Source organism: Azospirillum terrae, from assembly GCF_053470425.1.
Genome location: NZ_JBPXMR010000015.1, coordinates 1 through 56,203 on the forward strand (window position 1 = coordinate 1; position 56,203 = coordinate 56,203).

Sequence of the window (56,203 nt, forward strand, 5' to 3'; positions counted from 1 at the left end):
ATGGCCGAACTCTACACCCCGGCCGCCGAGGCCGACCCAGTCCAGATTCCACCCAAGGCCGCCTGACCGATGGCCACCTTAAGCCACACCCGAATTTACACCTGCTTGACGGACGTGACCGGCCTGTCCGCCTGAACGGCCCTACCTCGGTCGCGGGCCGTTCCCCCGTGCCTGGGGAGCTATGTTCGTGATCTCGCGCAGGAGCGGCAGGGTCCGGTCGCGGTCAGAGATGACGCGTCGGTCGACGTCAGGCCACGCGACCGCCAGATCGGGATCGTCCCAGCGGACCCCGCGCTGGGCGGCTGGGTCGTAGCAGGAACTCATCTGGTAGAGCAGCTCTGTCCCGTCCTCCAGCGTCTGGAAACCGTGCGCGCACCCGGCCGGCACATACAGCGAGGTGGGCGTGTCGGCCGCCAGTTCCACGCCGATCCACTGCCCGAAGGCCGGCGACTGCGGTCGGAGATCGACAACGACGTCGTAAAGCCGCCCGCGCACGACCCGGATCAGTTTGTGCTCGCTGGTTTCGGCGAGTTGGTAGTGCAGCCCTCTCAGCGTGCCGGCACGGGCGTTGTAGGATAAGCTCGCCTGGACGAGGACGGAAGCGAGGCCGTTGACCGCGAACTCCTCCGCGCAGAAGCAGCGCGCGAACCACCCCCGCTCGTCACATGCCGGCTCCGGCTCGACGAGCACAGCGCCGGGGATGGCGGTGGGCAGGAATTTCATGCGAAGACCTCGAGCTGGGGGACCGGCACGACGAATTGTCCTCCCCATTCCCGTATGAAGGCCAGTTGCCCCATGATCTCGTCCTTAAGGTTCCACGGTAAGATCAGCACTCGGTCGGGCCGATGGGCGCGCAGGTGCGCCTCATCGACGATGGGTACACGGCTGCCGGGCAGGAATTTGCCCTGCTTTGCCGGGTTCCGATCCACCGCATAAGCGACCATGTCGGGGCGCACGCCCGCGAAGTTCAGCAACGTGTTCCCCTTCGCGGCAGCACCATAGGCCGCGACCTTCAACCCCTGGCGCTTTGCGTCGATGAGCCAGGCGAGGAGGTCGTCCTTGACCTTCTCGGCGCGGGCTTGAAAGCCGGCGTAGAAATCCGCCGCGGTCATGCCGGTCCGGGCTTCCTCGTTGAGCAGCGCGGACACCCGCGGCGACGCGGGCCTGGCCCCCGTGTCTGTTCGCTGGGCGAAAACCCGAAGGCTGCCTCCGTGCGTCGGCAGGTGCTCGACGTCGAACACGGACAGCCCGTTCGCGCTGAAGATGCGCGCCACGGCCGTCAGCGACAGGTAGGAAAAGTGCTCGTGGTAAATCGTGTCGAACTGGTTTTCTATGACGAGCCGGAGCAGGTGCGGGAACTCGAACGTCGCGACCCCGTCCGCCTTCAGTAGGGCGGCGAAGCCGGCGACGAAATCGTTGATGTCCGGCACGTGCGCAAGCACGTTGTTGGCTGTCATCAGGTCGGCGGCACGGCCCTGCGCTGCCAGATCGTTGGCGACGGCCTCGCCGAAAAAGCATTCCAAAATGCCGATGCCCTTCTGGCGCGCCATCGCGGCGGTGCTGGCGGTCGGCTCGATCCCAGTGCAGGGGATGCCCCGTGACTGGGCGTACTGGAGCAGGTAGCCGTCGTTGGCCGCCACCTCCACCATGTGGCTGTGAGCGTCTAATCCGAAGCGCTCCGCCATATCGCCCACGTAGCGGTCGGCGTGCGCTAGCCACGCGGTCGAAAACGAGCTGAAATAGGCATAATCGGCGGAGAAAAGCTCCTCCGCGTCGGCGAAGTCCTCGGTCTGCGCCAGCCAACACGACTGACACACCAGCACACGCAGCGGGAACCACTTCTCCGGCGCGTGCAGGGTGTGGGCGGTGAGGTACGCGTTTGACGGCGGCGCGCTGCCGAGGTCGATGAGCTGGAGGGCAAGATTGGCGCCACAGTGGCGGCATTTCATGGAACCGTCCCTACAAAATGGTGCAGGCGTGCACGAAGTCTCGGTCATGGCGCCCACCGTGCCGGGCCGCCGGAGCCCTGGTGTATAAAAAAGCCAAGGCGGAAAGTATACCCGAATGTTCCGGCGCCACCTTTCCGAGTACGCCACCGCCAACGGCAACGAACGCGGCGCCCGCAAGGGCGGACGCCAGCCATGCTGTCGAGAAGCCTATCGATCAAAGCGCGGATGGAGTATAACGCGCGGCCATGCGGGTCGTCGAACGTCCTTGTCCGGCACATCGAGCGATCCTCATTGAGGACAAGGAGGTACCTTGAAAGCCGTCATTCTCGCCGGGGGTCTCGGAACCCGCATCAGTGAAGAGACCCATATCAAGCCGAAACCGATGGTCGAGGTTGGCGGCAAGCCGATCCTGTGGCACATCATGAAGCTCTACTCCGCCCACGGAGTGAACGAGTTCATCATTTGTTGTGGGTACAAGGGCTATGTGATCAAGGAATATTTTGCCAATTACTTCCTGCACATGTCCGACGTCACGTTCGACATGGCCCGCAACCGCATGGAAGTGCACGAGCAGAAGGCCGAGCCCTGGCGCGTGACGCTGGTGGACACCGGCGAGGACACGCTGACCGGCGGGCGCCTGCAGCGGGTGGCCAGCTACGTGAAGGATGAGGAGGCGTTCTGCTTCACCTACGGCGATGGCGTCGCCAACGTGGACATTACCGCCAGCATCGCTTTTCACAAGTCCCACGGCAAGCTGGCGACCGTCACTGCAGTGCAGCCGCCGGGGCGCTACGGTGCGCTCGACTTGGTTGGAAAGCAGGTGCGCGGTTTCCAGGAGAAGCCCAAGGGCGACGGAAGCTGGATCAACGGCGGGTTCTTCGTCCTGTCCCCCGGTGCAATCGAAGCCGTTGACGGCGACGCGTCCAGTTGGGAGAGCGACGCCCTCGGCCGCATCGCCGCAGCGGAGCAGCTTATGGCTTTCGAGCACACCGGGTTCTGGCAGCCGATGGACACGCTGCGCGAGAAGAACCAGCTCGAAGCGCTGTGGGAAAGTGGTTGCGCGCCCTGGAAGGTCTGGTGATGCCGAACGCGGACCTCTGGCGCGGCACCCCGGTCTTGGTCACCGGGCACACCGGCTTTAAGGGCAGCTGGCTGACGTGCTGGCTTGGCGCGCTGGGCGCGCGCGTGCACGGCTACTCCCTCGATCCTCCGACGGAACCTAGCCTCTTCGCCCTCGCGCGCGCGGCCGAGGATCTGGCGTGCGACACACGGGCCGATCTCGCAGACATCAGTGCCTTGACCGCGGCGCTCGGCAGGAGCCAGCCACGCGTCGTCTTCCATATGGCGGCCCAGCCTCTGGTGCGGGCGAGCTACGCACAACCCGTCGAGACCTTTGCCACCAACGTGATGGGCACCGCCCACCTGCTAGAAGCTATTCGGCAGGTCGACAGCGTGCAGGCTGTCGTGGTCGTCACGACGGACAAGGTCTACGAAAACCGCGAATGGGTCTACCCTTACCGAGAGGCTGATCCGCTCGGCGGCCGCGACCCTTACAGCGCCAGTAAGGCGGCGGCGGAAATTGTCACCGCATCGTACCGCGCGAGCTTTTTCGGTGGCCCCGGCGGGCATCCGGCTCGCATCGCCACTGCGCGCGCCGGCAATGTCATTGGCGGCGGCGATTGGGCCACGGACCGGCTGGTGCCCGACTGTATCGGCGCCTTCATCGCCGGCACCCCTTTGTCCCTGCGCTATCCGGGCGCCGTCCGCCCGTGGCAGCACGTGCTCGAGCCCCTGTCCGGCTACCTGAGTCTGGCCGAAGCCTTGCTGGACGACATAAGCCCCGTCCACACCCTGTCCAACGGCGCCTGGAATTTTGGCCCGGACGCACGCGGGGACGCCACCGTGGGGCAGGTCGCAAACGAGGTTGCACGACTTTGGGGCGGCGGCGTGCGCGTGAATTGCGCGCAGGCGGGCCATCATCCGCACGAGGCCGGGCTGCTGCGCCTTGATGTCACTCAGGCCCGCGCGTTTCTCGGCTGGACTCCGCAATGGAGCCTCCAACAGTCGCTCGCCGAAACCGTAGCGTGGTATCACGCTTGGCAGGCGGGGGAAGACATGCGCGCGGTGACGCTGCAACAGATCTCCGCCTACAACGCCGCGTCCACACAATGATGAAACGGGTGCTCGTCACCGGGGCCAGCGGCTTCGTCGGCAAGGCCTGCCTGCAGCGTCTCGCGGCGCGCGGCTTCGACGTGCATGCCGTCGCCCGCACGCCGACGCCGGAGGATGGCCAGACGGTCACGTGGCATTCCCAGGACCTGCTGGCGCCGGGCGCGGAGGCGGCGATTATCGATACGGTGCGCCCCACGCACGCGCTCCACCTCGCCTGGATCGCCATTCCCGGCGTATTCTGGAACAGCGCGGAGAATTTGGCGTGGCTGGCCGCGGGGTGCGCGCTGGCCGACGCGTTCGGCCGCGCAGGAGGTCGCCGCTTCGTCGGCGTCGGCACGTGCGCCGAGTACGATTGGGGATTCGGCCTGTGCCGCGAGGACACGACGCCCCTACGCCCGTCCACGGCATATGGCCGGGCCAAGCTGGCGATGATGCACGCGCTCAACACGGCCGCCGCAGTGCACAGCTTCGACGCGGCCTGGGGGCGGCTGTTTTTCCCGTACGGTCCGGGGGAGCCTGCAGGGAAGCTGATCCCGTCGGTCATCGCCGCGCTGCTGGACGGCAAGCCGGTGCCCTGTTCTCACGGCCGACAGGTGCGTGACTTCGTCTTCATTGAGGATGCAGCGGACGCGCTCGCGGCGCTCGTTGATGCGCCCGCGACGGGCGCCTACAACATCGCCTCCGGCGCCCCTATAACGCTGCGCGACGTGATCGCCGCCGTTGTCGCAGAGCTTGGCGGAGCCGATCTGGTCCAGTATGGTGCCCGTCCGCTGCAACCCGGCGAACCACCCGTGCTGGTCGCCGGCATGGAAAGGACCTATACGGCCTTGGCGTGGCGACCGACCACCAATCTCACCACCGGCATACGCCGCACCATCGCTGCCCTGCGGTCCGCGCGCTCTGCCTAATCCAACCTCCTCGCACCGGAAACCAGTCCCATGCGCCTAACCATCGACACCGACCGCCGCACCCTTGCACTCGAACGTCCTGATGGGCGACTCGAGCTGGACCTCTATGGCAAGGAAGCCTTCGAGATCGTGTCGGACGTCTGGCTGAAGACCAGTTGGAACCAGAAGTACCCTTACACCTTCACGTGGCTTGGCCGCCCGATCATCCAGCACCCCGAGGACATGATCCGCACCCAGGAGGTGATCTACACCCTGAAGCCGGACGTGATCATCGAGACGGGAGTGGCGCACGGCGGTTCGCTGATCTACTCGGCTAGCCTGTTGAAGATGATCGGCAAGGGACACGTGGTCGGGGTGGACATCGAAATCCGTCCACACAACCGCGCAGCCATCGAGGCGCACGAACTGGCGTCAAGCATCACGCTCATCGAGGGCAACTCGGTCGCCGACGATGTGGTGCGGGCGGCGACGAATGTTATCCGCCCTGGCGACACCGTGCTGATCATCCTGGACTCCAACCACACCAAGGAGCACGTGCTCGCCGAGCTGGAGGCCTACCACCCCTTCGTCAGCCCCGGCTCGTACATTGTGGCGACCGACGGGCTGATGCGGGACCTCTGGGACGTACCGCGCGGCGATCCGTCGTGGCAGACCAACAACCCGGCGGCGGCGGCCGAAGAGTTCGCCGCCCAGCACCCGGAGTTCCGACTGGAGCAGCCGGCTTGGCTGTTCAACGAGAGCGAGCTCGATAAAGTGATCACCGGCTGGCCAAGCGCGTGGATCAAGCGCGTTGCCTGACCCCTGTTCGCCAGTTCCCCGCGTCCAGCAGGGAACTGGCCGTGTGATGAGGTGCGCGCCCCGACCTTGGAGAGAATCATGGAACCGGCAAGATCACCCGGCTACCGCTTCTGAGGACTTGTCCCGCCGCCCGTGTTTAGAGAACCGCCGCTATGCAGAACGGACGGCAGGTCGTATAAGACGGCTGTTCTCGCCGGGGCGGCCGACAGGGGCCCCAGGCGCGTCGCCAACGTCATGAACCAAACGGCTACAAGGCAACGGTGCAGCAAATGCCTAAGTTCTCGATTGTCATCCCCACGCGGCAGCGGCATGATACGTTGGAGTGGTCGCTCAGGTCCTGCTTGATGACGGACTATGCCGATCTCGAAGTCGTCGTGCATGACAATTTCAGCGACGAGAACACACGCCGTGTCGTGGAGAGCATCGCCGATTCCCGCATCGTTTATCGGCGGACATCCGAACTGTTGCCGATGTCCGATAATTGGGAGCTTGCGCTAGAGGCGTGCAGCGGCGAATACATCACCTACGTCGGTGACGACGACGCAATGCTGCCAGACGCCTGCGGGATTGCAGAGCGCGTCCTGAACCATTTCGGCGCGAAGGTGGCGAGCTGGAATCCACACAACTATTGGTGGCCAAACGCCATTACCCCATGGAATCGCAATCGACTATATATTAACCTTTATAAAGACGAGCAACATTTCGCTCGGATACCATCTCATTCCGTTCTTGAGGCAATATACAAGGACACCGGTGCCTACGGCCACGCCCCGATGATCTACCAGGCGTTTGTGCATCGGTCGGTAATCGAGGAAGCTAAGAAACGCTACGGCAATTATTTCGGCTTGATCCCGGACGTGCATTCCGGGATCGTCAACCTTTGGCTAACCGAAAACTTCGTGCAGTGCAAGCGGGCCCTGTCGGTTCGTGGAATATCCGGGCATAGCATCGGCACATCGCATGTTTTCAGAAGCAAAAGCACCAAGCAGAGCGGCGGCTTTTCCTCCGAAAACCAGGGGGCACAGAAAAAAATTCACCATCCTTTGCTGTTTCCATCGGACAACATCAACATCACCATTGCCAACGCCGCATTGATGGCAAAGGAAACGTTGTTCCCCAACGAACAGCGCTTCAATGTCGACATCGGGCAGGTCATCACCGCGATGGCTCGAAACATCAACCGGGACCCGGGCAGCTACGACACCACACTACAGGAAATGCGGCAGCTGGCGGAGCGTCACGGCATTGATCTCGGTGCGATCCAGATTCCACCGAAGATGGAGACGGAGGTAGAGATGGTCGGCGGGCATGGGCCGTCGTGGGGCGGCGATGGACAGGTCATGACTCTTGCCATTAACGGCGACGACCTTGGACTTCAGACGATTGCCGACGCGGTGAAAACGGTCATGGCTATCCAGAGGCCGCTGATGCCTCGCCCAGGCAAGAAGTAAGGGGGCGCCTCCCGATCACGCTCGCCCGTCATCTGGCCAGCAGCCATCGATGCACCATCTAGCGGGTTAGCCTCTGCCTAATCTTCCGGCCATACCGTCGTCTTTGGTCCGGAGGCTCCCAGTACCGGCGCAATCAGTGAGGCACCACCTTGGCGATTATCCAATGCCCAGTTTGCGGAAGCTACGGGCTGGCGTTCTTCCTGCAACGAAATCAAGTGCCGGTCCATCAGAACCTCGTAGTCGTCGACCAGAATGCGGCGCGCTCTGTGACACGCGGCGAGCTTCAAATGATGGTATGCGAGGATTGCGGCTTTGTCTTCAACAAAGCTTTTAATCTTAATCGCATGGCCTATGGTGAGGACTACGACAACACGCAGACCTGCTCCAGCTACTTCGCGTCTTACGTTGACGGATTGGTCCAGGATCTTGTGAACAACAAGGGCGTGCGCAACAGCGCTATCGTCGAGGTGGGGTGTGGGAAGGGGCATTTTCTGCGCAAGCTCGTGAGCTATCCCGACTCCGGCAATACAGGCGTCGGGTTCGATCCGAGTTACGTCGGCCCGGACAATGACCTCAACGGCGCCTTGGCGTTCCGTCGCTGCTACTATGACCATTCCTGCGCCGATGTGCCTGCCGACGTCGTGGTGTGTCGCCACGTGATCGAGCATATTCCGGACCCGTCCGTATTGCTGCGTTCGGTGCGGGCGGCGCTCGTGCATTCACGAAAGGCTAAGGTCTACTTCGAGACCCCCTGCGTGGATTGGATCCTGCAAAATCGGGTAGTATGGGATTTCTTCTACGAGCATTGCTCGCTGTTCACCGCGAATTCCCTGAGTTTGGCGTTCAGGAATGCTGGCTTTGCGGTGGAACGCGTCGATCATATTTTTGGTGGGCAATATCTATGGCTGGAGGCACGTGTGTCGGATGACCTCCAAACCTTTGAACATCAGCCTCCGCACACGGCTGCATTGGCGCGTGCTTATGGAGCGGACGAAAGGGAGCTGCGGAACATTTGGAGGCAAAAGCTTCTGGATCTCAAGTCATTGGGGAAGGTGGCCCTGTGGGGCGCCGGTGCTAAGGGAGCAACCTTCGCCAATATGGTTGACCCAGACGGCGCTATCATCGACTGCGTCGTGGACCTGAATCCGGCCAAACAGGGCAATTACATTCCCGGCACCGGCCATCCTATCGTCGCTCCCGAGAGTCTTCCTCACCTTGGGATTGCCAACGCAGTGCTCATGAACCCGAATTACCGGGAAGAAAACATTGCTCTTCTAAATGAGCTTAGGATCGCCCTCAACTTGGTGGAGTTGTGCTCGTGAGATGCCGGGCCGCCTCATGGGCGGCCTCTGGCTCAAGGAGATGGGGTTCTTTCGACCGAGGAAGCCGGATAGCCACGCCAGCATCCAAGGGGAGGTTCTGGACGGGACAGCATGGCCTTGCTCTCGCCCACACCACGGCCGCCTTGCGGCTGAACGACAGCACCATGTTCAACGCCACCAACTCGCGTGCGACGTCGCCGATGATGACGCGCCGGAAATGCGCCCAGTCAACCTGAGCCTAGGGTCTGTTAGCTCTTGAGCCAGTCGGGAGCGGCGGCCAAGCACAGGATGCCCATGAAGGAGTCGGCCGTTTTCTCATAGCGGGTAGCGATGGCGCGCCACTCCTTCAATCGCGCCCACAGGCGCTCGACGAGATTGCGGTTGTTGTAGATCCAAGCCGGACAGGCGACCGGCGCCTCGTTGCTCTTGGCTGGGACGGCCGGGCGGGCGCCGAGGTCCCACACGTGTTGGCGAAACGCATCCGATGCGTAGCCGCGGTCGGCCACGATCCAGGTGGGAACGTCGGGGAGGATGTCCAGCAGATCCGGGGCGAGCGGCAGTTCGTGGGCTTGGCCCGGTGCCAGGGCAAAGCCGAGCGCCCGCCCGCCGCCATCCGCGATCACGCAGGCTTTCGTGCCATACCGCCACGAGAGCGCCCAAGGCCCTCACGCAGGTCTCGTTGTGCTCCAGATCCCCCTTTTTGGACGCACCCGCGGCCTTTGGGTGCGCCCGGATCGTGGTGCCATCCAGGAACGTCATGCCGAGCGCGACGCCGCGCTGCTGGGCCAGATCGAGCAAGCGCTCCCACACGCCCAGCCGAGCCCAGCGAATGAACGTCTGGGCCGCCATCCACCAAGGTCCCAAGTCGGGCGGGATGGCACGCCACTTGGCTCCGTTCGTGTGCCGCCACAGGATCGCCGTAACCGTGCGACGCAGGTGCTGGGGTGGGGGCTTGCCGCGCGGGCGGCACGTTTCGATCAGCGGATGCAGAATCTCCCACTCTGCGTCCGTCAGAACCTCGCTTCCGTACTCAACTGCCATCCCAATCAGATGGGCACAGACCTCAAGCGCTAACAGACCCTAGCACACATTCCATCGCCGGTAAAGTTGCGGGCCGGGCGACCGGATGTTCAGGCCTCGTGGCAAAGCCCTTTGAACATGGCGATGGCCGGCACCGCTGGACGGCCGGCGGTCGGCGCCGCCGTCTTCGGGTAGGCGTAGAGCACGGCGCGTCCCGCCGCGCGGTCGTAGGACACGCGGGCGAGCGTCAGCGTTCCGGCGATCGTGTATTCGGCTAAGCAGGTGGCGGCGGCCGGCCCCGCGGCCCCGCGGTCGCAGGGCCGGCCGTCCAGCTCCTGCACGAGCGTCTTGTCGTCCATGCGCAGGGTGAGGGTGCGCGACACCACGTTGCGCCCGAAGATGTAGTCGTTGCCCGCGCATTCCAGGGACCTGGCGTTCGCGGGCAGGCCCGGCAGGGCGAGGAGCAGGGCGCCGACGGCCGCCCGCCAGTGTTGCAGCCCGCCTCGTTGAAGACCGCCTCGCGCCACGCCCATCTGCCCCTCGGTTGACTGCTTGGGTCGCGATTGCCCCGGCGAAGATGCGCCGATGATTGTCGGGATCACCCGCGCGGGCAAGATGATTTTGCGGCGAGGGTTACAGCGGTCTGTGACAAAGGCGCGTACCGCGCCCCGCATCACTCCGCCGCGTACGCCAGGAGATCGGAGCGTTCTCCGGTCATCCAATCGAACAGCGCCCGGTCCTCGACGCGGATGTGGCCGAGAATCCAGCCGCGCAGGAAGCCGGCCATGATCTGCATGGACCCATGCTCGCCGGTTCCCTGCTCGTCCGAGGCCGCGCACAGGGTGTCGATGGCGGCCTTGAACTCGGCGTGCCGCTGGCGGTGCTGCTCGGCGTCGGGATAGCCGTGCCGCCGCATCCACAGGTCTTCGTGGTCCATATGGAAGACCGCGTACGCCCGCAGCGAGCGCAGGATGCTCTCGCGCATCTGGCGCGACACGCCCTGGTTGGCGGCGCGGACCACGTCGTTGTACAGCGTCACCAGCAGGGCGTGCTCGTCGTCGATCTCGGGAACGCCGACGGCAAGGTCGCTGGTCCAGGCGATGGGATGGAAGGTGGACATGACCGGTCCCTCCGCGGCATCGAGCCGCAGCAACGTTCAGAACGGCGCGTGCGCCGCGTCGAGCTGCCGGCGAACCTCGTTCAGCGTGGCGCGGTGGCAGGCGATGTCCTCGCGCTGGCGGCCGTTGTGGCGGTAGATCCGGATCTCACTCAGCATGCGCTCCGCATGGTCCAGCGAGGAGATGATCGCCAATGCCTTGTCCGCGTCCATGGCCCTGATCCTGAAAACATTCTGTTGCCGATCTGGAGTTAGCAACAAGCGTGCCGGGACCGGATATCCATAGAAATCAAATGGATATGGCGCATCACGGGGCCGGGGGCGCGGCGCGCATCCCGATATCAGGAGCGGTTGCGTCAAATGTGGGACAAAGGCCCGACGACCGGGTTTCAGCGCGCCACGCGGTAGACCAGGAAGCGCCGGGCCTCCTCGGCGGGCAGCGCGACAGGCTCGATGCCCGGCGGCGGGAACGACCGGTGCAGCAGCGCCAGCAGGCTGCGCGGCCGGTCGCGGATGTCCCGCTCGACATCCGGCGTGCGGCTGCGGCACAGGACGATGACGGCGACGCGGCGCTCGCCCAGCAGGCGCCGGACCTCCGCCGCGCGCGGGTCGCCCAGGAGCAGCGCCTGGGTGTCGCGGATGCCGGCGGCGTTCAAATCGTATGGCCCGCCGATGGCGCCGTAGCCGGTGCGGTAGGCCAGCTCCGGCCCGTCGAACAGGTCGCTCAGCACGGTCTCGCCATCCCTGGCCGGCGGCAGGTGCCGCGCCACCGGGCCATACCGGCACTCCTGTGGTCCATCCGCCGGCACCGCCGCCATGGAGAACGCCGCGCCGGCCATCCAACTGGCTCCGCCGACGAGCACGGCCGCCGCCGCCGCGAGCGCCCTTCCGCCACGCGCGGCGACGTGGCGCCAGACCCATAGGGTCGCGGCGCTCCAGGGGATCACCTGGTACAGCGCCAGAAAATGCAGACCGCGCGCCTTGCCGAACAGCACGTAGGCCAGCATCAGCAGCAGCGCCAGCGCGTGGAACAGCCAGGCGCGCCGCTGCGACGGCGCGCCGCGCACCGCAGCGACGGCGGCGAACAGCAGCGCCGGCAGCACCGGCCCGATGTCGAGCAGCAGGTCCGACCAGACCACCGCCGACAGCCGCAGCGGGTCCTCGATGCTCACCAGATCGAGCAGATAGTGCCGGACCACCGGGTCGAGCCCGTCCTGCGGGTTGGCGAACAGGCCCGGCATGGTCAGGACGGCCAGCGCCGCGACGCCGACGCCCGCGGCGACCGCGGTCGCGGTCCGCGCGGCCGGGCGCGGCCGGGTCCGCGCCGCCGCGGCGACCAGGGCGACGGCGGCCAGCAGCAGGACGCCCAGCGCGGCGTGCAGCGCTGAAATCCGAAAGGCGTCGGCGGTCAGCCATTGCGCCGGCGGGCGCTCCAGCATCAGTCCCACGCCGAGCGTGGCCGCGGTGCCGACGCAGAAGCGCACCCCGTCCCGCGGCTCGTCGCCGCCCGTCCGCACCCAGAGCAGCGCCAGCGTCATCAGCGGCACCGGCAGCAGCAGCAGGCACTCGGGGCTGACCCAGATCCCCAGCCCGGCGGCGATTCCGGTCAGCACCAGCCGGCCATTGACGAAGGCGACGAGTTGCCCCAGCGCCAGAACCATCACCAGCGCGTGGTGGTCGGCGAAGCCGGTGACGAAATCGCCGGTCAGCGAGCGCTGCGCCACGAACAGCAGCACCGCCAGGATGCGCTCCGGCAGGCCAAGCAGCGGCCGGCTGCCGAACCACAGCAGCAGGGCGGCGACCCCGTGCAGGACCGGCGCCATCAGGAGGCCCGACCACTCCAGCGCCGCCGGGAAGGGCAGGGCGACGCCGAGCAGCCCCGCCCCGGCCAGCAGCAGTACGTCGAGCGGCCGTGTCCAGTGCAGCTCCAGCCCCAGCGGTGCGTTGACCGCCGCCAGCGTCGCGTCGTACCAGCGGCCGGTGGCGTGCAACTGCGCCACCCGCAGCACGCGCGTGTAGGAATCCGGGTCGAAGAGGTTGACGGTCCCCGCCTCGAAGGCCGGGACCACGCCCGACAGCACCAGCGCGGCGTGCAGCGCGGCGATGCTCGCCAGGACCAGGACGCCGGGAACCAAGGCGCTTTTCAAAAACCGCATACTGTATCTCACGTCGGTGCTGCTGGCGGCGCTGCCGCCGGGGCTGCAAGCGGGGTGCCAGCAGTGTGCACGGAACCGGCGTGCGGCGGCCAGCCCATCCGGCGCCGGCTGTCCCCATTTTCGGGACGCGCCGTTCGCAGGGATGGGCAAAGTGGCGGCGCGTGTGGGGCGGCTCACATCGGGCCGGGGGCGGCTTGGGTAGGGTCTGGTCATCGACAACGCGCCGGACGCACAGCGCCGGCCCCCTTGATAAGGAAACCGACCCCATGATCCGCACCTCGCTGCTCGCCGGCTTCGCCACGCTCGCCCTGCTCGCCGCGCCGGCCATGGCGCAGAACGTCGCCAACGTCTCGAACACCGCCGCCGGCATCGGCAACTCGGCCAGCCAGAGCGCGCTGGTCATGCAGAAGAGCAAGGGCCTGTTCGCGGGCGGCTCGACCGCGACGGTCGGCAACACGGCGGCCGGCATCGGCAACACGGCGGTGCAGGGTGCCACCGTGATGCAGCGCTCCAGCGGCCTGTTCGCCCCGGCGAACGCCGCCAACGTGCAGAACCTCTCCGCCGGCATCGGCAACTTCGCCGGCCAGGGTGTCGTCGTCCGCCAGCGCTGATCGCCCTCGTCCTCGTTCCCTTCCTCCCACCTTGCTCCGGCCGCTCCCCTTCGGCCGGAGCATTTTTTTGTCGGTTCGGAATGTACCCGCTTGTGTGGCCCAGCCCACAGCGGCGCGCGGCGCCCCACGGTAGGGTGTTTGCACGACGCCTCAGCAAGGAGACGAGATCATGCGCCGCATCGCCCTGGTGACCGCTTTTGCCGCCACCCTCTTCGCCGCCGCACCGGGCTTTGCCTTCGAGGTGCAATCCGGTGGCGTGCCGCTCTCCGCCCAGAACGTCGCGATGCTGGCGAGCCGCATGGCCGGTCTGGGCGGCCCCGCTCAGCAGCAGGCCGGTTCGCCCGGCGACCGCCAGCTGCCGCCCTGGATGGCGGGCCGTGACGCCAAGGCCACCGAGGCCCCCGGCGGCGGCCCGCAGCAGATGATGGGCTTCATGCTCGGCGGCCACCGCGGCGCCGACACCCCGCCGGCCGCCGGCAAGGGCTTCGCCATCCGGCGCTGACGCCCGATCACCCTCGTTTCCCCTGAGCCTCGGGCCGCCACGGGCGGCCCGCTTTTTTTCGTGGCCCCGAGCCTGCCGATCCAGGAGCGTCTTCCTGTCCGGCATGAAACGCCGTGTTTCATTCGTGACCGAAGGCGTTTCATTGGCGCTTCGGCGGAGGCTCGGAGGTTTTGTTGAAAAACAATGGCTTGTGTTGGGCCGGCGATGTCGGATGCAACGCTATGAAACACTATGAAACGCGATTTCAGTGAGTGTTTCATTCGCCCGGTTGTGTGCGGGCATACCGGTTTCGACGAAGACTTCTATCCTATAACGAGCGGCCGGCAAGAGCAAGCGCAGCGTCCGGACCGGCGCGCCAATCACGCGTAGGCGACGTGGGCGGTGCGGGGCGGGGAGATCCAGGCGAAGCGCGTACCGCTCGACGCGATGTCGTTGTTGAAGCCTTCCGCCACCCGGTCGTCGCCGCCCGAGGCCAAGCACAGCGTGACGTTGATGGCGGCGAGGATAGCGCGGTCGATGTGCTCGGGCCCGGCGTCGTAGCGCTTGATGGCTTTCAGGGCGCGGGTGACGGAGGGGGCCATGGCATCGCTCCGGGGGTTTGTGGAGTGGATGCCGCATGATGGCCGAACCCGGCCCCGCCGCCTGTCGGCCGCTTCACACTTACAGCTTGAAAAAGCTCCGTAGCCGGGCGAGCAGGTCATGCGGTGCCGTGTCCTGCATCTCAAGGCCGGGGGCGCCTTCGGCCTGACGCTGGAGGGTGTTGCGGTTCTGGCGCTGGGCCATCAGCTCGGCCAGCTGCTTCGCAAGCTCCGGGCGGCGGCGCAGCACCGGGTCGAGGTGCGTCTTGTCCAGCTCGTACACCACCGCGTCGGTGTTGGCGATGACCGAGGCGCTGCGCGGCTGGCCGGTCAGCAGCGACATCTCGCCGAACACGTCGCCCGGCCGCATGCGGTCGAGCAGCACGGTCCGCCCGTCGAACTCCATCCCGACGTCGAGCGCCCCCTCCGCCACGATGAATAGCGAGGTGCCGAGGTCGCCCTGGTGCACCGCGATGGTTCCGGCCGGCAATTGATGGCGGTGCAGGGTCTCGGCCAGCTCCTCGATCTCCTCGTCGCGGAAGGCGGAGAACAGCTCCAGCTGGCGCAGCAGGCTGCGGCGCAGCGTGCCCGGAACCCGCGTGCGCGGCTGCGGCCGGTGGGCGCGGACGTCCTGCTTGGGGTGGGCCAGCTCGATCCCGGCGCGCGTCAGATGTTGCAGGATGGTGCTTGCCACCGCGTCGCGGCAGGCCGCCAGGCGCCCGTAGTCCGCCACCCAGAACCGCGCCTGATAGACGACGCCGTTCGGCCCGATGGACTCGACCACCACGTCCGGCCGCGGCTCGCTCAGCACACCGTCGGCAACAACCAGGGCGGAGAGCAGGATGCGCTTGGCCCGCGTCACCGGCACCTCCTCGTCCAGGGTGATCGGCACGGAGGCGCGGAAGCTCGACCCCGGCCGGCTGAAGTTCACGAAGCGGCTGCCGGCGACCACGCCGTTGGGGACGACGACGGCGGTGCCGTCGGTGGTGATCAGCCGCGTCGCCCGCCAGTTGACCTCGTCCACCTGACCCGAGACTCCCGGCGCCAGCTCGACCCAGTCGCCGATGCGGTAGGGGCGCTCGATGTTGAGCGCGATGCCGGAGAAGATGTCGGCGATCATGTTGCGCAGCGCGAAGCCGAGCACCGCGATCAGCACGCCCGACGTGGCGAGCAGCCCGGTCACCGGCTGATCCAACACCGAGCCGAGGATGGCGAGCAGCGCCATCCCGTAGATGAGCGCCCGCAGCAGGTCGGCCAGCAGGCGCGGGATTTGCCTTGGCCGTCCGGCGCGCGTCGGGCGGGCGACCGCCACGTCCAGCACCCGCGAGCCGAGCCACGCCGCGGCCAGCCACGCCGCCACCGCCACCGCCATGCCGATGGCCTGTGCCACCGCGTCGCCCAGCACGGGCTGTAGCCCGTCGTGCAGCCACGGCTTGTGCATCGCCGCGGCGGTCAGCGCCACGACCAGAACGGCCGGCGGCAGCAGGTGGCGCGACGACCTCAGGGCGGCGGGGCTGTTCCGATGCTCGTCGCGCATGGGGGATCTCCGGCCGTCGCACGGTCCGCCGCCCGACGATGGCACGTGCCGCGGCGCGGTCAACGCGGCAGAAGGGGTACGCCGCCGTCCAGCCGACCCTGAAATGGTGTCGAATTGTACTTAACGGATTACCTAGAAATACAGTGGAGGCCCGGCACCCGGCCGAAGACTAAGATAATCGTTATCAGATCAACCCTAGGGATCAATATGGGGGGTGTCATGTTGCGGATCGCTGCATTCATCGTCGGCGCCGTGCTGCTGGTGCCCGCGCAATCCCTGGCCGATCGGGAGAAGGCGCCCGACGGCGCCCGTGCCTACATCATCTGGCCCTACGACGGGGCGGTGATCCAGGGCGGCAAGTTCTGGGTTCGCATGGGCTTGCAGAACATGGGCCTGACTCCGGCCGGCATTCGCAAGCCCGACGCCGGGCACCACCATCTGCTGGTCGACACCGAGTTGAAGAACTTCGACGAGCCGATCCCCAACAACAAGCAGAACCTGCATTTCGGCACCGGCCAGACCGAGGCGCGGCTTGAGCTGCCGCCGGGCAAGCACACCTTGCAGATGGTTCTGGGCGACGCCGACCATGTGCCGCACGACCCGCCGGTGATGTCGCAGAAGATCACGATCACCGTCCGCTGAGCCCGCACCCGTCCAGGGAGGACACCATGACATCGTGGAAAACCGCGTTGCTGGGCGCCGGTCTGGCGCTTGCCGCCGTGACCCTGCCGTTCGCCCCGGCGACGGCGCAGATCGACGTCCCCCTCAACCCGACGATGGGCGCCGACCCGACTCCCGCTGCTCCCGCGCCCGCCGCTCCGGACAAGGCGAAGCGCACGCCGGGGCGCAAGGACGTCTACCTCTACATCGGCTGGCCGAACAACGGCGAGACGGTCAGGAACCCATTCAAGGTGTGGTTCGGCATGCGCAACTTCGGCGTGGCGCCAGCCGGCGTCACCAAGGAAGGAACCGGGCATCACCATCTGCTGGTCGACAGCGACCTGAAGAATTTCGACGAGCCGATCCCCAACGACAAGAAGCACCTGCATTTCGGCAAGGGCCAGACCGAGACCGTGCTGGAACTGCCGCCGGGCAAGCACACGCTGCAGCTGGTGCTGGGCGACGCCGACCATGTGCCGTTCGATCCGCCGATCATGTCCAAGAAGATCACCATCACCGTCCGTGGCAATGAACCGCCGCAGGTCTCGGCACGCTAACACACAGGAGGACGGGATGGCGGTGTCGCGGGAACGGAGCGTTGCGGGACTCACCCTCGGTCTGGCGCTCCTGGTGAGCGGCTGCTTCACATCGGGCGAGAAGGCGTCGGTGGTGCAGCAGCCGAAGACGCCGGCCGTGCGCACCATCAGCAGCTTCAGCGAGGCGTTGCGCTGCATGGACACGCTGATGTGGAACCATGGCAAGCGCGATATCTACATCACCTCCAACGGCCTTCCCGACGCCACCGGGCGGGTTGCCGGCGGCACCAAGGAGATGCTGATCACCGCCGTCTCGCGCATGTCGGAGACCTCCAACGCCTTCCGCTTCGTGGATTTCGAGCCGGCGCTGGACGACGTGAACGCGCTGTACTGGATGATCGGCGTGCAGCCGAACTTCCGCGCGCCGTCCTATTACATCCGCGGCGCCATCACCCAGCTCGACGACAACGTGGTGAGCGAGGCGGCGGGGGCCGGCCTGTCGCTGCCCTTCGCCGACCTGGGCATCTCCGCCGATCAGGTGGTCTCCATGGTGACGGTGGACCTCAACATCGGCGAACTGGTGACCCGGCAGATCATCCCGGGCATGTCGGCCAGCAACACGCTGGCCGTGATGTCGTCGGGCAAGGGCGCCGACGCCGGTGCGGTGATCGGCAAGGGCGGCCTGTCCTTCAACGTGTCGCTCAACAAGTCCGAGGGGCTGCATCAGGCGGTCCGCACGCTGGTCGAGCTGAGCACCATCGAGGTGCTGGGCAAGCTGACGCGCACGCCGTACTGGCAGTGCCTGGGCATCGACCAGACCAACCCGTCCTTCGTGGCCGAGGCGCGGAGTTGGTTCGACAGCATGGAGCCCACCCAGCGCGTCAGCTTCGTGCAGCGCGTGCTGTCGTCGGAAGGGTATTTCGACGGCACGGTCAACGGCCAGCTCGACGAGCGGACGCGCAACGCGGTGTCGCGCTGGCAGGCCGACCATGATCTGATCGCCACCGGCCGCATCGACTTCGACACCTACCAGCGCATGATGGCCAAGCCCTCCGGCCAGAACCAGGCGCCCGCCAGGGTGCAGAGCGTCAGCAACGCCGGTGGCGAGGGGCTGCCGCGCCCGGCGCCGACGCCCGCCGGGGCGGTGCCGGACCTCGTCCTCACCTCGGACCGCGGGCCGACGCCGCGCTATCGGGCGGGGGAGGCGCTGGTGGTGCGCGTGCAGCCCAGTTCGGACGGCTTCGTCTACTGCTATTACAAGGATGCCGGCGGCACCGTCGCCCGCATCTACCCCAACCGCTTCCAGCCCGACGCCTTCGTCGAGGCCAACCGGCAGGTCGAGATCCCGCCGGGCGTGCAGAAGCCTTTCAACCTGCGCATGGACCGGCCCGGAGGCGAGGAGGCGGTCGCCTGCGTGGTGTCGCCCGACGAGGTCGGCGTGCGCATCCCCGAGCAGTACAAGCGTGAGGACCTCCAGCCGATCCCCGGTGCGGCGCTGTCGGATGTGGTGAACGCCTTCACCACGGTGAAAGGCGGCGAGGCGGCGCGCGCCAAGCAGATGTCGGTGAAGGTGCTGCCGGGGACCGTGGCGCAGGGGGGGTGACCGGGAATTCGGAGAATGCCGGCGGGTGTTGGCCGGCTCACAGAACGGCGGGCGGCGGCGGTGCTACGACCATGGGCAACGCCGCACCCGTCCAGCCCATGGAGGCTCCCATGCCGAAGCACGCCCTGACCGCCGTCACCCGCTTTGCTCTGCCCCTGGTCGTCGCCGTCTGCGCCGGCCCGGCGCTCGCCCAGACCGTCGAGGGCACCGGCTCGTCCAAGGTGATGATGTTCGACCGGCCGCCGAGCGTGGATGAACTGCGCGAGGTGGTGAACCCCGAGCCCAAGATCCGCACCCGCAGCATCGAGATCATCGGCGGTGCCGCCAACAGCGCCGCCCAGCGCCCGCGCCCGACCGATCAGGTGAACTACGGCACCACACCCACCCCGCCGCCGGCCCCGGAGGCGAGCCGCCCGGCCCCCGCCGCGGCCCAGAAGGCGCCGCCCCGCCAGCACGCGCCGCAGCCGGCGCCCCAGCAGGCGGCGCTGCCCGCCGCCGCCGCGCCGGAACCGGTGGAAGCGCCGCAGCCGCAGGCCTTCGGCTTCCGCATCAACTTCGCCTTCAACTCGGCCGAGATCCCGGCGGAGTTCCACTCCTACGTCGACGCGGTCGGCGGCCTGATGAAGGAGGATCCCTCGCTGAAGCTGGTGGTCGAAGGGCACACCGACGCGGTCGGCAGCCTGCCGTACAACCAGACGCTCTCGCAGCGCCGGGCGGTCTCGGTCGGCGAGTATCTGGTCCGCGTCCACCATGTCGATCCGCAGCGCATCGTCGTGGAAGGCAAGGGCCCGGCCGAGCCGATCACCGCCAACCCGTACGACGGCCGCAACCGGCGCGTCGAATTCAAGCCGACGCATTGAGCGGGGAGGGTGGTGCCATGAAACGCTGGGTCGTCCTGGCCGCGGTGGCTGGCCTGCTGGTGTCCGGCAATGCGGGCGCCACGCTGATCAAGAAGGGCGACGGCAAGGCGGCCGGCGCCACCGCCGGGGGTGTGGGCGTCTCCTCCTCCTCCGGCAACCGGGTGCGGGTCCAGTGCTGGCAGGACGGCCGCCGGGTCGTCGACGAGTCCGACCTCGCCATGGTCTCGCTGAGCATCGCCAACCAGTTCAACGGGCTGGGGCTGCGCCGGACGAGCGGCCCGGACGGAACGATGACGGTGGTGATGACGCCGGCCCGCACCGCCTGCCTGCTGTCCCCCCATGACTGAGCGCACGTCCGCACAGGACACGGCCGCGAGGACCCGGCACTGCCGCCGGGTCCTCGTGCGTCTTCCGGCTTTGTCCGAAACCCCCATGTGTCGCCCGCTTCACAGAAACGGCCTTGCCGGCGGATTAGAGTCGAGGGCACCGACGGCCGCCGGCCGTCCCCATTGTCGAGAGGTGCCGATCATGCACGCCTATCCGAACTCACGCCGGCCGGTCGTCCGGTCGGCCCACGCGCCGCCGCTCGACGGCGCCCTGTTCCGCTTCCTCTGCGCCGCCACCATCATGGCGCTGGGCTGCGCCGCCGCCGCGTCCGCCCGCGCCGAGGCGGTCGTGGTGTCCTCCACCGCGCCCGCCTACCGGCTGGGGCAAGTCGTGCCCGACGGGCAGGCGATCCAGCTGCCGGACGGTGCTAGCGCCATGTTCCTGTTCGCCAGCGGCCGCACCGTGCGCGTCCGCGGCCCCTTCGAGGGCGACCTCGACAAGGCGCCGGACAAGGAGGGGCGCGCCGGCTCCAGCGGCCTGCTGGGCAGCGAACGCTTCATGCAGAGCGACCTCGGCGCCGCGCGGGCGATGGGAAACCCGCTGGACAAAGCGGTGGAGCGCGCCTTCACCATCGACCCCGCCGTGTCCGGCACCTACTGCGTCAAGGCCGGCAGCCCGCCGGTGCTGCGCCGCCCGGATGAGCCGGGGCTGACCCAGATCGTGCTTCAGGACGTCGGCCGCGGCGCCAGCGCCAAGGTGACGTGGACGGGGGCCGCCCCGGCGCCATGGCCGCGCGAACTGGCCCTCGCCGACGGCACGGAGATCCGCGTCGCCGGCCCTGACGGCAAGCCGCGCACCGCGTTGCGCTTCCGGCAAGTGGACGCGGCGTCCGGCAGCGCCGCGCTGGCGGTGCGCATGGCCTCGGCCGGCTGCTCGGGCCAGGCGGGCGCGGTGCTGGCGTCGCTGCGCGACGCGGTGGTGCCGCTCGACCTCTATCTGTCCACCGACCGCGGGCCGATGGCGGCCTATCGTCCGGGGGAGGACGTCCGGCTGATGCTCCAGACCAACCGCGACGCGCACGTCTACTGCTTCCTGCGCACCGCCCGCGCCCAGCTCATCCCGATCTTCCCGGCGGGCATGAGCACGACCGCGCTGGTCGAGGGCAACGCGCCGCTGAGCCCGCAGCCGTTGCGTGCCGGCGATCCCCCCGGCGATCTGGAGGTGCGCTGCCTTGCCTCCAGCCTCAACCTGGACAGCGAGTTGCCGGGCCGCGCGGAGGCGTTCCGCCCGCTGGACGAGGCGGCGGTCGCCAAGATCGACCGGACGCTGTCGCGGCTGCGCGACACGGAACTGGCATCCGCCCAGGTCATCCTGCGGGTCCGTTGATGGAGGAAGGGAGCGACCGCGCATGGACGGCGGACCAGCAGCCACCCTGACGGCCACCCCGCCCGGCCCGCCACCCGGCCCGGACGACAGTCCGGACGGCCAGGGGCGCGGCCGGACGGGGTGGTGGATGGTCGCGGCCATCGTGCTTGGAACCGCCACGCTGGCGCTCGCCATGACGCGGCTGGTGCCGCCGCTGCACTCGGCCGACGAGACGTTCGGCGACCTGCTGATCGCCCACGCCGCCCCGCCGGAACCGCAGCACCCCGGCGTCGCCCTGGTGATCCTCGGCGAGGACAGCTTCGCGACACTCGCCTGCCGGTCCCCGGTGGACCGCGGCTTCCTGGCGACCCTGATCGGCCAGCTGGAAGCCGCCAAGGTGCGCGGCATCGGCATCGATATCCTGTTCGACCAGCCGACCTTTCCCGACCTGGACGAGCGCCTGCACACCGCCATGCTCGGCGCCAGCGTGCCGGTGGTGGCGATCACCGCGCTCAACCAGACTCCGCTGACAGAGAAGCAGCGCCACTTCCTCGACAGCTTCACCAACGGCCTGCGCCGCGGCCACGCCAACCTCGCCAAGGATCCGCTGGATTCCACCGTGCGCTGGCACGTGCCCTTCGGCGAGGACGGCACGCCCAGCCTGCCGGCGCAGCTCGCCCGCCTCAGCGGCGGCACCGTGCCGGACGAGCCGTTCCGCATCGCGTGGCGCGGCCGGCCGGACGCCACCACCTTGCCCTTCCCGGTCTATTCGGCGGAGGCGGTGCCGGTGCTGCCCAAGGAGTGGCTGGCCGGCCGGCTGGTGCTGATCGGCACCGCGCTGGCCGGCATCGACCAGCACCGCACGCCGCTGTCGCTCGCCAGCTCCTCCACCCCCGGCGTCGAGATTGAGGCGCACATCCTGGCGCAGATGCTCGACGGCCGCGTCAGCCCGCGCCTTTCCCTCACCGGCGAAGCGGCGCTGGTCGTCGCCATGAGCGCGGCCGGCGTGGCGCTCGCCATGGCTGGGCTGCCGCTGTGGCTGCTGGCGGGGGCGAGCGTGCTGATCCTGGTCGGCGCCTGGGCGGGCGGGACGGCGCTGTTTTCCTCCGGTGGGCCGCTGGTGCCGCTGATGGCGCCCTCGGTGGCGTGGCTGGTCGGCATCGCCGCCATGACGGCGCACCTGTCCCTGCGCGAACGGGCCGACCGCCGGGTGCTGATGCACCTGTTCGCCAACCACGTCTCGCAGCCCGTCGCCGACGAGATCTGGCGCGAGCGCGCCACCTTCATGGCCGGCAACCGGCCGCGCCCGCAGCAACTGACGGCGACCGTGCTGTTTTCCGACATCGAGGGCTTCACCACCATCTGCGAGGCGCTGGAGCCGGAGCCGCTGATCCGCTGGCTGGAGGGCTATCTGGACGCCATGGTGCGCATCGTCACGGCGCATGACGGCGTGGTCCTGCGCTTCGTCGGCGACGCGGTGCTGGCGGTGTTCGGCGCCCCGGTCGCCCGCACCACCCAGGCGCAGATCGACGCCGACGCCGAGCGCGCCGTGCAGTGCGCCCTGCAAATGGGCCGCGAGCTGGTGGCGCTGAACCGGCAGTGGCAGGCCGAGGGGCTGCCGGCGGTCGGCATCCGCATCGGGCTGCACACCGGCCCGCTGGTCGCCGGCAGCCTGGGCGGGTTGCGGCACACGGAATACTCGCTGCTCGGCGACACCGCCAACACCGCGGCCCGGCTGGAGGCGCACGGCAAGACGGTGGACGCGCGCTCGTCGCAGCACTGCAAGATCATCATCGGCGACCCGACCTTCCAGGCCGTCCGCGACAAGGCCACCGTCCTGCCGGTCGGCGAGGTGTCGTTGAAAGGCAAAAAGAAGACGGTGCGCATCTGGTTGGTCATCGACGATGCCGAACCGGAGACGTTGCAGGTCGGCGCGGGGCCGATTTAGCGCCTTGCCTCTATAATCTTCCGAAAGTTGCGCTGCCGCCAAATGGAAGAAAAAGGACTAATACCTCAGAGGGTACGACGCCGCTGTTATATGGGTTAGACTGAAGGAACGGCTTGGCACGCGGGGGTCAAGTCGATAGTTTTCTTTCGTCCAGCCTGTGGTCGCCAGATCTTTTCGAATATTCGGCGGTGCGGTCCGGCGGGTCTCCCCAGCGCACGGAGGTGGAGATGATGGGACGATGGGCGCGGCGCCGGCTCGATCTGGGAGCGCTGCTGATCGTGCTCGCCGTGTGCGTGCTGGTTGGAATTGCCGGTACCGTGCACGCGGCGGGACCGGCGGCGGGAACGCCCGCGGCGGCCGGCCCCGAGAAGCGCATCGCGCTGGTGATCGGCGTCAGCAAATACCAATCCGCCCCGGAGCTGGTGAACCCCCGCAACGACGCCCACGCCATCGGCGACACGCTGCGCAAGCTGGATTTCACCGTCGAGGAGCAATACGATCTCGACGCCCGCGGCTTCGCCCACGCGTTGCGGCAGTTCGGCCTGAACGCCTCGCAGGCCGACGTGGCAGTGCTGTTCTACGCCGGGCACGGCATCCAGGTCGGCGGGGTCAACTACCTGATCCCCTCCGACGCTCAACTGGAGCGCGAACGCGATCTGGTCTACGAGGCGATCCCGCTGAACCTGCCGCTGGGTGAGCTGGGGCAGGCGCGCAAGCTGGGCATCCTCATCCTCGACGCCTGCCGCAACAACCCCTTCGTCGACCGCCTGACCCGCACCGGGACCAGCCGGGTGCAGGCGCACCCCGGCTTCGGCCGCGTCGACGACACGCCCAGCGACACGCTGGTCGCCATGGCGACCCGCGCCGATCAACTGGCCGAGGACGGCACCGGCGAGCACAGCCCCTACACCGCGGCGTTGCTCGAACACCTCCAGACGCCGGGGCTGGAGCTGAGCCTGTTCTTCCGCAACGTGCGCGACACCGTCAAGCAGGCCACCGACGGCCGGCAGGACCCGTTCATCTACGGCTCGCTGGGGGCGACGCCGTTCTACTTCAACCCGCGGCCGCCGAACCGGCCGCCGGTGATCGCCGAGATCCACCCGATCACCGTCCTCGACCGCGCCGCTGCGGAGCCGCTGCGCATCCCCAAGCCGACCGACCCCGACGACGACCAGCTGTTCGCCCGCGTCACCGGTCTGCCCAAGGGCGGCACGGTCGGCATTGGCGAGCGCAGCGTGCTAATCGGCGATTACCTGACCGTCGATCAGTTGGCGGCGGCCAGCTTCAAGCCGGACGCTAGCTTCCGCGGCGACGCGGGGGTGTTCGAGTTCACGGTGCAGGACGGGCGCGGCGGCAACGTCCGCGGCGCCGTGCCCATCACCATAAAGCCCAGCAACCAGCCGCCGGTGCTGGTGTCCGAACGCACGCTGCGGGTCTCGCCCAACCCCATGCGCATCGACGCGCCCACCGATCCCGATGGCGATCCCATCAGCATCACCGTCACCGCCGTGCCCGACCGCGGCAAGGTGAAGAACGGCGCCGCCATCGTCAAAGCCGGCGACAAGCTGACGATCGACGCGTTGACCACCCTGGTCTTCGACCCGGAGCGCGCACCGCCCGGCCCGGCCGGTACCTTCAGTTACACCGCCGACGACGGGCGCGGCGGCAAGGCCACCGCCAACGTCGCTGTCGAGGTTGCCGAGCCCGGCGCCATCCCCGTCGCCGAGTTGGAGGAAACCGTCTGGAAGCGCATCCAGACCAGCACCGACGCCGCCGACTATGAATCGTTCCTGCGCCTGTTCGGCCGCAGCGGTTACGCGGCCGTGGCCCGTCAGCAGTTGGAGAAGCTCGGGCCGCGCAAGCAGCAGGGCGACGCCGCGCCGGTCACCCGCCCGGAGATGGCGATGGCGGGATCGAGCGGCGCCGAACCGCCTCCTCCTCCCGCCCCGCCCCCGGCCGCGCGGACGGAGGTCGCCGTGCTCGCGCCCAAGCCGGAGCCGGCCAAACCGGAGCTGCACAAGCTGGAACCGGCCGAGCCCGGCCGCTACACCGTCACCGGCGACACCCTCCTGCGCGCCACACCCGCCAGCAACGGCGCCCGCGTCGGGCGGGTGTCGCGCGGCACAATCGTCCAGGCGCTGGGCCGGGTGCCGGGCGGCGCGTGGTTCCAGGTCACGCTGGAGGACGGCACGCAGGGCTACCTTTCGGCACCGCTGCTGCGGCACGAACCGGCGCCGCAGCAAAAGGCCGCGGTGACTCCGCCGCCTCCCGCTTCGGCGGCCCCCGCCGCACCAACGCCCGCTGCTCCCGCGCCGGAAGCGCAGGTCGCCGCCGCGGCACCGCCGTCGCCCAACGGCACCGTGCGCAACCACGGCGCCAGCAACAGCTTCCTCGACTGTCCGGGATGCCCGGTCATGCTGCGGGTGCCGGCCGGCAGCTTCATGATGGGCGCCGACAAGGGCGACCCGACCGAGCGCCCGGTCCACCGCGTCACCATCGCCAAGCCCTTCGCGCTGGGGGTGTACGAGGTCACCGTCGGCGAATGGCGCGCCTGCGTGCAGGGCGGCGGTTGCCCGGACATGCCGCGGATGACCAACGCCACCGAGAGCACGCCGGTCTACAACGTGCATTGGGAGGACGCCCAGGCTTTCGTGAAGTGGCTCAGCCAGAAGACCGGCCAGCGCTACCGGCTGCCCAGCGAAGCCGAGTGGGAATACGCCGCGCGCGGCGGCACCGGCGGCGCCTACTGGTGGAGCGGCGAGCCGGGGGTCTTCGCCAATTGCGAGGACTGCGGCGGCCCGCACGAGCACCTGACGCCCGCCTCGGTGGGCAGCTACAAGCCGAACCCCTTCGGCCTGCACGACATGAACGGCGGCGTGGCGGAGTGGGTGGCCGACTGCTGGAACAAGGACTACACCGGCGCTCCGGCGGACGGCAGCGCGTGGCAGCAGGGCAGTTGCCGCAAGCGCGTGCTGCGCGGCGGTTCGTGGCGCAGCAGTCTGGCGGAGATCACCGACACGTCGCGGAACTTCTATGATCTGGACGTCCGCTACATCAACAACGGCTTCCGCGTCGCCCGCGATTTGAACTGACGCCGGCGCTCACTTCTGAATCATCTTGACCCTCTGGGCCGCGACGTTGCCCTTGCCCACGGCCATGTTCACCGAGCTGTTGACGTTGTTGAACTGCACGCCGCCATTCTCCAGGGCGTAGGGCAGGTGCGGCAGCGGCCCCATGGTCGTCATCAGCGCGTCCGGCTTCGGCCCGGCCAGGACCGGCGGCGGTGCTGCGGGCGCCACCGGCGCCACCGGCTGGCGGGTGCCGGGGCCGGGCGGGGTGGGCGCCGCCTCGCCGCTGGTCTGGACCGACTTCTGCTCGCTGACGTTGCCGTCGCCGAAGGCGAAGTTGAGCGCGCTGTTGACGTTGTTGACGATGAACGGCGCGTCGATGAACGTGATCGGCGGTGCGAAGGTGGGCGGCGGCTGCCGGCTGGGCGCCAGCGCCTGACCCTTGTTGAAGCCGCCCAGCAAGCCGGCGTCGCCGCGGATCTTGGTGATCGCGTCCTGATGCACCGACTTGCGGCTCACCGCCGGGTTGGTGACCAGGGCGCCCGGAGGGGCGCCGCGGCGCTGCGGGTTGGCGAACACCGGCAGGCGTGCCGGCTGCGCGAAGGCCTGGGCCATGTTGGCGGCGGAGATGCCGCCGGCCGGAAAGCCGATGCCGCCCGCGTCCTGCGCGGCGGCCGTGCCGGCGGTCAACAGCAGCGCGGCGGCGGGCAGAAGGCATGTGCGGATCATCGTGGGCTCCCCGGAACGGCATGAGTTGGGGGAGCCTAGCGCCGGGCGGTCACGCCCGCTGTGGGCTGGGCCACACCCGGCCGCATTCAGCGGCCGGAAACGCAAGAGCTATTCACAGGATTCGGAAATCTCCTCCAGCGCGTCCTGGTCGAGGATGGTGATGTAGCCGCTGGTCATCTGGATCACCCCGGCGCGTTGCCACTCGTTGAGCAGCTTGTTGATGCTCTCGCGCGACACGCCGACCAGACAGCCGAGCTGCTGCTGCGACAGCTTGATGTCCAGCCGCACCCCCTCAGCCGCCGGACGGCCGAACGCGCTGGCGAGCCGTTTCAGCGCGCGGGCGAAGCGCGACGAGGCTTCGAGGAACAGCGTGTCCTCCAGATGCTCGCTGGTCGCGCGCAGGCGCTTGCACAGCACGCCGATGATGCGGAACGCCACGTCCGGCCGCCCGGTCAGCAGCGGCATCAGCTGCGCGCGGTCGAGGATCAGCAGGTCGGTTTCCTCCAGCGCCACCGCGTCCGCCGTGCGCGGCTCGCCGTCCAACAGCGCGATCTCGCCGAACAGGCCGCCCTTGTTGACGATGCTGAGCACCAGTTCCTTGCCGTCCAGCGAGTGCGAGCAGATCTTCACCCGGCCGCGGATGACCGCCATCATGCTGTCGCCCGGATCGCCCTTTTGGAAGATGGTGGCGTTCTTCGCGTGGTGGGAAAGCCGCGCGCTCGCCGCCAGCCGGCGCAGCTCGTCGCGTTCCAGGTGCTTCAGGAGGAAATGCCCGGCGAGCACGAGTTCCTTGTCGAATGCGATCCGCACCGCCGTCATGGTTGCCTCCTGAAGGGATGCCGCGGTCGTACGTGCACGATATGTGACGGCGCATATTACACCGGCCGGCCGCCGCCGCCGGTGCCGCCAAAGGCGTTACTTCGCCCTTTCGTGTTTGCTCCCTTCGCGTAAAGCATGGGCGTGTGGGCCGCTGCACAGCGCCCGCCCCGCCGCCGCCCTTAGCATCGGGCCACCACACCGACTGGGGGTTCCGATGCACCGCCTGCTGACCGCCCTGATCCTGCTGACCACGCTGCCCTGCGCCGCCCAAACGGCGGACGGTTCGGCGGATATGACCGGGTCGGTCGAGCAGAGCATCGAGGCCGAGCGCATCGTGGTGCGCGTCACCGGCGTCATCACCCCGGATGTCGCCGCCGACTTCATCGACGCCCTGGACACCGCCCCGGCCTCCCGCCCGGTGGTGGTCGAGCTGGACAGCCCCGGCGGCTATGTGAAGGCCGGTTACGCCATGGTGGACGCCATGCTGCGCGCCCGCGGCACCGGCCGCAGCATCACCACCCTGGTCCGCCACGACAGCACCTGCGAGAGCATGTGCTTCGGCGTGTTCATGGCCGGCTTCCCGCGCCGCGCCGAGGTGGGGGCCTATTTCATGGTGCACGCGCCGCGCGACGAGCGCAGCGGTGCCTTGTCCCTGCGCACCACCAACGAGATGATCGCCCGCCTGATCGGCCTGGGCACCTCGCAGGCGTGGATCCACACGGTGTCCGAGCGCGGCGGCTTCTCCGGCCGGCTGGATTTCGGCATCCGCGCCGAGGAACTGGCGCGCAACGGCGCCAACGTGGTGACCGAACTGCTGGCGGTGCACTGAGCAATCCCGGATCATCAAGTACTGTTGGTTGAGCGGACGCTTGAACTCCCCTAAACTGCGCGCCGTCATCGGTCATCGCACGTGGGGAGCACACATGGGGCATCGTTACACCGCGCCGGCCATGGCGCTGCACTGGCTTATGGCGCTCCTGGTCCTCGTCATGTTCGCGACGGGCCTGACCGTCAAGGGCGTCGCCGAAGGCAGCGCGCTGATCGAGCCGTTGCGCACCGTGCACCGCCCGCTCGGCATCACCATCATGGCCTTGGCCGTCGTGCGCATCCTGTACCGCATGGTCGTGCCGCCGCCCCCGCTGCCGGCCGAGATGCCGCTGTGGCAGCGCGAGATCGCCCGCTGGATGGAGTGGACGTTCCTGTTCACCCTGCTGGCCATGCCGCTGATCGGCTGGGGCTACACCAACGCGCTGGGCAAGATCGTGGACATGTGGGGCTTCTTCACGCTGCCGGTGATCGCCGGCACGGAGAAGGAGACGCTGCTGGTGCTGGATCTGGCGCACGAGTACATCGCCAAGGTCTTCCAGTGCCTGATCGGCCTGCACGTCGCCGCCGCGCTGTTCCACCATTACGTCCGCCGCGACGGCGTCATGGCCGCCATGCTCCCCGGACGCCGCTCCACCGCTCCGGCGGCCGTGACGCCGCAAACGGAAGGCGGCGTCGGGGCGTAAGCATCCACAAACGGCTGCGGCCGGCACCGCGGGGCGGTGCCGGCCGTCATCCGGGAGTTTGGGATCAGCGCTGGATGCCGAGCACCCGCTGCCCAGCCGCGTTGCCGATGCCCGCCGCGACGTTGGTCGCTACGCCGACGTTGGTGCTGACCAGCGGGCCGCGGCCGGTGAAGTTCAGACCGACCCCGACGCCGCTGCCCTGGAGGTTCGTGACCTGCTGCCCGGCGGTGTTGCCGATGCCGGCGGCGACGTTGGTCGCGGTGCCGACGTTGGTGCTGACCAGCGAGCCCATGGGGCCGCCCTGCACGCCGGTCACCTGCTGGCGCGCGGTGTTGCCGATGCCGGCGCCGATGTTGGTGGCGTTGCTGACGTTGGTGCTGGCCAGCCCTTGCAGCCCCGGCGCGATCCCCGGCGCGATCCCCGGAGCCCTGGGGCCGCCCTGCACGTTCAGCACCCGCTGCCCGGCGAGGTTGCCGACGCCCGCGGCCATGTTGTTAGTCTGGCTGACGTTCTGCGCCATGGCCGGCGCCGAGAGCAGGGCGATGGCGGCGAAGCCGGCGAGCAGCGAAGTGCGCATCATAGGGGTGTCTCCTTGGGGTCAGGCTCGGGGCGCCTCGGCCCCGGTGCGTTGTCGATGACCGGACCCTACCGATGCGCGCCCCGAGCCGATGTGAGCCACCCCACAGCCGTCCCTACTTTCCGGCCCCCTCGCCGTCCTGAGCCGGCGGCCGGCCGGCGTTGAGCGACGTCATGCTGCCGTCGTCCTGGAAGGCGGGCATGGCGTCGATGTCCTGGCGCGTGAGGTCGGCGACGAACAGGGCGTCGCTGTCCGAGCGGACCTCCACCCGCGACAGGTCGATGGACACGTCCTTGTTTCCGGGGCCGGTGGAAACGATCAGGCGCAACGGCTGCCCGTCCGGGCCGAGGAGCACGTCCTCGACGGTCCCGACCGGCTGGCCGTTGGCGCCGATGACGTTCTTCTCCATGAAATCCTCCAGGTGGACGACGCCCAGGCTCGGGCTGGTTTCGCCCACAGCGGGGCTGGAGACACTCCCCTGGGCGGCGTTCTGCGCCGCCGCGCTCCCCGAGGCGCCGGAAATCAGGGCGAGTGCCGCCGCGGCGGCAATGAGGTCGGTTCGCATGGATGTCCTCCCCGTTCGTGAAGCCCCATCCATGCCAACAGGGCCGGAGCCGCAAAGTGACGGCCCGCATTGCGTGCGATCCGGCATTCGACGCGGCCCAGTTGTCCGTTGTGCATTGCACAATAGCGCTTGACGCCGCCTCCATTCTGCGTAATATGTAGGCAATGTTGCACCGCAGCATGAAGTCTGGGAACTCCGCCATCGGCGTCCTCTGGAGCCATGACTTTCGTGATGGTGCGGTTCGCTCATACGCAAAAGGATACGACCATGACCGCTCAGATCACCCCGTTCGCCAAGGCCCCCAAGTCCCTCGAAGACGCCGCCGCTCAGGCTCAGAAGGGTTTCGACACCCTCGCCAAGACCGGCCAGGAACTCGCGGCGCTTAGCCAGGCCAACATCGACGCCGTCGTCAAGGCGAACACCCTTCTCGCCAAGGGCTTCGAGGATCTGGGCCGTCAGATCGCCGCCTACACCCAGGCGTCGTTCGAGAAGGCCGCCGCCACCGGCCAGAGCCTGCTGAGCGCCAAGTCGCCGCAGGACCTGATCGCCCTCCAGAGCGCCTACGCCCAGCAGAGCGTCGAGTCCTTCATCGCGGAGAGCACCCGCCTGTCGCAGCTGTCGGCCAAGATCGTCCAGGAGGCGTTCGCCCCGATCGCCACCCGCGTCGAGGCCACGATCGCGACGGTGTCCAAGGCCCGCGTCGCCTGATACGCACCTCCTTTCGGAGTGGAGTTCAGGGCCGGATGGCGATCGCCATCCGGCCCTTTCTCTTTTCGGCGTAGAAGGTTAGAGTCCGAACCACAGCCGCGCCAGTCGGCGAGGGGAGGAGTTCTTGATCGTCGAGGGCTTGTTGCAGGCCGCAAGCGAGTTGGAAGATGCGGGCGCGCCGTACGACGTGCTCGGGCGGCTGTACGAGTCCTTTGCCCAGGCCATCCTGATCCAGGCCGGGGTGACGGTGGACCTCATGCAGTTGTGCGGTTTCGACAATCCTTCCGTTCTCGGCAAGGCATTGCCCGTCCGCTGACGATCAGCCCGGCCGGCTGCCGCCATGCTGGTCGAGGAAGCGGCGGCACGCCTCGAAATCCCGGTCGATGCCCGGCGGCAGCGTCACGCGCTTGCGCGTCGCCAGATCGCGGGCGAAGGCCACCATGCGCTCGGTCGGCACGCGGGCCGTTCCGCTGGTGACCGGTTCCGTGGCGGGGGCTGGGGCCTCGGCCTTGCGGCGCGGCCGGCGGGGCTGGCGTGGTGGTTTCGCGGCTGCGGACTTTGCCGGGGCACGCCGCCGCCCGTCCCCCTTGCGCACTGCCGGTGCGCTGCCGAAGTCCCCACCCAAGGCCCCACCCAAGGCGATACGGGCGCCGGAGCGGCCTTGCAGCGCGCCGATCAGGCGATCGGCCTCGGCGGCGATGCCGTCGATGACGGCGCGGAAGTCGGCGCGGCCAGTCACCACCTCGTCCAGGCGCATCTCCCACAAGGCGGTGGTGCCGGGATCGACCAGCGCCGGGGCGGCGCCGCGCAGCAGTTCGAACAGCGCCAGCCCGGCCGGCGTGGCGGCCAGCCACTTGCCCTCGGCGGTCAGCAAGTTCTGCTTCCGCAGCCCCTTGATCACCTCGGCGCGGGTGGCCGGCGTGCCGATGCCCTTGGCTTCCTTCAACCGGTCGCGGAGCGCCGGGTCCTCGACGAAGCGCCACGCGTTCTGCATGGCGTCGATCAGCGTGCCCTCGTTGTAGCGCGGCGGCGCCTGGGTGCGCTTGGCCTCCACCTTCGGGTCGGACAGCGTCGTCGCCTCGCCGTCCACCAGCGGCGGCAACTCCTGCTCGCCGTCCGCCTCCGGCGGGCCGTCCTGCTGCTCCGCCGCGGTGTAGACCGCCCGCCAACCGAGGCGGAGCGGGATGCGTCCCGTCGCGCGGAACTCGACCGTTGCTCCATTGGGGGCCGGTCCTTCCGGCATCGGCACGCCCATGGTGGCGGTGGTCTGGCGGTACTCGTAATCCGGCATCACCGCGGCGAGGTAGGAGCGGCAGACCAGCGCGAACAGCTTCTTCTCGTCCTCCGACAGCCGCCCAAGCCGCGCCTCCAGATCGTCCATGACGTTGACGTTGGGCACCACGGCGTGGTGCGACACGCCCTCCAGCGCCTTGTCGCAGAAGTGGCCGGACTTGCCGCGGCGGATCACCGGCTTGCCAATGTCCAGATGCGCGAAGCCGCGCAGCCGGGTCAGCGCGCCGATCAGCGCCGGCACGTCGGCGATCTGGTTTTCCGACAGGTAGCGCGCCTCGGCGCGCGGGTAGGTGATGAGCTTCTTGCCCTCGCCGTCATACAGCGACTGTGCCACCGACAGCGTGCGGTCGGCTGTCCAGCCCCAGCGCTGGCCGCAGGTCTTCTGCAAGGCCGGCAGGTCGAACAGCTTGGGCGGCGCCTGCCGCCGCTCCTCCACCGTCACCGACAGCGGCCCGGTGTGGCCGGAGGCGGCGCGGGCGATGGCCTCGGCGCGGGCGCGGTCCTTGATGCGCAGCTTCGGCGGCGGCGCGTGCCGCATGGGAAAGCTGCCGGCCGCCACGGTGGCGGTGGCGACCACCTCGAAATAATCCTCAGGTCTGAAGTCGCGGATCTCGATCTCGCGCAGGCAGACGATGGCGAGCGTCGGCGTCTTGACCCGCCCGATGCCGATCACCCCGCGCTCGCCGGGTGCGCGCAAGGACGTGGTGGCCGTCCGCGTCAGCGACAGGTTGAAGATCTGGTCGGCCTGCTGGCGCGCCACCGCCGCGTCATACAGCGGGCGCATCGCGTCGTTGGGCTTCAGCGCGGCGAAGGCCTGGCGGATCGTCTTCGGGTCCTGCGCGGTGAACAGCGCGCGCCGCACCCGGCCGCGGAACCCCACATGCTCCAGGATCTCCTGGCCGATCAGTTGTCCCTCGCGGTCACAGTCGGTGGCGAGGATCACCTCGTCGCAGCCCTTCAGCGCGGCGGCGATGGCCTTGAACTTGGCGGGCTTGTTGCCGTGCGTGTCGGGCCGGGTGGGATAGAGCCCGTCCGGCTTCAGCAGCGTCGGCGTCCACCGCTTCCACGCCGGGTCCACCTCCTCCGGTTCGGCGAGGCGCAGCAGGTGCCCCTCGGCCGGCAGGATGCGGCCGAACCGCTCGCCCAGAGCGGTGCGCAGGTCCTTCGCCTGACTGGATTTTTCCGTGATGATCAACGTCGCCATGATCCGCAGGATAATCGTAGAACAGGAACGCAGCAAGAACATTGACGCGCGCCGCAGCGTGGGCTACGCCGGAATAGGAGTCGATGCTTGTAGCATCCGACGCCCAGACCCCCTATCTTCCGCCGCCCCTTTTTGAGTCGCATCCCACACCCATGTCCCTGGCCGAACCCATCCGCCCCGCGGCGTCGCCTGGAGTTCCCTACTCCCAGGAGGATCTGGCGCGTGTCTTCGACGCGAAGACCATCCAGCGCGGCCGCACGCTGATCCTCGGTGGCGCGGTGCGACTCGGGGACGCCGCCGACCGCATCGAGGCGACGGTGTCCGACCTCGGCCGGGAGCTGTCGGTCAGCGTGACCCCGGTGGACCGCGGCCGGCGCGTGTCGTTCGAGCGCGCGTGCAGTTGCGGGCGCACCGCCTGCGCCCACATGGCCGCCGCCGCCATGTCGGCGCTCGACACCCGGCCGCAGTGGCGCCGCTCCTCGCTGCTCGACCTGATGGGCGAGACCGCGGCGGAGACCAAGCCGCGCCGGCAGCCGGCGCTGGCGCTCGCCCCGGCGCCCAAGCCCGCCGCCGCGCCGCGGCTGGGCACCCGCTGGATTCTGGAGCCGGGGCGCGACGACATCGCCCTGTTCGTCTCGGCCAGTCTGGCGTCGGACGCCGGCGGCGACGAAACCCCGGCCACCCCGCGCGAGGTCATCGAGAAGGTCGCCCGCGACGTGGACGGCGACGCCGACCGCGCCATCGCCCGCCTGCTCGGCGGCGGCGGGGTGGTGCGCACGCCGGTGGCGCGTGGCCGCCGCGACGACCTGGACCGGCTGATCCGCCGCCTGCTGGGCAGCGGCCGGCTGCGCTGGCACACCGGCGTCGCGCTGAAGGAGGGGCCGACGCGCACGCTGCGCGCCTTCCGCGATCCCAAGAGCGGCAAGCTGCGCCCCTCCGGCATGCCGGAGGGCGGCGCCCTGCTGCGCGGCATCAGCTATTGGTGCATCGATCCCGCCGCGGGGTTGGTCTGCCCGGTCGACATGCAGGTGGTCGACACGCCGAAGCCGAAGATCGTCGCGGCGGTGGCGCCCCCGCCGCAGCCCACACCCCGGCCGGCCGCCCGGCCGGCGCCGCAGCGCCCGGAACCGCCGATGCGCGCGGCGGACGCGGCGGCCATCGTCGAGCGCACGCCGACCATCATTGCGCGGCTCGGCCGCGTGGTGTCGCCGGCCGACGGGCTGGTGGACGTGCTGCGGCTGTCCTTCGACTATGGCGAGCCGGGCACCCCGTCCGAGATCGACCCCGACGACCAGCGGCAGTTCGCCCGCACCGAGGACTGTGGCCTGGTCGTCTTCGTCCGCCGCGCCAAGGCGGCGGAGCAGGCGGCGCAGGAACGTCTGACAGCGCTCGGCTTTGCCCAGGCGCGCATCGAGCCGCCCAAGGGCTCGCTGGAGGCACGCGGCACGCGGGTGTACTGGCTGACCGGGCGCGACGTGGCCGAACGCTGGCAGGACGTGCTCAACAAGCACGTCCCGGTGTTGCGGGCCGAGGGCTGGACCGTCGAGGTCGGCTCCGACTTCGGCACCCGCGTGGTCGAGCCGGGCGGCGAGGTGGCCGTTGCCGTGCGCGACGCCGGGGACGGCTGGTTCGACCTGGACGTCGGCGTCGACATCGACGGCGAGCGCCGGCCGCTGCTGCCGATCCTGGCCAAGCTGATCGACCGCGGCGGCATGGAGGCGGCCCGCGTCATCGACGGCCGCGCCCACCTCGTGCTCGACGACGGCAGTGTCCTGGTGCTGCCGGCCGACCGCATCGAGCGGCTGCTGAGCGTGCTGGAGGCCATGCTGGAAGGCGCTCGGCGGCTGGACGACACGCTCCGCGTGCCGATGGCCGAGGCCGACACGCTCATCGACATCGACGATCTGATCGCCCGGCGCCCGGACGAGAGCGCGCAGATCGACGCCTACCTCGCCCGCATCCGCGCGACCGAGGAATTGCCGGAGGTTCCCGTTCCCGCCGCCTTCAACGGCGATCTGCGCGACTACCAGCACGCCGGTCTGGCGTGGCTGCAAAGCCTGCGCGCCAGCAACGTGGCGGGCATCCTCGCCGACGACATGGGCCTCGGCAAGACGGCGCAGACGCTGGCGCACGTGGCGGTCGAGCATGCCGAGGGGAGGCTGACCGACCCTTGCCTCGTCGTCGTGCCGACCAGTCTGGTGCCGAACTGGGTGGACGAGGCCAAGCACTTCACGCCGCATCTGAAGGTGCTGGTGCTGCACGGCCTGGACCGGCACGAGCGGCGCGGCGACGTCGCCTCGGCGCACATCGTGGTGACCACCTATGGCGTCATCGCCCGCGACATCGAGCTGATGAAGGGGCTGGCGTGGCACCTCCTGGTGCTCGACGAGGCGCAGGCCATCAAGAACCCGGATTCCAAGGCGACGCGCGCCGTCTGCCAGCTCCAGGCGCGGCACCGCCTGTGCCTGTCCGGCACGCCGGTGGAGAACAATCTGGGCGAGCTGTGGAGCCAGTTCGCGTTCCTGATGCCCGGCCTGCTGGGCGACCGCAAGACCTTCCAGAAGCGGTTCCGCACGCCCATCGAAAAGCGCGGCGACACCACGCGCGCCACGCTGCTGCTGCGCCGGACCAAGCCGTTCCTGCTGCGCCGGACCAAGACCGCGGTGGCGACCGAGCTGCCGCCGAAGACCGAGGTGATCCGCCGTATCGACCTGGGGCGCGAGCAGCGCGATCTGTACGAGACCATCCGCCTGTCGGTGCACGACAAGGTGCGCGCCGCGATTGCCGCCAGCGGCCTGTCGCGCAACGCCATCACGGTGATCGACGCGCTGCTGAAGCTGCGTCAGGTCTGCTGCGACCCGCGTCTGGTGAAGCTCGCCGCCGGGCGCGTCACGCACAGCGCCAAGCTGGACAGCCTCATCGAGATGCTGCGCGAGATGGTGCCGGAAGGCAGGCGCATCCTGGTGTTCTCGCAGTTCACCTCGATGCTCGACCTCATCAAGGTGGAGCTGGAGGAGGCCGGCATCGCGTATGTGGAGCTGACCGGCCGCACGCTCGACCGGGCGGAGCCGGTGGCGCGCTTCCAGCGCTGCGAGGTGCCGGTGTTCCTCATCAGCCTGAAGGCCGGCGGGCGAGGGTTGAACCTGACGGCGGCGGACACGGTGATCCACTACGACCCGTGGTGGAACCCGGCGGCCGAGGACCAAGCGACCGACCGCGCCTACCGAATCGGCCAGGACAAGCCGGTGTTCGTCTACAAGCTGATCGCAGCGAACAGCGTGGAGGAGCGCATCCTCGACCTGCAACGCCGCAAGGGCAGCCTCAGCGCCGCGACCATCGAGGGGACGGGCGGGCTGCTGAGCGGCGCGCTGGACGGCGGGGATATCGATTATCTGTTCGATAAGACGGAGGAGGCGTAACTTCCTTCCTTTACAACGTCATGGCCGAGCCCAGACCCGGCCATCCACCGCTCCCGGCGCGTTCTCGCGTCGAAGTGGATGCCCGTGTCAAGCACGGGCATGACGGAAAAGGTAAAGCGTCAGCCGGTCCCATACCGCCGCACCGCCTCCACCGACAGCCCTTGCCCGACCGAGCCGAAGGTGTCGCCTTCGATCACCCGCGCCTCGGGGAAACCGCCGACGATCGCCGTGCGGACGTGCGGCAGCAGCGTCGAGCCGCCGGTCAGGAATACTGCGTCGATGTGCTCGACCGTCGTCCCGGCCTGCCGCAGGCAATCCCGCACCCGCGCCCCGATCCGCCCGGCCAGCGCCCCTGTCGCGTCCACCAGCGCCTGCGCCGAAATCTCCGGGTCGGTCTCGTCGAGGTCGAGCGCCAGTCTGGTGCTGGGCGAACCGGACAGCGCGATCTTGGCGCGCTCCACGTCCATGGCGAGCGCGTGGCCGCGGTGGTCCTCGACCACGCCGATCAGCCGCCCGATCAGTTCCGGCTGCGCCGATTCGCGGTGCACGCGCTTCAGCTCGGCCATCGACTTGGCGGTGTAGAGGAAGTTGATCCGCGACCACGTCGCCAGATCGAGGAAGAAGCTCTTGGGCGCCAGCAGCCCCGCCCGCTTCATGGCGCTGCCCAGCCCCAGCATCGGCATCACCGCCGCAAGGCTGAGGTCGCGGTCGAAGTCGGTGCCGCCCACCCGGATGCCGTCGTTGGCCAGGATGTCGTCGGCGCGCTCGGCCCGGTGCCGGCGCTCCGGGCCGATGCGGACGATGGAGAAGTCCGACGTGCCGCCGCCGATGTCGGCGATCAGCGCCAGCTCCTCGCGAGCGACCTGCTGCTCGTAATCCAGCGCCGCCGCGATGGGCTCGTACTGGAAGGACACGTGATGGAAGCCGATGCCGCGCGCGATCTCCTCCAGCGCCTGTTCGGCCGCCGCGTCGGCCTGCGCGTCGCCGTCCACGAAGTGCACCGGTCGGCCGTGCACGACGGCGTCCAGCGGTGCTCCCGCAGCCTCCTCGGCCCGGCGGCGGACTTCGCCGAGGAATTGGCCGATGACGGCGCGGAAGCTGATCCGCCGGGCGCCCAGCGAGGTGTCGGCGTCGATCAGGTCGGTGCCCAGCGCCGACTTGATGGAGCGCATCAGTCGCCCCTCGGCACCCGCCGCGTAGGCCTCCAGCGCCGCGCGGCCGTAGGCGGTGCCGGCGGTCTCGAAGTCGAAGAACAGCGAACTGGGCAGCGTCGTGCTGGCGCCCTCCAGGGGCAGCAGCCGCGTATCGACGCCCAACGTCGTGTTCGACGTTCCGAAATCCAGACCGCACGCCGCCATGGGACCCTCCGGGGTGACCGAGGCGGCGACCCTATACCGATGTCCGGCGCCCGGATCAATGGCCGGATCAACGGCGGTCGGCCCGCGCGCATAGCCGGCATTACCGGGCGTGACTCCGAAAAGGCTGGCGTTGCAGTGCCGAAGCGCCTACATAGGGCCTGCATTCGGAGGCACATTCGTCGTCCGAGCGAGGTTCGATAGCTCGATGGGTGGATTCAGATCCACCCGGTTTACGACGCAACAGCGCCTCCCTCTATCCTCCGGCATGATCGACACCTGACTGATCCGCGGCTTTGCGACGGGCCGCGGCGATGTCGCTTGCTTGGGAAACATATTTTGACCTTTTCCGAACTGAATCTGCACTCCGGTCTTCTCCGTGCCATCGACGCCGCCGGCCACACCGCGCCGACGCCGATCCAGGCGCAGGCCATCCCGGTCGCCCTGGAAGGCCGTGACGTCCTCGCCACCGCCGATACCGGCACCGGCAAGACCGGCGCCTTCCTGCTGCCCTCGCTGCACCGCCTGATGCAGGCCGACGACGCCAACGCCGCCGGCGAGCGCCGTCCGCGCTCGCACGGCCCCCGCGTCCTGGTGCTGGCGCCGACCCGCGAACTGGCCCGTCAGGTGACCAACTCCGCGCGCACCTACGTAAAGTTCCGCCGCCTGTTCGTCGTCGATGTGCTGGGCGGTGCGCCGTTCGGCCCGCAGGTGCGTGACCTGTCGCGTCCGGTGGACGTTCTGGTCGCCACCCCCGGCCGCCTGCTCGACCACATGCGCCGCCGCACCGTCCGCCTGGACGAGGTCGAGGTGCTGATCCTCGACGAGGCCGACCGCATGCTCGACCTGGGCTTCGCCGAGGACATCGCCGCCATCGGCGCCGCCTGCCCGGCGACCCGCCAGACGCTGCTGTTCACCGCGACGCTCGACCGCCGCATGGAGAACGTGGCCCGCGGCCTGCTGCGCGATCCGGCCCGTGTCGCCGTCGAGAGCACCCCGGCCAGCGCGCCCAAGATCGAGCAGCGCGTGCTGTACGCCGACGATCTGGGCCACAAGCGCCGTCTGCTGCGCCACTTCTCGGCGTCGCCGGAGATCCACAAGGCCATCATCTTCGCCGCCACCAAGCGCGACGCCGATGAGATCGCCGCCGAACTCGCCGCCGACGGCCACGCCGCCGCGGCGCTGCACGGTGACATGCGCCAGGAGGCCCGCACCCGCACGCTCGGCAAGCTGCGCGACGGGCGCGTCCGGCTGCTGGTGGCGACCGATGTCGCCGCGCGCGGCATCGACGTGCGCGACATCTCGCACGTCATCAACTTCGACCTGCCGCGCAGCCCGGAGGACTACGTCCACCGCATTGGCCGCACCGGCCGGGCGGGTGCCGAGGGCATCGCGATCTCCTTCGCCACGCGCACCGACCGCGGTTCGCTGATGAGCATCGAGCGCCTGATTGGGTCCTCCGTGCCGGTGCACACCGTGCCCGGCCTGGAGCCGACGCAGCGCCATGACGCGCCGCCGCGCCCGAAGCGCACCGGCTTCCGCAACGGCCCGGCGCGCCCCTGGCACAACAACGACCGCGGCAACGGCGGTGGCGGCGAGCGCGCCGACCGCCCGGCGCCCCGCTCCTGGAAGTCCGAAGGCGGCCGTTCCGCCAAGGGCGGCCACACGCGCGGCCGTTCGTAAGCATGGGTAAGAAAAAAGCCCTTCTCCCCTTGGGGGAGAAGGGCTTTTTTTGTCACTGAAATCGGTGGTGGACACCGTGGACGAATGGGCTGGCAAGGCCCATTTGGAACCGATGATCCGTTCCACCGCCGTCCGCATCGGCAAGCCGCCGCCGCTCTGGCCGTCGCAGCTCGCGCACTGCCGGACGCTGATGCGTGACCTCAGCGCGCCGGCCATCCTGGTCGAGGGGCGGCTGATGGACACGCCCTTCGGGCCGCGCATCGCCGCCACCATGGACGTGCCGCCGGAGATGGGCGCGGTCAAGCTGGCCGGCCATCCGGCCTACCGGCTCGCCATGCGCGACGCCGCGGGAATGGTGACCTTCGCCCGCATGGTGGCGCTGAACGCCAGCGGCATCGACCCGATCACCGCCAGCCGCGAACCCGAATCGGTGCTCTGGCAAGTCGTCGTGCTGCCGGCCGGCGTCACCCTGATCGCCCGCACGGACAGCGCCGACTACGGCCCCTTCCTGCTTTCCGAAGACGAACCCGACGAGCGGCTGAGCGCCTTGGTGGACCACCAGCTGTCGTTCGCCGGCATCACCGTCGGCGACCCGCCCCCGCCCGATGTCCTGAACCGGGCCTGAGACGCCGGCGGGGCGGCAACCTGAGACGGAACCTTTCAGGGCCGCCGGCCGTTTGTGCCCGCATCGGCGTGTTTCCCTGAGAGGAGTGATCGGGATGACAAACGTCTTCTACATCATCGGTGTGATTGTCGTCGTGCTGGTCATCCTGTCCTTCCTTGGCCTGCGATAGACCGTTTCACGAAGAAAATGGAGGCCGGCACCCTGGGGGCGCCGGCCTCTTTTTCGTTGCGGGACCCGGCCCGGATCAGGCCGTGGCGGTCTGCCGGCTGGCCTGGGGGATCGGGGCGGTCTTGGCAACGCGTGCCGGGCGGGCCGGGAGCATGTCGCCGACCGCGAAGGCCACCGCCATCAGGTTCGGCACCGCCATGGCGGCGAGCAGCACCGCCCACAGCGCCAGCGACAGCGTGCCCAACGGGTTGACGAGCGCCGCCGTGGCCGCGGCCGCCACCAGGGCGCCGGACAGGTAGGCTTCCGGCCGTGCGCAGAACTTCGACGGCGCCCGCTGCCCGCCCTTGGCGGTGACGCGGAAGGCGTCGCGCTTGCGGATCAGGCCGCGCAGGGCCGCCAGCGCCACCGTGGTGGACAGCGCCATGCCGACCGCGCAGGCTCCCAGCGACTCCCGCCACCCGTTGTTCGAGGCGTAGCGCGAGGCCAGCAGGCTCGACCCGGCGCGCAGCAGCAGCGCACCCAGCACCGCGGCGGTCGCCTGCACCGGCGGCAGGTGCAGCGGCAGCACCAGCGAGGCGAAGGTCCACACCACCGCCGCGGCGGCGGCGAACAGGCCCACCGCGTCCGACCACCAGCGCGCCCAGTTCAGCAGATAGCCCAGCTTCTGCCGCCCGGTCAGGCCCTTGAAGCCCGGCAGGAACTTGCGCCAGTGGGCGCGCAGGATCTGCGTCGAACCGAACACCCAGCGGTCGCGCTGCTTGCGGAACTGCATGAAGTTGTCCGGCGCCAAGCCCTCGCCCAGCCGCTCGTCGGTGTAGGCGGCGCGCCAGCCGGCCGACAGGATGCGGATGCCCAGCTCGGTGTCCTCGCAGATGCCCTCTTCCGACCAGCCGCCGACATGGTCCATGGCGGAGCGGCGCAGCATGATCATCGTGCCGTGGCAGATGAACGCCTGACTGCTCAGCCCCTCCTGCATGCCGACGTCGAAGAACGGGCGGTACTCGGCGGTCATGGCGGTCTTCAGCAGACTCTCGTGGCCGTCGCGGTGCTCCTGCGGGGCCTGGACGATGCCGACGGAAGGATCGGCGAAGTGCGGCGCCAGCTTGGACAGCCAGTTCGGCGACACCGTGTAGTCGGCGTCCAGCACCGCGACGATCTCCGCCTCCGGTGCCGTGTGGCGCAGCGCGGCGTTGAGCGCGCCGGCCTTGTAGCCGCTGATTTTCTTGTACCAGTGGAACTTAAACTTCGGGCCGAGCTGCTCGCACAGCTCCGCGACGGGCGTCACCAGCGCCTCGTCCTCGGTGTTGTTGACCAGCACGACCACCTCGTAGTTCGGGTAGTCGAGGTGCGACAGCGCTTGCAGCGTGGCGCCCAGCACGTCCGGCTGCTCGCGGCAGGCGGCGACGTGGATCGACACGAAGGGCGTGTGCCCGGCGTCCGGGACCTCACGCGGCAGCAGCGCCGGGGCACGGCCGGTGAACAGACGGCGCGCCACGTCCACCAGATCGGCGAAGGCGACACCGATCATCAGGGCGCCGAGCAGGAAGGCCGAACCCCAGGTGGTCAGCGCCCCAAAGGTCAGGTACTCGCCGTACGCACCGGCGACCGCCATGCCGACCGACAGGCCGATGACGTTGGCGCCGACGCCGGCACCCAGCGCGAACAGGGTGTTGGAGCGGCGGCGGAAGGCCACCAGGGCGGACAGGGCAAGGCCGAGGAGGATTGCGACACCGGCGCCGACACGGTCGCCGTAAGCGGCCGGGACCACGCCGGACAGCGGCCATTTCGGCGCGCGGTCGGCGTCGAGCATGCCCCAGGTCGGGCCGGGCGAGCCTTCGATGGTGGATTTCCACACGCCGTCGAACGCCTCGACCACGTTGTAGTGAATCCCCAGCATGCCGGCTTCCGCCGCGAAGCCGCGCACCACGGCGGCCTGCGCCTGCGGCGAGGGGAACGCGTCGTGGAAGTTGTCGCCGCCCGAGGGCCAGCCCACCTCACCGACGAACAGCGGCTTGCCCGGATGGGCCTTGCGGACGGTATCCAGACGGTCGCGCACCCAGGCCAGCGCCTTGTCGGCCGGCACGCCTTCCCAGTACGGCAGCACGTGGACGCCCATGTAGTCGGACGCCTTCACGGTGTCCTGCGCCTTGACCATCTCCGACCAGACGTCGGCGGTGCCGACCTGGATGCGCTTGGGCAGCGCCGCGCGCACGCGCTTGACGTAGGCGGCCAGCTCGGCGTCGGTGACGTCGGCGCGCAGCAGCGATTCGTTGCCGACGATGACGCGGGTGACGCCGCGCACTGTGCGGGCCAACGCGATGCCGCGCTCGACCTCCTGCTCGTTCTTGGCCTTGTCGCGGCTGATCCAGATGCCCAGCGAAACGTCGAGCCCGGCGCGCGCGGCGATGGCCGGCACCTGCCCCTGGGCGCCCAGCGACGAGTAGGTGCGCACACCATCGGCGAAGCCGGCGACGGACGACATGTCCTTCTCGATCTGCGCCACCGGCACGTTGGGGGAAGTGTTCGGGTCGTAATCCCGCCCGGAGGGCGAGTACGACACGGATTCGATGCGCCCCGGCTCTGCCCCGATGGGCGTCGACGTGTTGCGCCAGGACCAGAAGGACGCATGGCCGGCGGTCACGGCCAGCAGGGCGGCGGCGATGGCCGCGGACCGCATCGAACGCTTCGGGTTGCTCATGGGGGTTTTCGGCTCGCGAAGGCTGCGTTGCGCGGGTGTTGATCACCCGACAGCGAGACGAACACGGGTGTCCGAAAACTATTCCCTACTTCCCGTACAGCGCGCCATACATGTCGCGCAGGATATTCTTCTGCACCTTGCCCATCGTGTTCCGCGGCAGGTCGTCCACGAACAGCACGCGCTTCGGCAGCTTGTACTTGGCCAGCCGGCCGTCCAGCGCGTCCAGCACGCCGCGCTCGGTCACGTCAGCCCCCGGCTTGCGGGCCACCACCGCGGTGACGCCCTCGCCGAAATCCGGGTGCGGCACGCCGATCACCGCCGATTCCGCCACGCCGGGCAGGGCGTCGATCTCGCTCTCGACCTCCTTGGGATAGACGTTGTAGCCGCCGGTGATCACCAGATCCTTGCCGCGGCCGACGATGTGCGCATAGCCGCGCTCGTCGATGCGCCCCAGGTCGCCGGTGATGAAGAAGCCGTCGGCGCGGAACTCCGCCATGGTCTTCTCCGGCATGCGCCAGTAGCCCTTGAAGACGTTCGGCCCCTTCACCTCGATGACGCCGATCTCGCCCTGCGGCAGTTGCTTGCCGGTCTCCGGGTCGGCGATGCGGATCGCCACACCGGGCAGCGGGAACCCCACCGAGCCCGGCACCCGGTCGCCCTCATAGGGGTTGGAGGTGTTCATGTTGGTCTCGGTCATGCCGTAGCGTTCGAGGATGGCGAGCCCCGTCCGCTCCTTCCATTCCCGATGCGTGTCGGCCAGCAGCGGCGCCGAGCCGGAGACGAACAGCCGCATGTGCGCCACTGCGTCGCGCGTCAGCCGCTGGTCCTGGAGCAGGCGGACGTAGAAGGTCGGCACCCCCATCATCACCGTGGCCCGCGGCAGCAGCCGGAACACCGCGTCGGGGTCGAACCGCGGCAGAAACAGCATGGACGCCCCGGAGACCAGCGTCACGTTGGTCGCCACGAACAGCCCGTGCGTGTGGAAGATCGGCAGCGCGTGCAGCAGCACGTCGCCGCTGGAAAACCGCCAGACGTCCTTCAGCGTCACCGCATTGGACGCCAGATTGCCGTGCGTCAGCATGGCGCCCTTCGACCGCCCGGTGGTGCCCGAGGTGTAGAGGATTGCCGCCAGATCATCCTCGCCGCACGCCCGATCCTCGAACTCCGTCGCACACCCGGCCGCCCGTTCCAGCAAGGTGCCGGTACGCCCGTCCGTGCCCAGCGTCTCCGTCGCGGCGACGCCCAGGCGTTCGGCCAGCGGCGCGATCTCGGCGGCCCGTTCCGGTGTGCAGACCACGACGCGCGGCTCGGCGTCGCCGATGAAATACTCCAGCTCCGTCAAGGTGTAGGCGGTGTTGAGCGGCAGGAAGACCGCCCCCAGCCGCAGGCACGCGAGGTAGAGCACGATGGCGTCCGGGCTCTTTTCCACCTGCACCGCCACGCGGTCGCCCGGCACCACGCCGAGCGCCGTCAGCGCGTTGGCGAGCCGGCCGGACAGCGCCGTCGCGTCGCCGTACGTCAGCCGGCGTCCCTCCGCCGTCTCGATGAACACCGCCTCGGACGAGGGCATGGAGCGCCGGATCAGCGCGAAGAAGTTCTGCGACATGATAAAGCCTCGTCAGGATTCGGCGGGCGCCAGTTCGGTGGACGTGGTGTCGGTGCGCAGCAGGCGGCGGACGCCGTTGGACGCAACCACCATGCCGTCCTCCACGAACGCCTCGTGGTTCCGCTCGATGTGCTTGAGGTCGTAGAGGTAGTTCACCATTAGGCCGTGCGCCTGCTGCAACCCCTTGGGCGACAGGTCGCCCAGCCAGTTGATGCGCTCCAGCCGGGCGCCGTTGCCGAGGTGGAAGCGGGCCACCGGATCGACCGGCTTGCCGCGGCTCCTGGCGCGCAGGAAATAGTGTGCGGCGGCCGACAGCAGCACCGGGCGCACCGCCTGCGCCCACTCCGGGTTGGCGTGCCAGCCGGGATTGTCGAGCATTTCCAGCGCCTCGCGCTCGTCGTCGGAGAACAGCGCACCGGACCGTTCCCGCGCCAGCCATTGGGCGAAGCCGGGCACCGGCGACAGCGTCACGAAGGTGTCGAGCGTCGGCAGCTCGCGGCTCAGCTCCTCCACCACCTGCTTGATGAGGAAGTTGCCGAAGGAGATGCCGCGCAGCCCCTCCTGGCAGTTGGAGATGGAGTAGAAGGCGGCGGTCCTCGCCCGCTCCGCGGTGATCGGCCGGCGGTTCTCGGCCAGCACGTCGGCGATGGAGCCGGGGATGTCGGAACTCAGCGCCACCTCGACGAAGATCAGCGGGTCGTCCACCAGCTGCGGGTGGAAGAAGGCGAAGCAGCGGCGGTCCGGCGGCTCGATGCGGCGGCGCAGGTCGTTCCAGTCGCGGATCTGGTGCACCGCCTCGTACTCGATGATCTTTTGCAGGATGTTGGCCGGCGTGGTCCAGCAGATCGGCCGCAGCACCAGGAAGCCGCGGTTGAACCACGACGAGAACAGGTGCTGGAAGTCGGCGTCCAGCGCCGCGAAGGCCGGGATGGAGGATTGCAGGCGCAGCGCGTCGGCCCGCATCTGCACCAGCCGCGCCGTGCCGCCGGGGGCGAGGTTCAGGCGGCGGATCAGCTCCTGCCGGCGCGGTTCGGCGGCCATGTGCAGTTCCAGCGCCGAGGCGTCGTCGCCGCGTGCGCGGTACGCCTCGATGGCCGCCTCCAGCCGGGCGCGGTCGGGGCCGTAGCGCTCGGCCAGCAGCGTCAGGAACGCCCGCTTGCCGTCGTCGCCCAGCGCGGCGTAGCGGGTCAGCACCTCGCGGGCCAGCGCTACGCCCGACGCCTCGCCGCGCCGCGACAGCAAGGCGTCGCACAGCGCGCCGAGATCGCCGGGGCTGGCCCCCGCCGCCGTCCGCGAGCGGCCCAGCAGGGCGCGGCCGCGGTCGGCGATGCTGTGCAGCAGGTCGCTGAAGTAAGCGCTGTTGGTCATCGCCCGCTCCTCAGCCCGCGTAGACCCAGTTGGGCAAGCCAGTGGCGATGCCGGGGAAGACGCACAGCAGCACGACGGAGAGGATCATCAGCCCGACGAAGGGCATCACCCCCCAGATCACGTCCTTGAGCGGGATGTCCGGGGCGATGTTCTTGATGACGAACAGGTTCAGCCCGACCGGCGGGTGGATCAGCCCCATCTCCATCACCACCATCATGACGACGCCGAACCAGATCAGGTCGAACCCGGCGGCGCGCAGCGGCGGCAGGATGATCGGTGCGGTCATCAGGATGATCGACACCGGCGGCAGGAAGAAGCCCAGCACCACCACCATCAGCAGGATGGCGGTCAGCAGCACCCATTTGGACAGGTGCATGGCGACGATGAACTCCGCCGCACTCTGGCTGATGTGCAGGAAGCTCATGACGTAGGAGTAGAGCAGCGACATGCCGATGATCATCATCAGCATCGTCGATTCCCTGAGCGTCGCCGTCAGCATCAGCCCCAACTGGTCGATCCGGTAGGCGCCATAGACCACCGCCACCAGCACCAGCGCCAGCACCGCCCCCAGGCCCGCCGTTTCGGACGGCGTGGCGAAGCCGCCGTACAGCGCCACCATGACGCCGGTCAGCAGGATGACGAAGGGCAGCACGCGCGGCAGCGTCGACAGCTTCTCGCGGGTGGTGAAGGACTCCTCCTTCAGCAGCGGCGAGTCGATGCCGGCGGCCAGCGCCATGCGCTTTTCCTTGCGGAAGCGCAGCACGGCGTAAGTGGCGAACAGCACCACCATCAGCACGCCCGGCCCGATCCCGGCGAGGAACAGCCGGCCCAGCGACTGCTCGGCCGCCACCGCGAAGAGGATCATGGTGATCGACGGCGGCAGCAGGATGCCCAGCGTGCCGCCCGCGGCGATGATGCCCGCGGCGAACCCGCCCGAATAGCCGCGCCGCCGCATCTCCGGGATGCCGGCTGAGCCGATGGCCGAGCAGGTCGCCGGGCTGGACCCAGCCATGGCGGCGAACAGCCCGCAGGCGAAGACGTTGGCCACCCCCAGCCCGCCCGGCACCTTGTGCAGCCACGCGTGCAGCGCGTTGTACAGGTCGGCACCGGCGCGCGACTTGCCGATGGCCGCGCCCTTGAGGATGAACAGCGGGATGGTCAGCAGCGTGATGCTCGCCATCTCCTCGTAGACGTTCTGCGCCACGGTATCCAGCGAGGCGGCCGGCATGAAGACGTACATGAAGATCGACGCCACCAGCCCGAGCGCGAAGGCGATGGGGATGCCGGTGAACAGGATGCCGAAGGTGGCCGCACCGTACAGCAGGCCGAGTTCGAGGGGACCCATCACGCCTCCTCCCCATCCGTCATCGAGGGGTCGGTCATCAGGTACTCGAGGATTTGCAGCAGCATTTGCAGCGACAGCAGCGTCATGCCCAGCGCCATGAAGGAATAGGGAATCCACAGCGGCGGCGACCACGTCGATTGGGTGACCATGCCGTCCTCCCACGCCTCGGCGCACAGCGCCCACGCTTTCCAGGCGAAGAAGGCGCAGAATCCCAGCGAGGCGATGTCGGCCAGGAACCGGCGCACCCGGTCCACCCCCGCCGGCAACAGCTCCGCCACCGCGTCGATGGCGACGTGGCCGCGGCGCGCCTGGACATAGGCCGACGACATGAAGGTGGCACCCACCAGCAGGAACACCGCCAACTCGTCCTGCCAGTCGGCGGGGTGGTGGAAGACGTAGCGGACGACGGCCTCGTGCGTCAGCACCGCGCCGGCCACCACCAGCGCGATGGACGCCGCCACCACGACCAACCGGTTGATCAGATCCAGCAGAGCGCCGACCGCCCGAAGCCCCGGCGCCCGCCGAACCGGCGCAGCCGTTTCCTCGATCACCAGGTTCCGTTCGGCCGTGGACATCAGACCTGCTCCGCCAGCTTGAGGAGGCGGGCGCCGTCCTTGGTGCGCTCGGCGAAGTCCTTCCACGCCGTCTCGCGGGCGATGTCCTTCCAGCGGTTGACGGTGGCCTCCGGCATGTCCTGCACCTGGACGCCGGCCTTGGAGTAGATCTGGGTGATGCGCTCGTCGTCGGCGCGGGCCTGTTCGTAGCCGAACGCCTCCATTTCCTCGCCGACCGCGACCAGCACCTTCTGCTGATCGGGGGTGAGGGAGTCGAAGATCGTCTTCGACATCATCAGCGGCTCCAGCATGAACCAATAGCTGCCGCGCCGCCCCACGGTGAGGTTCTTGGACAGCTCCTCCAGCTTGAAGGAGATCAGGCTGGTCGCCGAGGTGATGGCGGCGTCTACCGCCCCGGTCTGCATGCCGGCGTACAGCTCGTTCGACGGGATGGTGCTGACCGCGGCCCCGGCGGCCTTCAGCATCATGTCCATCTCGCGCGAGCCGCCGCGGATCTTGATGCCCTTGACGTCGGCGGGCTCGACGATGGGGCCGCCGCGCGATGCGGTGCTGCCCGACTGCCAGACCCAGGTCAGCAGCTTGATACCCTTGGCATCGAGGATGCGGGTGAGTTCCTGGCCGATCTCGGCCTTCTTCCACTTCATGCCCTGTTCGTAGCTGGTGACCAGACACGGCATCAGGCCGAGATTGGTCTCCGGTACCTCGCCACCCGCGTAGGGCATGGGGTACAGGCTGAGGTCGAGCGCCCCTTTGCGCATGGCGCTGAACTGCGCCAGCGTCTTCATCAGCGACGAGCCGGGGTACAGCTCGAACTTCAGATTGCCGGCACTGCGCTTTTCCACCTCGGCGGCGAAGCGGCGGCACAGGCGGTCGCGGAAGTCGCCTTCGTCCAGCGTTCCGCCGGGGAACTGGTGCGAGATCTTCAGCACCTTGGCGTCGGCGGCCCAGCCCAGCCGGCTGGCGGCGATGATGGCGGGAGCGGCCAGCATGCCGCCCAGCACGGCGCGTCGCGTCGTTTTCATGGCGTTTCCTTCCCTGCGGACCTGTGGCGCTCTCGTCCGGAGCATCCTTAAGGCCCATTGCATTCAATGTTGCTGATAATGTATACACGAAACGATTCGTGTGCGCAACATCCCCCGGGAGATGTATGCGGCGTCGGCGAGGGGAGGAGGCCATGAGTGATCGTGGAGAACCGAAGCAGAGCCGCGGCAGTCAACTCCGCGAGCTGCTGGAGGAGGAGATCGCCTCGGGCAAGCTGCCGCCCGGCACCCGGCTGGAGGAGGTGGCGCTCGCCGAACGTTTCAAGGTGTCGCGCACCCCCGTGCGCGAGGCGCTGACCCAGCTTGCCTCCGCCGGCTTCGTCGAGACGCGTCCGCGGCAGGGTGCGGTGGTGGCGACGCTGACCTTGCAGAACATCGTCGAGCGGTTCGAGGTGATGGCGAACCTGGAGGCGCTGTGCGCCGAGCTGTGCGCCCGCCGGATGACCGCCGCCGCCCAGAAGCAGCTGCTGGCGCTGCACCGCCACTGCGCCGAGGTGATCGAGACCGGTGATTCCGACGCCTATTACGAGGCCAACCGGCGCTTTCACGAGGCGATCTACGCAGGCAGCGGCAACCAGTACCTGGAGGAGATGACCCGCTCGCTGCGCAACCGCGTGTCGCCCTACCGCCGCATCCAGCTGCGCCACCCCGGCCGGATGCGCAGTTCATGGGAGGAGCACGACGCCATCGTCCGCGCCATCGCCGACGGCGACGCCGACGCCGCGCGCGAGATCACCAAGCGCCACATCGCCATCCAGGGCGACACCTTCACCGACTTCATGGCGCTGCTGCGCAACGCCCGGCTGGAGGTTGCGTGACGAAACTTGACGCCCCTGCGCAAAACACACATTTTGTGTAAATCGTGTTCAGGAGAGTGCCATGCCTGTTGTCGGGGCGAGCGAGTTCGTTCGGGGATTCGGCCGTTTCCAGGACGAAGCGTACCGTGAGGTCGTGAAGGTGACCAGTCACGGCCGGGTGATCGGCGGATATCTGTCGGCACCTGACCTCGCCCACTACGAACGCCTGAAACGCCGCGAGCGCGAGTTGCTGGTGGTCGGAGACCTGCCCGACGAGGTCGTTGCCGATATCGAGGCGGCCGAATACGGCGCCGACCCCACGTGAGCCTTCCGGTACCAAGACCGGGTCTCGTGATCCGCTACGCGTTCCTGTGGAGCCACGAGGCTCGCCAGGGGGCCAGCGAAGGCCGCAAGGATCGGCCCGCGGCGATTGTCGTGGCCACCCGCAAGGGCGCCGACGGGGAGATTCGCGTCATCGTCGCGCCGATCACGCACGAGCCGCCGAACGAGTCGGACGCGTCTATCGAAATACCGGCCAGCGATGCGGCGGCACTCGGACTTGACGGGGAACGCCACTGGATACGCCTGGACGAACTCAACAGGTTCGTGTGGCCGGGCTTCGACCTGAGGCCGATCCCCGGAACGTCTGGCGGCTATGATTACGGCATGATGCCGGAGAGCCTGTACAAGCGAATGAAGGCCGGCATCCTGGAACGGCAGCGAGCGCGCTCCCCCAAGGTCCTTGATCGGGACTGATGCCGGAACTGGGTATCGAAATTCAATAATGCGGCGGCGGCTTATCGTCCTGCGGCGAGCGCTCACCGCCGGCCTCCTGCACCGCCAGCCGGTCGCGCAGGCGGCGGACCTGGGCGGTCAGACGGTCGATGGTGCGGCCCTGCTCGAACACCACGGCCGACAGCTCCTCGCTCATCCGCTCATGGTGGGCGAGGCGGGTTTCCAGCTCGGTGAGGCGGGTCTCGATGGCGTCGTCCATAAGGCGTCCTGTCCTGGCGTGTTGCCGGCGCACCTTGCGGCAAACCGAGGCGCGGACGCAAACGTGCGCTGCAAAAATCCTTGACCTTCCCATCGTTGGAAGCCCCATCTTCAAGGGCAGCACGATATGGGGAGATCCGTCATGGCCGACACCGCGGTACCGGTGCGCACCGCGCCCGAACTGGACATCGGCATCGAGGGAATGACCTGCGCGTCCTGCGTCGCCCGTGTCGAGAAGGCGATCCGCAAGGTGCCGGGCGTCGCCGAGGTGTCGGTGAACTTGGCGACCGAGAAGGCCCGCGTCGTCTTCGCCGATGGCCGGCCCAACCCGCAGGGCGTCGTCGATGCCATCGAGGCGGTCGGCTTCCATCCCCTCGGCGCGGAGTTCGACCTCCAGGTTGGCGGGATGACCTGCGCGTCCTGCGTCGCCCGCGTCGAGAAGGCGCTGAAGAAGGTCCCTGGCGTCGCCGAGGCGAGCGTCAATCTCGCCACCGAGCGCGCCCACGTGACCGGCCACGGCATCGGCCTCGCCGATCTGGTCGCCGCGGTCGAGCGCGCCGGCTACGAGGCCGCCCCCGTCACCGGGCAGACCGCCGCCGCGCACGCCGGCGAGGCCCGCAGCGGGCGCGAACTGCGCCACGTCCTCATCGCCGCTGCGCTGTCGGCGCCGCTGGTGGCCGGCATGCTTGGCGAGCTGCTGGGCTTCGACGCCATGCTGCCGGGCTGGGCGCAGTTCGCCCTCGCCACGCCGGTGCAGTTCTGGCTGGGCGGACGCTTCTATCGGGCGGCCTACAATGCGGTGCGCGCCGGGGCCGGCAACATGGACCTGCTGGTGGCGCTGGGCACCAGCGCGGCGTGGGGGCTCAGCGTCTACACGCTGGCGACCGCGCACGCCGGCCACGCGCCGCACCTGTATTTCGAGGCGTCGGCGGTGCTGATCACCTTCGTCCTCCTGGGCAAGTGGCTGGAGGCGCGGGCCAAGGGACAGACCGCGGCGGCCATCCGCGCCTTGATGAACCTGCGCCCGGACACCGCCCGCGTCCGCCGCGACGGCCTTGAGACCGAAGTGCCGGTGGAGCGCGTGCGCGTCGGCGACGTGGTGGCGGTCCGCCCCGGCGAGCGCGTGCCCGTCGACGGCCGCATCGTCGAGGGAACCGGCAGCGTCGATGAATCCATGCTGACCGGCGAGCCGCTGCCGGTGGAGAAGGCCATCGGCGCGATGGTGACCGGCGGCTCCATCGACGTGGACGGCCTGCTGGCGGTCGAGACCACCGCCGTGGGCGCCGAGACCATGCTGGCGAAGATCGTCCGGCTGGTGGAGGGCGCGCAGGCTTCCAAGGCGCCGATCCAGCGCGCGGTGGACAAGGTCAGCGCCGTGTTCGTGCCGGTGGTGCTGGTCATCGCCCTCATCACCTTCGCGGCGTGGTGGGCGCTCGGCAGCGGCATCGAGGCGGCGGTCATCACGGCGGTGTCGGTGCTGGTCATCGCCTGCCCGTGCGCGCTCGGCCTCGCCACGCCGACCAGCATCATGGTCGGCACGGGGGCGGCGGCCCGGCACGGCATCCTGATCAAGGACGCCGAGGCGCTGGAGCGGGCGCACGCGGTGACCGCCGTCGCCTTCGACAAGACCGGCACGCTGACCGAGGGCAAGCCGCGCGTCACCGACCTGATCGCCGGTCCCGGCGGGACCGAGGCGGAGCTGCTGCGCCTCGCCGCCACCCTCCAACAGGGCAGCGAGCATCCGCTGGCGCATGCCGTGCGCGAACGGGCGGCGGGGCAGGGGCTTGACGACCGGCTCGGCGCGCTGGCCGACTTCAAGGCGCTGGCCGGGCGGGGCGTGTCGGGCGTGGTGGACGGGCGGCCGGTGCTGCTCGGCACCCGCCGGCTGATGGCCGAGAGCGGCATTGCCGATCCGGCTCTGGAGGCCCGCGCAGCCGATCTTGAAGCGTCCGGCCGCACCGTGTCCTGGCTGGCGGCGGACGGGCGGGCGCTGGGCCTTGTGGCGTTCGGCGACACGGTGAAGGAGTCCGCGCGCACCGCAATCCGCGCGCTGCACGACCAGGGCATCGCGGCGGTGATGGTGACCGGCGACAGCCGGGGCGCCGCCCAAGCCGTGGCGCGCGAGCTGGGCATCGACCGGGTGTTCGCCGAGGTGCTGCCCGGCGACAAGGCCGCCGTCGTGGCAACCCTCAAGGCCGAGGGGAAAGTTGTGGCGATGGTCGGCGACGGCATCAACGATGCCCCGGCGCTGGCCGTGGCGGATGTCGGCATCGCCATGGCGACCGGCACCGACGTGGCGATGCACACCGCGGGCGTCACGCTGATGCGCGGCGACCCGGTGCTGGTCGGTGGCGCCATCGACGTGTCGCGGCGCACCTACGCCAAGATCCGCCAGGGCCTGTTCTGGGCCTTCGTCTACAACCTCGTCGGCATTCCGCTGGCGGCGGCGGGCTTGCTCAGCCCGGTTCTGGCCGGCGGCGCCATGGCGCTGAGTTCGGTCAGCGTCGTCGTCAACGCGCTGACGCTGCGGGGGTGGAAACCCAATAGGAAACAGGCATGAACATCGGGGAAGCCGCCAAGGCGTCGGGCGTCAACGCCAAGCTGATCCGCTACTACGAGTCCATCGGCCTGATCCCCGAGGCCGGGCGCACCGCCGCCGGCTACCGTGTCTACACGCCGCAGGAGGTGCGCATCCTGCGCTTCGTCCGGCGGGCGCGGACTCTGGGCTTCAGCATCGAGCGCATCCAGGCGCTGGTCGGCCTGTGGCGCGACAAGCACCGCGCCAGCGCCGAGGTGAAGCGCATCGCGCTGGAGCATGTCGAGGAACTGGAGGCCAAGATCGCCGAGATGCGCGCCATGGCCGACACGCTCCGCGATCTGGCCGCCGCTTGCCACGGCGACGAGCGCCCGGACTGTCCGATCCTGCACGATCTGGAAAACCCCGGCTCGGCGAAGAGTGGTAGTGCCGCAGTTTGAAATTCCCCGCCGCCCGCGTTGCTGTATGCTCAAGGGACATCACTGGGAGGTGAGCATGCGGTATCACGTCATGGCGGGCGGTCCGACGGGCGTTTTCGGCCTGAAGCGCGACACGATCGAAGGCGCCGTCAAGAAGGCTGGCGAACTTCGGCAGAGCGGCGAATACAGCGACGTGCGGATCATCGACACCTCCACTGGCGCCGTCGTCGACGAGGCGCACGCCCTTGACGGGGCGGAGCACGGATAGGGGGATGCGGCGGGATTTGGTTCCTGTTGAAGCCCCTCTCCCGTAAAGGGGGAGGGGCTTTTTACTCCGGTTCCTCGGCCGACGACTTGCCGGTGCCGGCCGGCCCCAGGGGCGGGTTGCTGCGCTTCAGCCCGCGGCGGAGCATGGCCTCCCACGCCTCTTCCGCCGTGTCGACAAGGTCGAACCGGTCGAGGTCGCCGGGGCTGACCATGCCCTGCCGGACCAGCGCCTCGAAGTTCACCACTTCGTTCCAGAACGCCCGGCCGATCAGGACGATGGGCAGCCGCGTCGCCTTGCTCGTGTTCTGCAGGTTGAGAACCTCGAAGCACTCGTCCAGTGTGCCGAAGCCGCCGGGGAACACCGCCAGCCCGTTGGCGCGCATCGCCAGGTGCATCTTGCGGATGGCGAAGTAGTGGAAGCGGAACGTCAGCTCCGGTGTGCTGTAGGGGTTGGGGTGCTCCTCGAACGGCAGCACGATGTTGTAGCCGATGCTCGGTGCCCCGGCGTCGCTGGCGCCGCGGTTGGCTGCCTCCATCAACCCCGGCCCGCCGCCGGTGGCGATCACGTTGTCGAGCTGCCCGTCCGCGGTGGGCGCCAGCGCCCCGCCCTGTTCGGACACGAGGCGGGCGAAGCGGCGCGCTTCCTCGTACCACGCCGTCTGTTCGGTGCGCAGATCGGCCGCCGCCTTCTCCTCGGGGGTCATGGCGGAGGCCCGCATCTCCGCCGCCCGTTCGGGCGAGGGAACGCGGGCGCTGCCGAACACGACGATGGTGGAGCGCACGTTCCAGGCTTGCAGGGCCTCTTCCGGCTTGCCGTATTCCAGCATGAAGCGCACGCCGCGGGTGGACGGGCTCAGCAGGAAATCGCGGTCCTCGAAGGCGAGCCGGAAGCTGGCCGAGTGGTGGTTGGGTGCCGGGTGTGGCGTCTCCGTCATGCCGGCGCCGTCAGCGCTGCGCCAGGGGGGTGACCGACCGCGTGGTGGCGCCGGTGTAGAGCTGGCGCGGGCGGCCGATCTTCTGCTGCGGGTCCTCGATCATCTCTTTCCACTGCGAGATCCAGCCGACGGTGCGCGCCACGGCGAACAGCACGGTGAACATGGTGGTCGGGAAGCCCATCGCCTTCAGGATGATGCCCGAGTAGAAATCCACGTTCGGGTACAGCTTCTTCTCGACGAAGTACGGATCCTCCAGCGCGATCTTCTCCAGCTCCATGGCGATGTCGAGCAGCGGCTCGTCCTTGATGCCCAGCTCGTCCAGCACCTCGTAGCAGAGCTGGCGCATGATCTTGGCGCGCGGGTCGTAGTTCTTGTAGACCCGGTGGCCGAAGCCCATCAGGCGGAACGGGTCGTTCTTGTCCTTGGCGCGGCGGACGAACTCGGGGATGCGGTCGACCGAGCCGATCTCCTCCAGCATCT

Annotated in this window: 52 protein-coding genes and 1 pseudogene (1 of these 53 cut by a window edge); 29 read left to right on the plus strand and 24 right to left on the minus strand. The window is 69.0% G+C overall.

All coding sequences use genetic code 11. From position 1 onward, the window contains the following. Positions 1–141: 141 nt before the first annotated feature. Both rfbC and ACSVDD_RS25375 read right to left on the minus strand, forming a co-directional pair. Positions 142–723 carry a dTDP-4-dehydrorhamnose 3,5-epimerase gene (gene rfbC / locus ACSVDD_RS25370; protein ID WP_448192209.1) on the minus strand — a complete coding sequence of 194 codons (582 nt, stop codon included), beginning with the start codon at positions 721–723 and terminating at the stop codon, positions 142–144. Next, positions 720–1,997: a methyltransferase domain-containing protein gene (locus tag ACSVDD_RS25375; protein ID WP_448192210.1), complete on the minus strand. Its 1,278-nt coding sequence runs from the start codon at positions 1,995–1,997 to the stop codon at positions 720–722. The genes rfbC and ACSVDD_RS25375 overlap by 4 nt, the downstream gene beginning before the upstream one ends. 262 nt (positions 1,998–2,259) lie before the next feature. Between ACSVDD_RS25375 and rfbF the strand changes: the two genes are divergently transcribed. The 6 genes from rfbF (at position 2,260) to ACSVDD_RS25405 (ending at position 8,600) form a co-directional block, all read left to right on the plus strand. Next, entirely contained in the window at positions 2,260–3,030 is a 771-nt protein-coding gene (rfbF, locus tag ACSVDD_RS25380; protein ID WP_448192211.1) for a glucose-1-phosphate cytidylyltransferase, read from the plus strand. Then, a complete protein-coding gene (gene rfbG / locus ACSVDD_RS25385; RefSeq protein ID WP_448192212.1) occupies positions 3,006–4,121 on the plus strand; it encodes a CDP-glucose 4,6-dehydratase in 1,116 nt (371 codons plus the stop codon). Before rfbF ends, rfbG begins: the two co-directional genes overlap by 25 nt. Next, complete coding sequence (locus ACSVDD_RS25390) at positions 4,121–5,029, plus strand: NAD-dependent epimerase/dehydratase family protein (RefSeq protein ID WP_448192213.1); 909 nt, start codon at positions 4,121–4,123, stop codon at positions 5,027–5,029. The genes rfbG and ACSVDD_RS25390 overlap by 1 nt, the downstream gene beginning before the upstream one ends. Positions 5,030–5,059: 30 nt before the next feature. Beyond that, a complete protein-coding gene (locus ACSVDD_RS25395) occupies positions 5,060–5,827 on the plus strand; it encodes a cephalosporin hydroxylase family protein (protein WP_448192214.1) in 768 nt (255 codons plus the stop codon). 269 nt (positions 5,828–6,096) lie between these two features. Next, positions 6,097–7,278, plus strand: coding sequence for a glycosyltransferase family 2 protein (locus ACSVDD_RS25400; RefSeq protein ID WP_448192215.1), 1,182 nt, complete (start codon positions 6,097–6,099; stop codon positions 7,276–7,278). A gap of 149 nt (positions 7,279–7,427) precedes the next feature. Beyond that, positions 7,428–8,600, plus strand: coding sequence for a class I SAM-dependent methyltransferase (locus tag ACSVDD_RS25405; protein WP_448192216.1), 1,173 nt, complete (start codon positions 7,428–7,430; stop codon positions 8,598–8,600). A gap of 248 nt (positions 8,601–8,848) precedes the next feature. Here the strand turns inward: ACSVDD_RS25405 and ACSVDD_RS25410 are convergent. The 5 genes and pseudogenes from ACSVDD_RS25410 to ACSVDD_RS25430 all read right to left on the minus strand — a co-directional run bounded on the left by ACSVDD_RS25410 (position 8,849) and on the right by ACSVDD_RS25430 (position 12,893). After that, positions 8,849–9,641, minus strand: a pseudogene (locus ACSVDD_RS25410) (IS5 family transposase). 89 nt (positions 9,642–9,730) lie between these two features. Then, positions 9,731–10,003: a hypothetical protein gene (locus ACSVDD_RS25415; protein WP_448192217.1), complete on the minus strand. Its 273-nt coding sequence runs from the start codon at positions 10,001–10,003 to the stop codon at positions 9,731–9,733. A gap of 290 nt (positions 10,004–10,293) precedes the next feature. Continuing rightward, the gene (locus ACSVDD_RS25420; RefSeq protein WP_448192218.1) at positions 10,294–10,740 is read right to left on the minus strand and encodes a bacteriohemerythrin; all 447 of its coding nucleotides are present in this window, start codon (positions 10,738–10,740) and stop codon (positions 10,294–10,296) included. Between the two features lie 36 nt (positions 10,741–10,776). Next, a complete protein-coding gene (locus tag ACSVDD_RS25425) occupies positions 10,777–10,950 on the minus strand; it encodes a hypothetical protein (protein ID WP_448192219.1) in 174 nt (57 codons plus the stop codon). Positions 10,951–11,126: 176 nt separating this feature from the next. Beyond that, a complete protein-coding gene (locus ACSVDD_RS25430) occupies positions 11,127–12,893 on the minus strand; it encodes a hypothetical protein (protein WP_448192220.1) in 1,767 nt (588 codons plus the stop codon). 266 nt (positions 12,894–13,159) lie between these two features. Between ACSVDD_RS25430 and ACSVDD_RS25435 the strand changes: the two genes are divergently transcribed. Next, entirely contained in the window at positions 13,160–13,504 is a 345-nt protein-coding gene (locus ACSVDD_RS25435; protein WP_448192221.1) for a hypothetical protein, read from the plus strand. A gap of 169 nt (positions 13,505–13,673) precedes the next feature. Then, positions 13,674–14,006 (plus strand): hypothetical protein, encoded by a 333-nt coding sequence (locus tag ACSVDD_RS25440; protein WP_448192222.1) that lies wholly within the window; start codon positions 13,674–13,676, stop codon positions 14,004–14,006. 359 nt (positions 14,007–14,365) lie between these two features. Here the strand turns inward: ACSVDD_RS25440 and ACSVDD_RS25445 are convergent, their stop codons facing one another. Both ACSVDD_RS25445 and ACSVDD_RS25450 read right to left on the minus strand, forming a co-directional pair. Beyond that, positions 14,366–14,587: a hypothetical protein gene (locus ACSVDD_RS25445; RefSeq protein WP_448192223.1), complete on the minus strand. Its 222-nt coding sequence runs from the start codon at positions 14,585–14,587 to the stop codon at positions 14,366–14,368. Positions 14,588–14,666: 79 nt separating this feature from the next. Then, positions 14,667–16,121, minus strand: coding sequence for a cyclic nucleotide-binding domain-containing protein (locus tag ACSVDD_RS25450; RefSeq protein WP_448192224.1), 1,455 nt, complete (start codon positions 16,119–16,121; stop codon positions 14,667–14,669). 219 nt (positions 16,122–16,340) lie between these two features. Here ACSVDD_RS25450 and ACSVDD_RS25455 point away from each other — a divergent pair, with 219 nt between their 5' ends. The 8 genes from ACSVDD_RS25455 to ACSVDD_RS25490 all read left to right on the plus strand — a co-directional run bounded on the left by ACSVDD_RS25455 (position 16,341) and on the right by ACSVDD_RS25490 (position 26,512). Next, complete coding sequence (locus tag ACSVDD_RS25455) at positions 16,341–16,763, plus strand: DUF4399 domain-containing protein (RefSeq protein ID WP_448192225.1); 423 nt, start codon at positions 16,341–16,343, stop codon at positions 16,761–16,763. A 26-nt stretch (positions 16,764–16,789) separates the two neighbouring features. After that, positions 16,790–17,338, plus strand: coding sequence for a DUF4399 domain-containing protein (locus ACSVDD_RS25460; protein ID WP_448192226.1), 549 nt, complete (start codon positions 16,790–16,792; stop codon positions 17,336–17,338). Positions 17,339–17,354: 16 nt separating this feature from the next. Beyond that, a complete protein-coding gene (locus ACSVDD_RS25465; RefSeq protein ID WP_448192227.1) occupies positions 17,355–18,920 on the plus strand; it encodes a DUF4384 domain-containing protein in 1,566 nt (521 codons plus the stop codon). A 110-nt stretch (positions 18,921–19,030) separates the two neighbouring features. Continuing rightward, positions 19,031–19,780: an OmpA family protein gene (locus tag ACSVDD_RS25470; protein WP_448192228.1), complete on the plus strand. Its 750-nt coding sequence runs from the start codon at positions 19,031–19,033 to the stop codon at positions 19,778–19,780. Between the two features lie 17 nt (positions 19,781–19,797). Then, entirely contained in the window at positions 19,798–20,127 is a 330-nt protein-coding gene (locus tag ACSVDD_RS25475) for a hypothetical protein (protein ID WP_448192229.1), read from the plus strand. Between the two features lie 181 nt (positions 20,128–20,308). After that, entirely contained in the window at positions 20,309–21,493 is a 1,185-nt protein-coding gene (locus ACSVDD_RS25480; protein WP_448192230.1) for a DUF4384 domain-containing protein, read from the plus strand. A gap of 22 nt (positions 21,494–21,515) precedes the next feature. Further along, entirely contained in the window at positions 21,516–23,420 is a 1,905-nt protein-coding gene (locus ACSVDD_RS25485; RefSeq protein WP_448192231.1) for a CHASE2 domain-containing protein, read from the plus strand. A 227-nt stretch (positions 23,421–23,647) separates the two neighbouring features. Continuing rightward, entirely contained in the window at positions 23,648–26,512 is a 2,865-nt protein-coding gene (locus ACSVDD_RS25490; protein WP_448192232.1) for an SUMF1/EgtB/PvdO family nonheme iron enzyme, read from the plus strand. Positions 26,513–26,521: 9 nt separating this feature from the next. Here the strand turns inward: ACSVDD_RS25490 and ACSVDD_RS25495 are convergent, their stop codons facing one another. Both ACSVDD_RS25495 and ACSVDD_RS25500 read right to left on the minus strand, forming a co-directional pair. Further along, positions 26,522–27,217, minus strand: coding sequence for a hypothetical protein (locus tag ACSVDD_RS25495; protein ID WP_448192233.1), 696 nt, complete (start codon positions 27,215–27,217; stop codon positions 26,522–26,524). A 108-nt stretch (positions 27,218–27,325) separates the two neighbouring features. Further along, entirely contained in the window at positions 27,326–28,036 is a 711-nt protein-coding gene (locus ACSVDD_RS25500) for a Crp/Fnr family transcriptional regulator (RefSeq protein ID WP_448192234.1), read from the minus strand. A 214-nt stretch (positions 28,037–28,250) separates the two neighbouring features. On the opposite strand from ACSVDD_RS25500, the gene ACSVDD_RS25505 reads away from it, so the two are divergent. Together ACSVDD_RS25505 and ACSVDD_RS25510 are read left to right on the plus strand one after the other, a co-directional pair. Next, positions 28,251–28,865, plus strand: a complete 615-nt coding sequence (locus ACSVDD_RS25505; RefSeq protein WP_448192235.1) for an ATP-dependent Clp protease proteolytic subunit — start codon at positions 28,251–28,253, stop codon at positions 28,863–28,865. A 94-nt stretch (positions 28,866–28,959) separates the two neighbouring features. After that, positions 28,960–29,547, plus strand: coding sequence for a cytochrome b (locus tag ACSVDD_RS25510; RefSeq protein WP_448192236.1), 588 nt, complete (start codon positions 28,960–28,962; stop codon positions 29,545–29,547). Positions 29,548–29,611: 64 nt separating this feature from the next. Here the strand turns inward: ACSVDD_RS25510 and ACSVDD_RS25515 are convergent, their stop codons facing one another. Both ACSVDD_RS25515 and ACSVDD_RS25520 read right to left on the minus strand, forming a co-directional pair. Then, the gene (locus tag ACSVDD_RS25515) at positions 29,612–30,127 is read right to left on the minus strand and encodes a hypothetical protein (RefSeq protein ID WP_448192237.1); all 516 of its coding nucleotides are present in this window, start codon (positions 30,125–30,127) and stop codon (positions 29,612–29,614) included. A 112-nt stretch (positions 30,128–30,239) separates the two neighbouring features. Then, positions 30,240–30,689, minus strand: coding sequence for a PRC-barrel domain-containing protein (locus tag ACSVDD_RS25520; protein ID WP_448192238.1), 450 nt, complete (start codon positions 30,687–30,689; stop codon positions 30,240–30,242). Positions 30,690–30,956: 267 nt separating this feature from the next. Here ACSVDD_RS25520 and ACSVDD_RS25525 point away from each other — a divergent pair, with 267 nt between their 5' ends. Then, a complete protein-coding gene (locus ACSVDD_RS25525) occupies positions 30,957–31,397 on the plus strand; it encodes a phasin family protein (RefSeq protein WP_448192239.1) in 441 nt (146 codons plus the stop codon). A gap of 124 nt (positions 31,398–31,521) precedes the next feature. Next, positions 31,522–31,713, plus strand: a complete 192-nt coding sequence (locus tag ACSVDD_RS25530) for a hypothetical protein (RefSeq protein ID WP_448192240.1) — start codon at positions 31,522–31,524, stop codon at positions 31,711–31,713. 3 nt (positions 31,714–31,716) lie between these two features. Here ACSVDD_RS25530 and ACSVDD_RS25535 read toward each other — a convergent pair whose 3' ends face one another. Continuing rightward, positions 31,717–33,894, minus strand: coding sequence for a DNA topoisomerase (locus ACSVDD_RS25535; protein ID WP_448192241.1), 2,178 nt, complete (start codon positions 33,892–33,894; stop codon positions 31,717–31,719). A 152-nt stretch (positions 33,895–34,046) separates the two neighbouring features. Here ACSVDD_RS25535 and ACSVDD_RS25540 point away from each other — a divergent pair, with 152 nt between their 5' ends. Further along, positions 34,047–37,313 (plus strand): DEAD/DEAH box helicase, encoded by a 3,267-nt coding sequence (locus ACSVDD_RS25540; protein ID WP_448192242.1) that lies wholly within the window; start codon positions 34,047–34,049, stop codon positions 37,311–37,313. Between the two features lie 119 nt (positions 37,314–37,432). Here the strand turns inward: ACSVDD_RS25540 and ACSVDD_RS25545 are convergent, their stop codons facing one another. Beyond that, a complete protein-coding gene (locus ACSVDD_RS25545; protein WP_448192243.1) occupies positions 37,433–38,671 on the minus strand; it encodes an Hsp70 family protein in 1,239 nt (412 codons plus the stop codon). Between the two features lie 336 nt (positions 38,672–39,007). Between ACSVDD_RS25545 and ACSVDD_RS25550 the strand changes: the two genes are divergently transcribed. After that, the gene (locus ACSVDD_RS25550) at positions 39,008–40,351 is read left to right on the plus strand and encodes a DEAD/DEAH box helicase (RefSeq protein ID WP_448192244.1); all 1,344 of its coding nucleotides are present in this window, start codon (positions 39,008–39,010) and stop codon (positions 40,349–40,351) included. Positions 40,352–40,400: 49 nt separating this feature from the next. Next, complete coding sequence (locus tag ACSVDD_RS25555) at positions 40,401–40,976, plus strand: hypothetical protein (protein ID WP_448192245.1); 576 nt, start codon at positions 40,401–40,403, stop codon at positions 40,974–40,976. A gap of 244 nt (positions 40,977–41,220) precedes the next feature. Here ACSVDD_RS25555 and ACSVDD_RS25560 read toward each other — a convergent pair whose 3' ends face one another. The 6 genes from ACSVDD_RS25560 to dctP all read right to left on the minus strand — a co-directional run bounded on the left by ACSVDD_RS25560 (position 41,221) and on the right by dctP (position 49,758). Then, entirely contained in the window at positions 41,221–43,842 is a 2,622-nt protein-coding gene (locus ACSVDD_RS25560) for a glycosyltransferase (protein ID WP_448192246.1), read from the minus strand. An 85-nt stretch (positions 43,843–43,927) separates the two neighbouring features. Further along, entirely contained in the window at positions 43,928–45,448 is a 1,521-nt protein-coding gene (locus ACSVDD_RS25565) for a malonate--CoA ligase (protein WP_448192247.1), read from the minus strand. Between the two features lie 12 nt (positions 45,449–45,460). After that, positions 45,461–46,816 (minus strand): malonyl-CoA decarboxylase, encoded by a 1,356-nt coding sequence (locus tag ACSVDD_RS25570; RefSeq protein ID WP_448192248.1) that lies wholly within the window; start codon positions 46,814–46,816, stop codon positions 45,461–45,463. Between the two features lie 10 nt (positions 46,817–46,826). Continuing rightward, the gene (locus ACSVDD_RS25575) at positions 46,827–48,161 is read right to left on the minus strand and encodes a TRAP transporter large permease (RefSeq protein WP_448192249.1); all 1,335 of its coding nucleotides are present in this window, start codon (positions 48,159–48,161) and stop codon (positions 46,827–46,829) included. Next, positions 48,161–48,736, minus strand: coding sequence for a TRAP transporter small permease (locus ACSVDD_RS25580; RefSeq protein WP_448192250.1), 576 nt, complete (start codon positions 48,734–48,736; stop codon positions 48,161–48,163). Before ACSVDD_RS25580 ends, ACSVDD_RS25575 begins: the two co-directional genes overlap by 1 nt. Then, a complete protein-coding gene (gene dctP / locus ACSVDD_RS25585) occupies positions 48,736–49,758 on the minus strand; it encodes a TRAP transporter substrate-binding protein DctP (RefSeq protein WP_448192251.1) in 1,023 nt (340 codons plus the stop codon). Before dctP ends, ACSVDD_RS25580 begins: the two co-directional genes overlap by 1 nt. 152 nt (positions 49,759–49,910) lie before the next feature. Here dctP and ACSVDD_RS25590 point away from each other — a divergent pair, with 152 nt between their 5' ends. From ACSVDD_RS25590 to ACSVDD_RS25600, 3 genes are all read left to right on the plus strand, one after another. Next, on the plus strand, positions 49,911–50,594 hold the full coding sequence (locus tag ACSVDD_RS25590) for a GntR family transcriptional regulator (RefSeq protein WP_448192252.1): 684 nt from the start codon (positions 49,911–49,913) through the stop codon (positions 50,592–50,594). Between the two features lie 61 nt (positions 50,595–50,655). Further along, the gene (locus ACSVDD_RS25595; protein ID WP_448192253.1) at positions 50,656–50,898 is read left to right on the plus strand and encodes a type II toxin-antitoxin system prevent-host-death family antitoxin; all 243 of its coding nucleotides are present in this window, start codon (positions 50,656–50,658) and stop codon (positions 50,896–50,898) included. Between the two features lie 26 nt (positions 50,899–50,924). Beyond that, on the plus strand, positions 50,925–51,329 hold the full coding sequence (locus tag ACSVDD_RS25600) for a growth inhibitor PemK (protein ID WP_448192254.1): 405 nt from the start codon (positions 50,925–50,927) through the stop codon (positions 51,327–51,329). Between the two features lie 22 nt (positions 51,330–51,351). On the opposite strand, the gene ACSVDD_RS25605 is transcribed toward ACSVDD_RS25600, so the two are convergent. Beyond that, a complete protein-coding gene (locus ACSVDD_RS25605) occupies positions 51,352–51,567 on the minus strand; it encodes a SlyX family protein (protein ID WP_448192255.1) in 216 nt (71 codons plus the stop codon). A gap of 141 nt (positions 51,568–51,708) precedes the next feature. Between ACSVDD_RS25605 and ACSVDD_RS25610 the strand changes: the two genes are divergently transcribed. From ACSVDD_RS25610 to ACSVDD_RS25620, 3 genes are read left to right on the plus strand one after another with little or no spacing between them, the layout of a single operon-like run. Then, complete coding sequence (locus tag ACSVDD_RS25610) at positions 51,709–54,126, plus strand: heavy metal translocating P-type ATPase (RefSeq protein WP_448192256.1); 2,418 nt, start codon at positions 51,709–51,711, stop codon at positions 54,124–54,126. Beyond that, positions 54,123–54,542, plus strand: a complete 420-nt coding sequence (gene cueR / locus ACSVDD_RS25615) for a Cu(I)-responsive transcriptional regulator (RefSeq protein WP_448192257.1) — start codon at positions 54,123–54,125, stop codon at positions 54,540–54,542. The genes ACSVDD_RS25610 and cueR overlap by 4 nt, the downstream gene beginning before the upstream one ends. A gap of 55 nt (positions 54,543–54,597) precedes the next feature. Then, positions 54,598–54,789 carry a hypothetical protein gene (locus tag ACSVDD_RS25620; RefSeq protein ID WP_448192258.1) on the plus strand — a complete coding sequence of 64 codons (192 nt, stop codon included), beginning with the start codon at positions 54,598–54,600 and terminating at the stop codon, positions 54,787–54,789. Positions 54,790–54,850: 61 nt separating this feature from the next. Here the strand turns inward: ACSVDD_RS25620 and ACSVDD_RS25625 are convergent, their stop codons facing one another. Further along, positions 54,851–55,723: an LOG family protein gene (locus tag ACSVDD_RS25625; protein WP_448192259.1), complete on the minus strand. Its 873-nt coding sequence runs from the start codon at positions 55,721–55,723 to the stop codon at positions 54,851–54,853. A 10-nt stretch (positions 55,724–55,733) separates the two neighbouring features. Next, positions 55,734–56,203, minus strand: partial view of a citrate synthase gene (gene gltA, locus ACSVDD_RS25630; RefSeq protein ID WP_448192260.1) — the 3' end only. 865 nt of this gene lie beyond the right edge of the window; the window shows 470 of its 1,335 coding nt (coding positions 866–1,335); its start codon lies off the right edge, out of view; its stop codon occupies positions 55,734–55,736.

Coding starts and splice junctions, on each gene's coding strand:
- ACSVDD_RS25500 (WP_448192234.1), bottom strand. CDS start 28,036: ATGACGGCGGTGCGGATCGCATTCGACAAGGAACTCGTGCTCGCCGGG.
- ACSVDD_RS25540 (WP_448192242.1), top strand. CDS start 34,047: ATGTCCCTGGCCGAACCCATCCGCCCCGCGGCGTCGCCTGGAGTTCCC.
- ACSVDD_RS25605 (WP_448192255.1), bottom strand. CDS start 51,567: ATGGACGACGCCATCGAGACCCGCCTCACCGAGCTGGAAACCCGCCTC.
- ACSVDD_RS25460 (WP_448192226.1), top strand. CDS start 16,790: ATGACATCGTGGAAAACCGCGTTGCTGGGCGCCGGTCTGGCGCTTGCC.
- ACSVDD_RS25520 (WP_448192238.1), bottom strand. CDS start 30,689: ATGCGAACCGACCTCATTGCCGCCGCGGCGGCACTCGCCCTGATTTCC.
- ACSVDD_RS25515 (WP_448192237.1), bottom strand. CDS start 30,127: ATGATGCGCACTTCGCTGCTCGCCGGCTTCGCCGCCATCGCCCTGCTC.
- ACSVDD_RS25465 (WP_448192227.1), top strand. CDS start 17,355: ATGGCGGTGTCGCGGGAACGGAGCGTTGCGGGACTCACCCTCGGTCTG.
- ACSVDD_RS25560 (WP_448192246.1), bottom strand. CDS start 43,842: ATGAGCAACCCGAAGCGTTCGATGCGGTCCGCGGCCATCGCCGCCGCC.
- ACSVDD_RS25475 (WP_448192229.1), top strand. CDS start 19,798: ATGAAACGCTGGGTCGTCCTGGCCGCGGTGGCTGGCCTGCTGGTGTCC.
- ACSVDD_RS25470 (WP_448192228.1), top strand. CDS start 19,031: ATGCCGAAGCACGCCCTGACCGCCGTCACCCGCTTTGCTCTGCCCCTG.
- ACSVDD_RS25485 (WP_448192231.1), top strand. CDS start 21,516: ATGGACGGCGGACCAGCAGCCACCCTGACGGCCACCCCGCCCGGCCCG.
- ACSVDD_RS25400 (WP_448192215.1), top strand. CDS start 6,097: ATGCCTAAGTTCTCGATTGTCATCCCCACGCGGCAGCGGCATGATACG.
- ACSVDD_RS25455 (WP_448192225.1), top strand. CDS start 16,341: ATGTTGCGGATCGCTGCATTCATCGTCGGCGCCGTGCTGCTGGTGCCC.
- ACSVDD_RS25375 (WP_448192210.1), bottom strand. CDS start 1,997: ATGACCGAGACTTCGTGCACGCCTGCACCATTTTGTAGGGACGGTTCC.
- ACSVDD_RS25390 (WP_448192213.1), top strand. CDS start 4,121: ATGAAACGGGTGCTCGTCACCGGGGCCAGCGGCTTCGTCGGCAAGGCC.
- ACSVDD_RS25575 (WP_448192249.1), bottom strand. CDS start 48,161: ATGGGTCCCCTCGAACTCGGCCTGCTGTACGGTGCGGCCACCTTCGGC.
- ACSVDD_RS25395 (WP_448192214.1), top strand. CDS start 5,060: ATGCGCCTAACCATCGACACCGACCGCCGCACCCTTGCACTCGAACGT.
- ACSVDD_RS25565 (WP_448192247.1), bottom strand. CDS start 45,448: ATGTCGCAGAACTTCTTCGCGCTGATCCGGCGCTCCATGCCCTCGTCC.
- ACSVDD_RS25580 (WP_448192250.1), bottom strand. CDS start 48,736: ATGTCCACGGCCGAACGGAACCTGGTGATCGAGGAAACGGCTGCGCCG.
- ACSVDD_RS25480 (WP_448192230.1), top strand. CDS start 20,309: ATGCACGCCTATCCGAACTCACGCCGGCCGGTCGTCCGGTCGGCCCAC.
- ACSVDD_RS25590 (WP_448192252.1), top strand. CDS start 49,911: ATGAGTGATCGTGGAGAACCGAAGCAGAGCCGCGGCAGTCAACTCCGC.
- ACSVDD_RS25570 (WP_448192248.1), bottom strand. CDS start 46,816: ATGACCAACAGCGCTTACTTCAGCGACCTGCTGCACAGCATCGCCGAC.
- ACSVDD_RS25420 (WP_448192218.1), bottom strand. CDS start 10,740: ATGTCCACCTTCCATCCCATCGCCTGGACCAGCGACCTTGCCGTCGGC.
- ACSVDD_RS25505 (WP_448192235.1), top strand. CDS start 28,251: ATGCACCGCCTGCTGACCGCCCTGATCCTGCTGACCACGCTGCCCTGC.
- ACSVDD_RS25510 (WP_448192236.1), top strand. CDS start 28,960: ATGGGGCATCGTTACACCGCGCCGGCCATGGCGCTGCACTGGCTTATG.
- ACSVDD_RS25490 (WP_448192232.1), top strand. CDS start 23,648: ATGATGGGACGATGGGCGCGGCGCCGGCTCGATCTGGGAGCGCTGCTG.
- ACSVDD_RS25430 (WP_448192220.1), bottom strand. CDS start 12,893: ATGCGGTTTTTGAAAAGCGCCTTGGTTCCCGGCGTCCTGGTCCTGGCG.
- ACSVDD_RS25545 (WP_448192243.1), bottom strand. CDS start 38,671: ATGGCGGCGTGCGGTCTGGATTTCGGAACGTCGAACACGACGTTGGGC.
- dctP (WP_448192251.1), bottom strand. CDS start 49,758: ATGAAAACGACGCGACGCGCCGTGCTGGGCGGCATGCTGGCCGCTCCC.
- ACSVDD_RS25595 (WP_448192253.1), top strand. CDS start 50,656: ATGCCTGTTGTCGGGGCGAGCGAGTTCGTTCGGGGATTCGGCCGTTTC.
- cueR (WP_448192257.1), top strand. CDS start 54,123: ATGAACATCGGGGAAGCCGCCAAGGCGTCGGGCGTCAACGCCAAGCTG.
- ACSVDD_RS25610 (WP_448192256.1), top strand. CDS start 51,709: ATGGCCGACACCGCGGTACCGGTGCGCACCGCGCCCGAACTGGACATC.
- ACSVDD_RS25450 (WP_448192224.1), bottom strand. CDS start 16,121: ATGCGCGACGAGCATCGGAACAGCCCCGCCGCCCTGAGGTCGTCGCGC.
- ACSVDD_RS25445 (WP_448192223.1), bottom strand. CDS start 14,587: ATGGCCCCCTCCGTCACCCGCGCCCTGAAAGCCATCAAGCGCTACGAC.
- ACSVDD_RS25625 (WP_448192259.1), bottom strand. CDS start 55,723: ATGACGGAGACGCCACACCCGGCACCCAACCACCACTCGGCCAGCTTC.
- ACSVDD_RS25440 (WP_448192222.1), top strand. CDS start 13,674: ATGCGCCGCATCGCCCTGGTGACCGCTTTTGCCGCCACCCTCTTCGCC.
- ACSVDD_RS25620 (WP_448192258.1), top strand. CDS start 54,598: ATGCGGTATCACGTCATGGCGGGCGGTCCGACGGGCGTTTTCGGCCTG.
- ACSVDD_RS25425 (WP_448192219.1), bottom strand. CDS start 10,950: ATGGACGCGGACAAGGCATTGGCGATCATCTCCTCGCTGGACCATGCG.
- ACSVDD_RS25535 (WP_448192241.1), bottom strand. CDS start 33,894: ATGGCGACGTTGATCATCACGGAAAAATCCAGTCAGGCGAAGGACCTG.
- ACSVDD_RS25525 (WP_448192239.1), top strand. CDS start 30,957: ATGACCGCTCAGATCACCCCGTTCGCCAAGGCCCCCAAGTCCCTCGAA.
- rfbC (WP_448192209.1), bottom strand. CDS start 723: ATGAAATTCCTGCCCACCGCCATCCCCGGCGCTGTGCTCGTCGAGCCG.
- ACSVDD_RS25435 (WP_448192221.1), top strand. CDS start 13,160: ATGATCCGCACCTCGCTGCTCGCCGGCTTCGCCACGCTCGCCCTGCTC.
- ACSVDD_RS25495 (WP_448192233.1), bottom strand. CDS start 27,217: ATGATCCGCACATGCCTTCTGCCCGCCGCCGCGCTGCTGTTGACCGCC.